The organism is Pseudomonas sp. GNP013, from assembly GCF_054343995.1.
This window is the reverse complement of record NZ_JBTGUT010000001.1, coordinates 3155705-3212767: the sequence shown is the minus strand read 5'-3', so window position 1 is coordinate 3212767 and position 57063 is coordinate 3155705. Positions and strand designations below refer to the sequence as shown.

Here is a 57063-nt window from a genome sequence, read left to right as displayed (position 1 = left end):
GTGCGGTTGTGCGTCAAAATGCAGGAATACCCGCTCGGCAAATGCCGATGCCTTGAGTCGCTGCACAAACGCCGCGCGCTCACTGGCGCGGGCGCAGTAATGCAGCTCGAAGTCGGCGCCGGCCTCGGCCAGCTGCTCGGCCATGCACAGGATCGGGGTGATGCCGATGCCGCCGGCAAACAGCAGGCTGTGTCGCGCCTGCGCGGCGAGGGGGAACAGGTTGCGCGGTTCGCTGATGCTCAGGTGCGTGCCGACCTGCACCTGCTCGTGCAGGCCGCGCGAGCCGCCGCGCGTGGCGGGGTCCTTGAGCACGCCGATCTGGTAACGGTGGCGCTCCCGAGGGGGATTGCACAGCGAATACTGACGCACCAGGCCGCCTGGCAAGTGCACGTCGATGTGGGACCCGGCGCTGAACGCCGGCAGCGGCGTGCCGTCGACGCGGGTCAGCTCATAGCTGCAAATGTCCAGCGCCTCGTCGTTGCGGGACGTCACCACCACCTCGATCATGTCGGTTCTCCGGCGCGTTCCCTGGCGATCAGGCGTTCGAGAATCTTGCGCGACTGCACGCCTCCGGCATCGATATTCAGCTTGAGCAGGTTACGCGTGGGGTGTGCCAGCAGGTTCTGTTGCTGGCGTTCGAGCATCTCCAGGTCTTCGCTGAAAATCTTGCCCTGGCCTTCGCGGATACTGGCGGTCAGCGCCTCGTCGTGGGGCTGGAAATTGCGCGCCATGCCCCAGAAATACCAGATCGAGGTGTCGGTCTGCGGGGTGATGAAATCCACCACGATGCTCGCCGCCTTGTGTTCCGGCGCGGCGTGGTAGCCACCCTTGCCGGCGTGGGCCACGCCGACTTCGATCATCACGTGGCTGGGCGGGGTGAAGCGGCAGATCTGCCAGCGGTCCACGGGCACATCGTCGGCCAACTGGTTGCCGCGCAGCGCCATGCGCCAGAAGGGCGGCGCCATGATGTTCTGCATGTGCCGGGCGGTCACCACCTCATCGCCCTCTACGGTGGTCACGGGTGGCGCTTCGTCGATTTCCTTCTGGCCGATGCTGGAGGCGTGCACGTAGGTTTCGTGGGTCAGGTCCATCAGGTTGTCGATCATCAAGCGGTAGTCGCACTGGATGTCGAACAGCCCGCCGCCGTAAGCCCATTGGTCGCTGTCGGCCCATTCCAGGTGCGGAATCAGCGCGGGGTCGGCCTGCTCCTGATCGCCGGGCCACACCCAGATAAAGCCGTGACGCTCAACGGCGGCGAACGCCTTGTTGCAGGGAAAACCGCGTACCCGCTGGCCGGGCATTTCCACGGTTTTGCCATCGCCGCCCATCACCAGGCCGTGATAGCCGCACACCAGGTTTCCGTTTTCGACATAGCCCAGAGAGAGCGGCGCACCACGGTGGGGACAGAAGTCTTCAAGGGCTCTGACCTGATTCGTCTGGTCTCGATAAAACACCAGCTTTTCCCCGCAGATTTGCCGGCCGAGGGGTTTGTGTACCAGTTCATCGGGGGTGCAGGCGACATACCACGTGTTTTTTGGGTACATGACGGTTCTCCAGGCTGGTCGTTGTTTTTATTTAATGGATCCATTAGAGGCGCGGGAGATTGTGCGGTCAATTCTGTATTTTCAGGTTTCATGGAAAATACGGGCGATTATCGGCCAATTTTTCATGTCTTATTGGATCCATAAAAGTCCATATTTTATGAGATATCTGTTAAATATTTTATTGACTAAAATAATTAATAAGCGTAATTATTTTCCTGCATCTGCTCTCACGCAGAGTCATTTCCAGGATCACAGAGATGAGCCAGAACGCCGTCCCTTTACTCGTCAGGCTGTATGTCGAGGCCAATGAATCTTCACCGACCGAGCCACCCGCACCGCGCCTGATGCAGGGGTTTCCCGCCGCGCCGGAGCAGCGCGTGACCTGGGATAACTGGATGCGCCCGCCGTTCAACCGCTGGGGGTTTCGTCACCTGGCGCGCTTGCGTCCCTCGATCGATGTGCAGGCCGGGCGTGGCCCGTGCGCGCCGTTGATCGAAGCGCCCCAGGCGCTGGACGCGCTGCACTTTGACAGCGTCTGCGGCCTGAGCATCAGCGTGCTCGACCACCTCAAGGCCAGTCACACCGACGGCCTGCTGGTGCTGCAGGGCGATCAGGTGCTGTTCGAGCGTTACTTCAACGGCCAGCGGCCGGACGATCGGCACATCATGTTTTCGGTGACCAAGTCGCTGATCGGCGTGCTCGGCGAACAGCTGGTCAGCGAGACCGTGCTCGACCCGACGCGGCTGGTCGGCAGCTACGTGCCGGAGCTTGCGTGCAGTGCCTTCGGGGATGCGACGGTGCGCCAGCTGTTCGACATGGCGGTGGGCATCGACTACCGCGAGGTGTACGACGACCCGACGTCCGAGAGTTCGCAATACGGCTACGCCTGCGGCTTCAACCCGGCGCCGAGCCAGTTTCGCGAGTTTGAATCCCTCTACCAATACCTGCCGTCGCTGCGCAAACGCGGCGAGCACGGCGGGTTCTTCCACTACGTGACCGCTGCCACCGAGGCGCTGGCCTGGGTCATGGAGCGTGCCTCGGGCGTGCCCTGCGCGCAGCTGTTGCAAAGGGTCTGGAGCCAACTGGGTTGCGAGCGCGACGGCTACTTCATGGCCGACCCCTGGGGCCGCAGCGTGGCCGGCGCCGGCTTCAGCGCGACCCTGCGCGACATGGCGCGTTTCGGCCGATTGCTGGCCAATGACGGCCGCCACAACGGCGACCAGTTGCTGCCAAGCGAGGCCATCGCGCGCATCGCCAGGGGCGCGGACCCGGCGATCTACGCGGCCAACCCGGAGTTCGCCGAGTGGGCCCCCGGCGCGTCCTACCGCAGCCAGTGGTACGTGTTCAATGACCACAGTCAGGCGCTGATGGCGGGCGGCATCCATGGCCAATACCTGTTCATCGACAAACCGTCCCGTGTGGTGATCGTCAAGCAGTCATCGCTGCCCGAGGCGGTCGGCCCGGTCGATGCCGACAGCGTGCGCATGCTGCGCGCCATCGCGGCGCACCTGACGCGCTGAGACCCTTTCAACAATAACGATCCAGCGTCTGGATTCCACCTGGCTTGCCCAGGTGTTGGCGGCGTACTGCGCCGCCTGCAACTGCCCTGTACAACAATAACGACACAGGAGCTTCACGATGTATTTCACGACGCGTTTTACCCGCGCGCTGGTGGCGGTGAGTCTGCCCCTGAGCGCCCAGGTCGCCCTTGCGGGCTACACCTTCGAGGACGGCGACCTCAAGGGCGAGGTCAACCTCACCGCCGGCGGCGCCAGCATCACCACGCGCAACGTCAACTTCGGCAGCGGCCGGGTCGACCAGCGCAACGGACGCAATGACGGCAGTTCGATTGGCTGGCAGGAGTTCTACGTCAAGCCCGGTATCACCTTCAACTTCGCGCTGAACCCCGACGTCAGCCTGCTCGGCGGCGCGTCGGTGGTGGCCGCCACCACCTTCGGCGATGGCGACGCCGGCGGCTTTAGCCGCAGCTCCGATGGCCGGGTGGCCACAGAAGAGCTGTTCGGCGGGGTGCGGGTCGGCGAGTGGACATTCACTGCCGGGCGCCAGAACTACAAGGTCGGCACCGGTTTCATCGTGATGGATGGCAACCTCGACCAGTTCAAGGACGGCGCCTATTGGCTCAGCCCGCGCACCGCGTTCAAGGACTCGGCGATCCTCGCCTGGGACCATGGCGCGCTGAAGAGCCAGGTGTTCAGCCTGCGCACCGACGATGACCTGGGCGACTTTCGCATGACCGGGGTCAACCTCGACTACAACCTCGATGACCAGGTGACCCTGGGTGCAATGGCGCTCAAGGTCAACGCCCTCGGCCCACGGGGCAGCACCTTGCCAAGGCGCCGCGACGGCATGCAGGTGTACAACCTGCGCGCGCTGAATGCCAGGGTGCCGGGCATCGCGCCGCTGACCCTGAACGCCGAATACGCGGTGGAACGCGGCAGCGGCGAGGGCGTCGACTACGCGGCCAACGCCTGGTACGCCCAGGCCGACTACGCCTTTGGCGACCTGCCGCTGACGCCGATCCTCGGCTATCGCTACGCAAGCTTTTCCGGGGACGACAACCTGGGCGACAACCGGCAGAAGGCCTGGGACCCGTTGAGCAAGGGCTTCATCGACTGGGGCACCTGGCTGGTGGGCGATGTGGTCGGCAACTACCTGTTGTTCAACAGCAATGAAAACGTCCAGCAGTTCTCGCTCAAGACGCACCTGAGCCAGACCCTTACCCTGGGCGCGATCCACTATCAGTTCTGGCTCGACGAGAAAAACTACATGGGCGCGGCGGTCAACGACCGGCGCTTTGCCGATGAAAGCGTGGTGTTTCTCGACTGGACCCCCACGCCGTCCTTCTACACCTCACTCTCCTACAACTGGGTCAAACCGCTGGCGGCGGCCAGGCAAGTGTTCGGCGATGACCAGAAATTCAGTGCCCTGGAACTCTACTTCACCTACCGTTATTGAGCGCCGCGAGCCATTGCGGCCGCGCAGGAGTGTGTGTGCATGAACAAGTCTTTGCGTAATACCGTGCTGGGCGTCGCCATCGCCTGGCTGTGCAGCGGCTGGTGCCTGGCCGGGGAGCGCACGGTGCGCATCTATAACTGGATCGAGTACCTGCCGCCTGAAATCCTCAAGAACTTCGAACAAGAGACCGGCATTCACCCGATCTACGATGTGTTCGACAGTGTCGAGACGCTGCAAGCCAAATTGCTGACCGGCAACTCCGGCTACGACGTGGTATTTCCCGGCAGCTCCTACATCAGCAATCTGATCACCGCTGGCGCCATCCAGCCGCTGGACCGCAGCCAGTTGCCCAACTGGAAACACCTCGACCCGCAATTCATGACCTCTCTGGAGGCGGTGGGTGACCCCGGCAATCGTTACGCCGTGCCTTACCTGTGGGGCACCACGCTGATTGGTTACAACGTCGACAAGATTCAGAAAATCTTCGGCGCGGATGTGCAGATGAACACCTGGGACATGATCTTCAAGGAAGAGAACCTGAAAAAAATGACCGGCTGCGGCGTCGGCTTCCTCGACGCCGGCAATGAGATTCTGCCCATCGCCTTGCACTATCTGGGTCTGGATCCCAACAGCCAGAAGCGTGAGGACTACACCCAGGCGCAGCAGTTGATGCTCAAGATCCGCCCCTATGTCACCTACTTCAACTCCTCGCGATACGGCATGGACCTGGCCAACGATGATGTCTGTGTGGCGGTGGGTTGGTCCGGCGGTGTGGCCCTGGCCAAGCGACTGGCGGACGCGGCAGGCAAGGGCGTCAAGGTGGCGATGGCGTTGCCCGTGGAGGGCGCGCCGATGTGGTCGGACGTGATGACGGTGCCGAAAAATGCGCCGCATGCGGCAGAGGCCTACGCGTTTATCAACTATATCCTGCGTCCGGAAGTGATCGCTCTGATCAGCAACCGAATCGGTTACCCGAACCCCAACAAGGACTCGACGGAAATGGTCAACGCCGAGATTCGCAACGACCCGAACATGTACATTCCCGACGCGGCGCGCAAAACTCTGTTCCCCCTGCAACCGATGCCGGCGGCGATCGAGCGTGTCCGCACCCGCGTATGGACCACCATCAAGACCAACCGCTGAACGGCGCAACGGTCGGCTGCCACTGGCTGGCACGAGTTCAGTTACGCATGCCCTGGAACAGCAGGGCAGTGATGCGGCGCACCTGGCTGGAGTGGGATTCGATGTCTGGCGGGGTCTGGCTGACCAGGCGCAACAGCTGCAGGTGCGCGTAGTCGTTGAGCAGGAACGCCGCGAGGTCGACGTCCAGGTCATCGCGCAGCTTGCCGGCCTGTTGCAGCTCGCGCAGCAGGCCACTGATTTGCCCACGCAACGCATCGTTCATGGTGCGGTAGCCGGCGGGCAATTCGCTTTCGCCGCCGAACAGGATCAACGGCAGCAGCTCGCGCCACAGGTTGGGGTGCATGACCTCGAGCGCATAGTTGGTGAGCAGTTTTTCCAGGTAGCAGAGCGCGTCCACCGGGTCGTCCATGGCCGGCATCAGGCGCCGCGTGTCGTGCAGGGCGCGGCGGTCGGCCTCGTGCAGGATTTCCAGGATGATTTCCTGCTTGTTGCCGAAGTATTTGAACACCGTGGGCGCCGAAACGCCCGCCTGGTTGGCGATCTGTTCGATGGTGGTGTTCTGGTAACCCTGGCGTTCGAACAGTTCGATCGCCGCTGTACTGATGGCTTGGCGGCGTTCGAGCCGTTGCCGTTCACGCAGTCCGCTCACGCAAGATCCTTGTCGGGTAAAGAGCAGGGCAGTCGGCCCCGGCAGTGCTGTGAAAATACTTTACGGGGTAAAAACTTTAAAGCGCTCATTTTTTTGCGGAGGCACTAGCCGATTTCGGCACAGCGTGCCTGCGGGCGCTCCAGGGGGAATGGAAATTGCCAATTGACCCCGGGGCGCTTTGACGGCGAACTGATCACGTTGCGCGCCGGCTGGATGCAACTGGTGCGCGACCGTGCCAACCAGTCGATGCTCAAAAGCGGCCGCGCGTGGAAAGGCGCGATCACCTGTGACTGGTGCCTTTGCGCCTGCAACTTGACCTTGCCATGCCTTAGGGTGAAGTGTTGCGGCTGTGGCGGTAATCGCTGATAGCTTCGTACACGGCTTTGCGCAGCCGGTTGATGCCGCCGATGGGGCGGTGTGCTTCCACGCCGAACCAGGGGTTGAATGACTGGTTGTCGCACGCCAGATTCAACGCCGGGGTGTCGAAATCCTGCGCGGGAATCCGCACGTTGGCCACGGTCTCGTAGGGCGCGTCGCTTTCCTTCCACTCGATGCTGGTGTCCTCGATCGGCATGAACTTCTGCGGGTTCTGCCGCTGGATCTGCAACACAAAGCAGGCCGCCACACGGTCGGTGGACAACTGCTGGTTGAGGGCGCTGCGCAGGAAGTTCGGCAGGTCCTCGTTCTGCTTGGGCAGCGCGTATTGCGGGCAACTGTGCGGGTCGGGCGCCACGCGGAATTTGGCGTTGGCCGCGCCGAATTTATACGGTGAAACAGAGAAATAGGTGGTCTGCGTGGGGCTGGCCGGCGCGGGGGCCAGGGTCGCCAGGGCGATGAACAGGTGGCGCACCTGCCAACTGCGCGGGTCGAGGCTGGGGAAGAATGCCTGGATTTTCTTGCCGTCCGCCTGGGCGCCGATATTCTGCGCGTATTCGGCCACGTTACTGACGAAGAAGTTCGGATGGCTGAACATCACGAAGTCCTGCTCCGTGCGCGCCTGCTGATCGGCCATCAACTGCTTGCCCGGAACGTCCAACAACTTGAGGGCCATGCCTCGCGCGTCGCGGATGCTGTCGAACTGCGGGTAGGCGTTGCCGTTGGACAGGCGGATCGTCGCTTGCCAGGTTTTGCCGGGGTCGGTAAATACGCCCTGGCGCAAGGCTGGGTCAAGGTCGGCCAGCACGCTGACTTCGGCCTTCACGCAGCCGTGGGCCTTGGCATGGGCGTCGCGCAGGTAGCGCGTGCCTTCGCGGTGCTGGTCGACGATGCGCACGGCGGTCTGGATGATGCCCTGGGTCATCGCCGCCTCGCCGGGCGGAATCTGCTCGTTCGGTGACACCGGGCCGCTGTGCTGCCAGGCGTACCAGGCGGTTGCCGCCAGCCAGCCCAGCAGTCCCAGCCCCACCAGCCACAGCAGGGTTTTGCCGAGCAAGGCGCCCAGGCGCAGCCAGAGGCGGGCGAGCAGTGAACGTTGGTTGTATTGCGATCGGATAATCATGGCAGTTGTTGCTCCAGCGGGCCGCCCAGCACTTTCAGGTATTCCAGCAGCGCCCAGCGTTCCTGCGGCAGCAGGCGACGGCCGATAACGCCGTCGCCACGCTTGCCGTCACGAAATTCGTGGCCGCTGTTGTGGTTGCCGGTGATGTTGGTATCGAACAGGAAGGCATTCTTGAATGCGCCGGTTTCAAACCCGAGATGGCGCGGGTCATAGGCGAAGGTGCCTTTATAGAAGGTGACGCTGCGCTCGTCCTGGGGCGAGAGCAGTTGGTAGAGCGTGGGCACCGAGCCGTTGTGCAGGAACGGCGGGGTGGCCCACACACCGGCCAGTGGCCGCGCCTTGTAGGCACGCAGTTCGCGCACGCCGATGGGTTGATCGAAACCGTCCAGGTTCGGGCGCTCGGCCGGGGTGACGCCGGCGGCACGGTAGGCGTGGTCTTCGACGTAGGCGGTGACGTAGGCCAGACCCTTGGCCACGGACATGCTTTTCAGGTCCAGCGGTTCGCTTTGCTTGGGGTGCAGTTGCACATTGAGTGCGGCCAGTTCTGCGCTGTCCCATTGCAGCGCGCTGAGGTCGTAGCGCTGGTCGGCGATGTTAGTGGCGGCGGTGGGATCGGTGCCGATGTAGTCGACGGTGAGCATTTGCAGGTGCTGCACCGCCCGGCCCGGTTCCTGGGTGACGGTGGGCACGTGGCAGGCGGCGCAGTTTTCGGCAAAGAGCGCGCGGCCCTGGGCGGCGAGCGGTTTGTCGATGGCGCCGAACAGGTCTTGCGGCCAGGTGGGCGGCTTGAGGCGTTGCAGGGTTTCTTCGATCAGGTGCAGGTCGCGCACGCGTACGCTGGACGGGTAACGGGCCTGGCCCTGCAGCGGCTGGCCGGCGCTGTCGAAAAAGTCCAGGGTCGCGCCCACGCCCAGGGCTTCGCCGATATTGCGCGCCATGGGTTGTTGGGCCGAGCCGTTCCATTGCACCCAGTCGAAGGTCCAGATGTCCCACAGCTGCGGGTAGTCCACGGGCGCATTGGCGATGCGGTAGTTGTCCGGGGAAATCGCATCGCCAAAGCTGGCATTGGCGATGCGGCCGAACGCATCGGTACGGCCGGGGCCTTCCTGGGTGGGGTAGAGGCCGCGATGGGTGTCGTTCCAGGCGACCGTGATAAACCGGTTGAGGGACTGTTTGAAGGCCTCGCGCAGTTGGCGGTGTTCGGCTTCATAACGATCCCCCAGCACCTGACGGGCGAAGCGTTCGAATTTCCATGGGTTGTAATAGGTGGCCGCAAGGCTTGCCACCAGGGCCTGGCCGAAACTGCCGCCGCGCAGGGTGGGTACGCTGGAGGGCAGCACGTGTTGCGCCGAGCCGCCGTCGATGCGCAGGGCCTGGCCTTTGAAATGCAGCTCGCCGGTGTGGCAGGCGGCGCAGGTGATGTCCAGGTATTCAACGTTGCTGTCAGCGTTTTTATGCCGGGCGAAACCGACTGGCAGGTTGCCGGGGTTCTGCGCGGTGGGCACTTGTTTGGGGTCCACGAGGAAGCCGAAGCGCGCCAGGTACTCGGGTGCGGCAAAGCGCTGTTCGGAGAACGGCAGTTCGAGGGCGGTGAACCAGTCGTAATGCAGGCCCTTGACCTGGGTGCCCTGGGGCGTGAAGTAGTAGGTCTGGCGGTCGGCGGCGCTCCATTGGTCCTGGTAGCGCACCTGCTCCACGGGCACGTAATCGGGCAGCCTGGGGGTGACGATGTAGTAGAGCACCACGCCCAGGAGCAGGCCCAGGGCGATAAGAAGCAGAAGTAAGGCACGGGAGAAAATGCGCAAGAGGGCTATCCTTGTCTCGGTCTTGTCGAACGGTAGCGCTGTTATGCCACTACGCCACAGGTGCGGCAAGTGGCCATGAATGTGCGTCAGGGCGCTCCGCGATCCGTCGCGGGCCTGCATCATGAATGAAAATGCTTTTAAACACGTGAACTTATCAGGCGATTCCCGCTCACATGCCGGTAGCCATTGGTCGTGGCCGGCTGATAAGCTCGCGACTTTATTCAAATGCCCTATTGGCGCATGAACAAGGAAATAGCATGAAACAGCATCGGTTGGCGGCGGCGGTGGCCCTGGTTGGCCTGGTACTTGCGGGTTGTGATTCGCAGACCAGCGTAGAGCTGAAAACCCCGGCGCAGAAAGCTTCCTACGGCATCGGCCTGAACATGGGCAAGAGTCTCGCCCAGGAAGGCATGGATGACCTGGATTCCAAAGCCGTAGCCCAGGGCATCGAAGATGCCGTCGGCAAGAAAGAACAGAAGCTGAAGGACGACGAACTGGTTGAAGCGTTTGCCGCTCTGCAAAAGCGCGCTGAAGAACGCATGACCAAGATGAGCGAAGAGTCGGCAACCGCCGGCAAGAAATTCCTCGAAGAAAACGCCAAGAAAGACGGCGTGGTGACCACCGCTTCCGGTCTGCAGTACAAGATCGTGAAAAAGGCCGACGGTCCTCAGCCCAAGCCGACCGACGTGGTGACTGTGCACTACACCGGCAAGCTCACCAACGGCACCACCTTTGACAGCTCCGTGGATCGCGGCAGCCCGATTGACCTGCCGGTCAGCGGCGTGATTCCGGGTTGGGTCGAAGGCCTGCAATTGATGCACGTTGGCGAGAAGGTCGAGTTGTACATTCCGTCCGACCTGGCCTACGGCGCCCAGAGCCCGAGCCCGGCTATCCCGGCCAACTCGGTGCTGGTATTCGACCTGGAGCTGCTGGGTATCAAAGACCCGGCCAAGGCTGAAGCGCCTGCCGCACCTGCTGCACCTGCCGCCAAGAAGTAATCGGCGTCTGAACAGACAACGCCCCGTTTCGACGGGGCGTTGTTGTTTCTGCCGATTGGAAAATGCTGCGGCTGTAAATCTGATCGAACCCGGGCTCTGGCGCACAGTCACACGTAAGACCCGAGCAGGGGTAACCGCACATCACCACCAAGTCAATGAAATCTTGGGGTTTTTTATGTGCGCAAAAAACGCCCGATCTGACTGCGAGCCTTGCGGGGCGTGGCTTTGAGCCGAAAAAAAAGGCTCTGTTCACAAGGTTATCCACAATTTGTGTGGATAACCTTTCATTCGCATGGAACTGGAGTGACACATGAGACCACCCTTCAACTTCACCCGTTTCCTGCCCATCGCCGCGCGGCTGCTGGGCCGTGGCCGTCTGCCCACGTTGTTGTTTGCCGTCGCCGCCAAAGGCTCAAGCCAGGGCAATCGCCTGGGCAAGCTCAAGGATGACCTGAAACTGCTGCAGGGTCTGTGCCTGGCATACTGGCGCGGCGAGTACCGCGCAATCAGCCCCAAGGCATTGATCTCGGTGGTGGCGGGGCTGATGTACTTCCTCAGCCCGATTGATGCGATCCCGGACTTTATCCCGATGTTCGGCATGTTCGATGACATTGCCGTGCTGGCGTGGGTCATGAAGACCCTGGACGGCGAACTGAGCGCCTTTCGCGCGTGGCGTGACGCCCAGCGTCCGGAAAAGCTCGCGGTGGTTGAGCGGCTTCCGGCGACCGCTGCGCTGCTGGCCAGCGAGCAGCGGCAAAAAAACGCCTGAGGCGGTGATCCCCCGGCGACCTTTACGGCAGTTAGGATTACACTCCCCGGGAAGGTACTTAAGGAAAGTGCTTACCTGGTAAGTGTTTTTATCCTACGGGGCAGTCATGGATATTCAGATAATTTCACGCAATGGCGAGCCCGAATACGCGGTCTTGCCTTGGGATCAGTACCAGGCGCTGTTAGCCGCCGCCGGTTCGCAGCGACCCACGCCAGCGCCGCTCTCGTCCAATCCCCAGGCCGCTCCCGCAGAGGACCAGCGCGCGCTTGCCGACCTGCGCGGTCTGCGCGAAACCAAGGGCCTGGCCATTGAAACCCTGGCGCGCACCGTGGGCATCAGCCCGTCATACCTTGGTTTGATCGAAAGTGGCGAGCGCCAGCCCGATGCCGCGATCCGCCGCAGTCTTGCCTGGGAATTGGGCGTTGCCGGCTGGAGAGATGAATCGTGAGCCTGCGTATCAGCCGTCAACACTGGGACGGGCTACTCAACGAACTCGACCAGGCGCGCCGCCAGCGTCACCTGCTGACCTACCGCGCGCTGCTCGAGCGTCTGCAATTTCCTTCGCCGGCCATGCAGACCCTGGCCGCCGCCCTGGAGCATCTGGCCGCTCTCGACGCCAAGGCCGATCAGCCATTGCGCAGTTCCCTGGTGATCAGCCAGGGCGCCAGCCGTCTGCCGCGCACCGGGTTCTTCGAGTGCGCCGAGCGTCTCGGGCGTTTCAGCGGGCCCTCCGATGGCGTGGCGGCTGCCTCCTGGCATGCGTCGGAAGTGGTGCGGGTGTTCGAGTATCAATACCCGGAATCCGCCGAGGCCTGAGGCGTCTGCGCCAGCGCGTCCATGCTGTTGATCACATGGATGCTGTAGCCCGCCACGTCCTTGGCGTGGTGCTTGGCCTGGGACGCCAGTTCCGCCAACCGGCTTGCATCCAGTTGCGCACAGGCCTGTGGGTATAAGTGCACCACGCCGATGGACAGCGACAACAGCGCAAATTCCTGCCGCACGCCCTGGCGGTTGAGGGCCACGAAGCAGCCCGCATCAAGGTGTTCGGCGCGGTAAAAGCGCCGGCATTGGGTGTGGAAGTCATCCAGCAGTTGATTGAGCCGCTTGCGCCAGTCCTGCGGGCCCAGCACCAGCAAAAAATCATCACCGCCGATATGCCCGACAAAATCACGGCTGGGGTCGACCCGATCGTTTAGGCATTGCGCCAGGCACAGCAACACTTCATCCCCGCGTCCATAACCGTAGATATCGTTGAATGGCTTGAAGCTGTCGATATCCACGTAGCAGATCACCGACTCACGCTGCTGATGCAGCAATCGCGTCAGGCATTGCTGGATCGGCACATTGCCGGGTAGCAGGGTCAGCGGGTTGGCATGGCGCGCCTGCTGGACTTTCAACTCGGTGATCAGCTTGAGCACATCGATCACTCGACCCAGGCCCAGGTAGTCGCCGTTCAGGGTGATGATGAAGTCTTCTTCGATGCGTTGCCGCGCGCGGCTGGTGAGCAAGCGACTGATCTGCTGCAAGGACTGGCTCAGTTCCACCGCCAGAAAGTCTGCGCTCATCAGCCGGCTGATCGGCTTGCGCGCGAACAGATCGGTGGCAAACGGCTTGAGCAGCGCGTCCGACAGCGAATGCCGGTGCACGATGCCAATCGGTTGACCCAGCCCATTGAGCACGGCCAGGGAATTGAGGTTGGCCTGGCGGCGAAAGGCCTCGAGCACCTTTGCGGTCGCGGTGTCCTGATGCACGGCCGGCTGCTCGTTGAGCAATGCGCTGAGGTCGCCGGCCTCTTCATTGAGGGCGACGTTGGCATTGTCCGGCTTGGGCAGCATCAGGCGCGCTTCCTGCGGCGGATGTTCCTGAGGCCTGCAGAGCAAGTAGCCCTGGACCAGGTCGACGCCCATTTCCGTCAGCACCGCCAATTCTTCCGGCAGTTCAATGCCCTCGGCAATCACCTGGGCACGGGACGCCCTGGCGATCTGCAATATCGAGCCGACGAACTCGCGCTTGAGCGCATCCTGGTGAATGCCGTCGATAAAGTGCCGGTCGATCTTCACGTAGTCCGGGCGCAGTTCCGACCACAGGCGCAGGCTGGAATAGCCGGCGCCGAGGTCGTCGAGCGCGATGGCAAAGCCCATGTCGCGATAATGATGCAGCGCCTTCTGCAGCAGGTCGAAATCGTCGGTGGGCGTCTGCTCGGTGAGTTCGATCACCACCTGGCTCGGCGGGATACCGAATTCGCGCAGCAGTTGCAGGGTGCGCCCAGGCTGGTGCGCCGTCTCCATCAGCGAGTGCGGTGAGATATTCAGGAACAGCTTGCCCGGCAACTTCTGCTCGCTGAAGCGCCGACAGGCACTCGTGCGGCAGGCCATTTCCAGTTCGCTGAGGCGCCCGGCCTGGCCGGCCACGGCGAACAGGGCGACGGGGGAGTGCAGCGTGCTGTTGGACGGGCCACGGCTCAAGGCTTCATAGCCGAGGATGCGTCGTTCGGAGAGGCAGACAATCGGTTGGAACAAGCTGTGCAAACTGCCTTGAGCCAGGATAGCGCCCAGTGCATTCAGCTGTTCGATCATGGTCATGGCGATCTCGGTCAAAAAAAGGACCGCATGCGGTGAGCATGCAGTCCTTCATTTCACGACAGAATGATGTCTATATGATGACACTCCGAGGAGCGATCACCTTAAATCTCCATCCTTTACTGCTTGGCCACCTGTTTGCTGATTTTCAGGTAGTCCAGCAGGATCCGGCCGGTCTCGGCCAGGTAAGCGTCGTCTTCCGGCTTGGTTTTTTCCGCCTCGGTCGGCAACGCGTCTTCGTCTTCTTTCTTCAGTTCCTTGAGTGGGTCTTCGCCCTTGGCCTTGCGGCGCACGTTTTCCAGGGCCAGTTGCTGGCTCTCGATGTCGGCGTGCTGCTTGCGACGGTCCACTTCGTTGAGGCTGACGGTTTTCTCTTCCATCAGCTTCTTGGCCAGGGCCAGCTTGTCGCGGATGAACACGAACTCGGCATCCTTGGCGGAGCGGGTGTCGTGGTCAGCCTTCAACTGCGCCAGGAACGGTTTGAACGGGTCCGACGCCGGCTTGATCGCAGGACGGATGGTGTCCCACGGCATGGCTTCGGGCAGGGCGCTTTCGCCGATTTCCTTGGTGTCGATGATCGACGGGAAATCGATGTCCGGCAGTACGCCCTGATGCTGGGTGCTCTGCCCGGAAACCCGGTAGAACTTGGCCAGGGTCAGCTTCAGCTCGCCATGGTTGAGCGGCTGGATGGTCTGCACGGTGCCCTTGCCGAAGGTCTGGCCGCCGACGATCAACGCACGGTGGTAGTCCTGCATGGCGCCAGCGAAAATCTCCGAGGCCGAGGCCGAAAGGCGGTTGACCAGCAACGCCATAGGGCCTTTGTAGAAGGCGCCCGGGTTCTCGTCTTCGAGTACGTCGACACGGCCGTCGGCATTGCGTACCAGCACGGTCGGGCCCTTGTCGATGAACAGGCTGGTCAGCTCGGTGGCTTCCTGCAGTGAACCGCCGCCGTTGTTGCGCAGGTCGATGACCACGCCGTCGACTTTTTCTTTCTGCAGTTCGGTGAGGATTTTCTTCACGTCACGGGTGGTGGACTTGTAGTCCGGGTCACCGGCACGGAACGCCTTGAAGTCGAGGTAGAAGGCCGGGATCTCAATCACGCCCAGTTTGTAGTCCTTGCCATCCTGCTTGAGGTTGAGGACTTTCTTCTGCACGGCCTGGTCTTCGAGCTTCACCGCTTCGCGGGTGATGGACACGATCTTGCTGGTCTGGTCGTTCGGTGCGTTGGTGTGCGGAATCACTTCCAGGCGCACTACGCTGCCTTTGGGACCGCGGATCAGCTTGACCACTTCGTCCAGGCGCCAGCCCACCACGTCGACCATCTCTTTGTCAGCCTGGGCTACGCCGATGATCTTGTCCGCCGGAGCGACCTGCTTGGTCTTGTCTGCCGGACCTGCCGGCACCAGGCGCACGATCTTGACCTGGTCGTTGTCGCTTTGCAGGACGGCACCGATGCCTTCCAGCGACAGACTCATGTTGATATCGAAATTTTCCGCGTTATCCGGCGACAGATAATTGGTGTGCGGGTCGTAGGACATTGCGAAGGTGTTGATGTAAGCCTGGAAGATATCTTCGGCACGGGTCTGGTCCAGACGTGCCAGCTGATTCTTGTAGCGCTTGGTCAGCAGCTCTTGAATGGCCTTGGGCTCTTTGCCGGCGATCTTCAGGCGCAGCACTTCGTCCTTGACGCGTTTGCGCCACAGGTCGTCGAGGGCGGCGGTGCTGGTCAGCCAGGGGGCGTCCTTGCGGTCCACCAGAAGGGTTTCCTTCTGGGTGAAGTCGAGCTTGTCGACGCCTTTGTTCAACTCACCGAGGGCGAAGTCCAGACGCGCTTTGACGCGGTCCAGATAGCGCTTGTAGATGGTGAAGCCGGGCTGCAGGTCGCCGCTCTTGAGGAAGTCGTCGAACTGCGTCTTCCATTTGTCGAACTCAGCGATATCGCTGGCCAGGAAGTAGCTGCGCGACGGGTCCAGCAGCTTGAGGTAGCTGTCGTAGATGATCACCGAGCGTGCGTCGTCCAGCGGCGGCTTGCTGTAGTGATGACGCTTGAGCAACTCGACGACGTTAAGGCTGGCAATTACCTCATCGCGATCAGGCTGAAGGTTGTCCCAGCTGTTGGCTGCGAACGTATTGGTCGACATCGACGCGAAGCCGAGACCAATGAAAAGAGCGAGGGCGGTGCTGGGGAACAGATGCTTCATGCTGATTCGACGCGGGGGCAATTGATAACGCATATTAGGCCGTCTTTGAGGGAGCCGGTTCCATATGGTCCGGTCGCATAATGCAAAAAGCCCGGCGCTACTGCTACGGGCTCAGTCCGGACTCACTATGGAGGCACTGTGAGAGCATTGCAAGGCGTTGACGGTGATGTGGTGGCCTGGAACAACCCGCTCCTACACCCTGTGTAGGCCCGATCGACTAACGCCCGCCCTGTTACCGGATTGAAATGCCGTCACTGTGGGAGGGGGCTTGCTCCCGATTGCGGTATGTCAGTGAAGACTTTTTCATCTGATACACCGCAATCGGGAGCAAGCCCCTCCCACCGTTGATCAATGTCAGACCCAGTGATGGATCGGCCAGCCGGCCTGTTCGGCGTGGGCACGCAATACCGGATCAGGGTTCACCACCTGCGGGTGATCGACCTTCAGCAGCAGCGGCAGGTCATTGCGCGAGTCCGAATAGAAGTACGCGCCCTCCAGCGTTTCACCTGTCTGTTCGAGCCACTCCAGCAAACGCGTGATCTTGCCTTCGCGATAGGTCAGCACCCCCACGGTCTGACCGCTGTACACGCCATGGCTCACGTCCAGGTCAATCCCCAGTACTTCATCAATGCCGATACGCGCCGCAATCGGCGTGACCAGGTGTGTGCCCGATGCGGATATCACCAGGATGCGATCGCCGTTCGCACGGTGGCGGGCGATGGTTTTGGTCGCGTCGCTGTAGATCAACGGCTCGATCACGTCCTCGACCCAGGGTTCGACCAGGTGTTCGATTTCTGCCGGCGTGCGCCCGATCATCGGCTCCAGGCTGAAGTCCATGAAGTCTTCCATGCGTAACTCGCCTCGGCTGTAGGCGTCCATCAGCTCGGTGTTGCGGCGCATGAACGACTCGGGGTCGACCCAGCCCAGGCGGCCCATCTGCTCGCTCCACAGGGTGGCGCAGTCACCGTGGATCAGGGTGTCGTCCAGATCAAAAATTACCAATGCCATCCGTGATGCTCTCTCTTTCGTCAGTCAGTGCCGGTCAGGCTACTTCACACAGTGCGGCTGGGTCGATGGAAAGTGCCAGGCGCTGGCCGTCCGGGTAGAGGTCTTGCGCCGAGCGGTTGAGCACGTCCACCACCAGTTCCACGCCTCGGGCTTCGATGCGGTAACGGATCACGTTGCCCAGCAGGCTGTGGCTGCGCACCAGCGCGTCGAGTTCGCCGCTGAGGCTCAGTTCGATGGCCTCGGGGCGGATCGCGATGCGCCCGTGGATCGGCCGCTGCAACAGCTGGCTGGCTTTGCCGGCGTCGAGCAGGTTGTAGTTGCCGATGAAGCCGGCGGCAAAGGCATCCACCGGCGCGGTGTAGAGGGTCTCGGCGTCGCCGCTCTGCACGATTTTGCCCTGGTTCATCAGGAAGATGCGGTCCGACATGGTCAGCGCTTCCTCCTGGTCGTGGGTCACAAAAATCGTGGTCAGCCCGAGCTCGCGCTGGATCTGGCGGATCTGTTCGCGCAGGTGCTTGCGAATCCGCGCATCCAGCGCCGACAGCGGCTCGTCCAGCAGCAACAGGCGCGGGCGGGTGACCAGGGAGCGGGCCAGCGCGACGCGCTGGCACTGCCCGCCGGACAGCTGGTGCGGGTAGCGCCCGGCGAACTCGCGCAGCTCCACCAGTTGCAGCACATCCTGCACGCGCCGGTGACTGTCGTCGGTGTTGACCTTCTGCATGCGCAGGCCGAAGGCGACGTTCTGTTCCACGGTCATGTTGGGGAACAGCGCGTAGCTCTGGAACACCATGCCGATGTGACGTTTCTGCGGGCTCAGCGGGACAATGTCCTGGCCATCCAGCAGGATTTTCCCACTGTCCACCGAGGTCAGGCCGGCGATGCAGCGCAACAGCGTGGACTTGCCGCAGCCGGAGGGGCCGAGCAGGGTGACGAATTCACCCTTGGCGATCTCGCAGCTGATGTCGCTGAACACTGGCGTACCGGAATAACCTTTTTGCAGATGTTGGACGCTGACGAAGCTCATTGGCTTTTGTCCTTGTTCAAGATATTGGCGGCCCAGGTCAGCACCAGCACAAAGAAAAAGTAGGAAATGACGATGGCGCTGGTGAAGTGGCCGCTGCTGTTGCGCATGTTGTTCAGGTACACCTGCAGGGTCTCGTATTGAGTGCCCACGAGGATATTGGCGAACACGAACTCGCCAAACAGGAACGAGAACGACAGCAGCAGCGCCACCATCAGGCCCTTGCGCAGGTTGGGCAGCACCACCAGGATCGCCGCCTGCCAGGTGCTGGCACCGAGCAGTTGCGAGGCGTCCATCAGGTCGCGCAGGTTGATGGCCTGCAGGTTGTTGGTGATCGCGCGGTACATGAATGGCAGCGCCACGGTGAAGTAGCAGCCGATCAGAATCCACGGAGTGCCCACCATCGCCAGCGGCCCGGAACCATACAGCTGCAACAGCCCCACCGACGACACCACCGGCGGCACCGCGAAGGGCAGCAGGATCAGAATGTTCATCAGCGCATCGAGCCTTGGGAAGTGGTAGTGCACCACAAACAGCAGCGGCAGAATCAGCACCACCGACAGCGCCAGCGCGCCGACGCACACCAGCAGCGATTGCCCGAAGGCCATCAGAAAGCGCGGGTCACTCCACAGTTGCACGTACCATTTCACGGTAAAGCCGGCGGGCAGGATGGTTGCCGACCAACTGCTGGCAATGGAGTAGACAAAGGTGCCGATCAGCGGCAGCACCAGGATCGCAAACAGCAGGTACACCACTGCGCGGTGGTAGAGGGAGGCCGGGCTGGCTTCAGCGCGAGACATGGTAGCTCCTCTTGAGCAGCAGTTGATGGACCGCCGTGACCACGGTCATCAGCGCCACCAGCACCACGGCCAGGGCACTGGCCATGTTCGGGTCGAGCGAAACATCACCAGAGACCAGGCCTGCGATGCGGATCGGCAGCACGTTGAAGTTGCCGGTGGTCAGCGCGTAGACCGTGGCGTACGCACCGAGGGCGTTGGCCAGCAGGATCACGAACGTGCCCAGCAGCGCAGGCGTGAGCACCGGCAGGCCGATATGCCGCCAGAACTGCCAGCCATTGGCCCCCAGCAGCGCGGCCGATTCACGCCAGTCTTCGCGCAATGCATCGAAGGCTGGGTACAGCAGCAGCACGCCCAACGGAATCTGGAAGTAGGTGTAGAGGATGATCAGGCCGGTTTTGGAATAGAGGTTGAAGTCCTGAATGATCCCGGCCTGCTTGAGCATGATGGTGATGCTGCCGTTGAAACCGAGCAGGATGATGAACGCGAAGGCCAGGGGCACGCCGGCGAAGTTGCTGGTCATGTTGGTGAAGGCGGTGACGAAGTTGCGCAGCGGCGAGTCCACCCGGCGCAACGAGTAGCTGCCCAGGGTGGCGATGAGGATGCCGAACACGCTGGAGTAGAAGCTGATTTCCAGGCTGAGCTGGATGGCCTGCAGATAGAACTTCGAGCTGAAGATACGGGTGAAATTTTCCAGGCTCCAGCCGGCTTCTTCGGTTTGCACGCTGTTGATCAGCACCCACACCAGCGGGGCGATTTCGAACACCATGAAGAACAGGGCGAAGGGCAACAGGCAGAGCAGGGCCAGCCATTTGCCGCGGGTCAGTGAGTTCACGCGAGCAGCTCCCGGCAGACAGGTTTGTCGTGGGGCACGCCGAGCAGTTCGCAGACCGTGCCGCACAGCTCGGTCTGTGTTGGCGCAGCGTCAGGGTTTAGGCTGAAGGCGTCGCCGAGGACAAACAGCGGCACTTCACGTTCTTCCGGCAGCAGGCCGTTGTGGGAGCGGTCGTTGTTCATGCCGTGATCGGCGGTGACCAGCACCTGATAGCCCGCGTCGAGCCAGCCTTGCAGGTAGTCGGCCAGGATGATGTCGGCCGAGCGCGCGCTGTTGCGGTATTGCGCGGTGTCGAGGCCGTGCTTGTGGCCGGCGTCGTCGATGTTCATCGGGTGTATCAGCAGAAAGTCCGGTGCGTGTTTGAGCCGCAGGCTCTCGGCGTCGGCAAACAGATGGGAGTCGGGGTAATGGTCATTCCAGTAGAAATGCCCGTGCTGGATCGCCAATGTCGCGTCGTCTGTGTGGCGGTCGCGGGCGGCGAGGAAGGGCGTGCGGTTATACAGCTCGCTGATCCAGTGATAGGCCGCCGCCGCCGTGGTCAGGCCGGCATCGGTGGCGTAGTGGAAAATGCTGCGCTGGTTGGACAGGCGCGCGACCTGGTTGTGCACGATGCCGCTCTGGATCGGCGGCACACCGGTGAGGATGCATTCATACAGCGGGCGGGACAGGGCGGGCAGTTCACATTCCACGGTGTAGAGGGCTGCGCGTCCTGCGCCGACATAGGCCTGCAAGTGTCCCATGGCGTGCCTCGCAACCTCGACGTTCAGGCCGTCGAGCACGACAAGGATGACAGTGTGCTTCATGGGGGCTGGCGCTCCGCAACAGAGGGGTTGACTCGATACTGGCTGTAGGACCGGACTCAGTGTGGGAGGGAGCTTGCTCCCGATAGCAGTGTGTCATTCAACAGATTCATTGACTGACCTGCTGCTATCGGGAGCAAGCCCCCTCCCACAGACACCGATTGCGGGATTACTTCATCTCTACGATGACCTGCTCGTTCCACAGCTGTGGCAGCTTCTTGGAGGTCGCTTCCCAGGCATCCGCGTCCTTGATCGGCTGCGGGTTGGCCTTGGTGTACTGCTCGGCGGGGATCAGGTTTTTGGCGATATCGGCCGGCAGTTTCAGGTCGGTTTCGGCACGGATCGGACGCGCATTGCCCTTGGCCAGGGCGAGCTGGCCGGCATCGCTGAACACGTATTCGCGGGTCAGCTTGGCGGCGTTGGGGTGCTTGGCGTATTTGTTGATGATGGTGGTGTAGCCAGATTTCACCGAACCGTCCGATGGGATCAGCACCACGTAGTCATCCGGGTTGGCCATCTTGGCTTTGTAGCTCAGGCCGTTGAAGTCCCAGACGATGCCCACCTCGACTTCGCCCTTTTCCATGGTGGCAATGGTCGGGTTGGACAGCGACAGGCGACCTTGCTGGGCAATCTTGGTGAAGAACAGCAGGCCGGGCGCGATGTTCTTTTCATCGCCCTTGTTGGCGATGGCAGCGGCGAGTACCGCGTTGGACGCCTGGGCCGCAGTGCTTACGTCACCCACCGACACCTTGTACTTGCCGGTTTGCAGGTCTGACCAACTGGTCGGCACTTCGGAGCCGTGCAGCAGTTTCTTGTTGACCACAAACGCGATGGTGCCGGTGTAGGCCAGGGCCCAGTGACCGTCCTTGTCTTTCGCCCAATCCGGCACCGAAGCCCAGTTGGACGGTTTGTACGGCTGCGTCACGCCTTGCTTGACCGCGAGTGGGCCGAAGGCTGCGCCCACGTCGCCGATATCCCCGCTGGCGTTGTCTTTTTCGGCTTTGAACTTGGCAATTTCCTGGGCCGAGCTCATGTCGGTGTCCATGTGCTTGAGGCCGTAGAGCCGGGTCATGTCCGCCCAGATGCCTCCCCAGTTGGCCCAATCGTCGGGCATGCCGAGGCTGTTGACGGCGCCTTCACTCCTGGCGGCCGCTTCAAGGGTTTTCAAATCGGTATCAGCGGCCATGGCGGTGGTGCACAGGGCAATGGTCGAGCCTAACAGTGATGCCAGGAAAAGCTGTTTCATCCGAAGCTCCTTTGGGCGTATTCAACGCGGCGTTGTAGCGGGCGGTGTTGTTGGTCTAGGTCAGAGCAATACCTGAGCCAATCTAGACGCGATGGATGACAGTTTCGTGTCGATGTCGTTTTTGAAACGCCAATGTCGTCTGGCGCTGACTGAGCGTAGACCATGCTCAAATGCCCGCAGGCCCGGGACTTGGCCGATGTATTGCAAGGTTTGCTGGCGGGCCGTGCAGCGGCTGTCATCTGTCGGTCATCTGCACTGCCTAGGCTGATACGGCAAGAAACAGGAGCGGTTATGCGGGGTTTTGTGCCCCCCAATGGTGCTGGTCTAGTCCAGATAGGTAACGTTGATGCGGGATGAGGCAATCAAGGCGGTAACTTCCATTGGCCTGGCGCTGCAGGAGCAGATCAACCACGGCCTGCTGGCGCCGGCGAGCAAGCTGCCGGCCGAGCGCAAGCTCAGCGAGCTGTTCGGCACCACACGTATTACGGTGCGCGAAGCCTTGTTGCAGTTGGAGGCTCAAGGGCAGATTTACCGCGAGGAGCGCCGTGGCTGGTTTGTCTCGCCGCCACGACTGGCCTACAACCTGATACAGCGCAGCCACTTTCACGCCATGGTGGCCGACCAGGGCCGGGTAGCCTCCACCGAAGTGATTTCTGCGCGCCTGCAACCGGCGTCGGCGGCGGTGTGTGCGTGGTTGCAACTGCCGGCGTTGTCCAGCGTGATCCAGATCTGCCGCAGCCGGCGGATCGATGGCCGGCTGGTGCTGTACGTGGAGCACTACCTGAACCCGCAGTACTTTCCGGGGATTCTTGAGTGCGACCTGAATCAGTCGATGACCGAGTTGTATGCGCGCATTTACGACCTGCATTACGGTCGCGTGCGCTTTGAGATTGTGCCGACGTCACTGCCGGTCGAGGCCGCCGCTGCGTTGCGCGTGTCGGCGGGCAGCCCGGGTTTGCGCATTGCCCGGGTCAATTATGACCAGCACCAACGGTTGATCGACTGCGACCTGGAGTTCTGGCGGCATGATGCGATTCATGTGGGGGTTGATGTGGTGTGAGAGACAACGTGTGGGAGGGAGCAAGCCCCTCCCCCAGGTTAGGTGTCAGTCGGTGGAGAGGGTCTTGATCACCTGAGCAACATTGGTTTCCAGCTCTGCCACCGGATCGGCACCGTCGACGTTCAGCACCAGCAACTTCGCGCCGCCTTCGGTGATGGCAGCCTTCACCGGCTCACTCGGCTGGCGATGATGCAGCACCACCGCCACATCGTTTTCCTTCAGCTCAGCGCTGAGTTTTTGCAAATCCTCGGGCGTCCACTGGGCGTCGGGGCGGGCGTCTGTGCGTAATGCTTCCAGGTTCAGGCTGCTGACCAGATAAGCGAAGTGATCGCTCAGGCTCACCACGCTCAAGTTGTCCGCCTTGGCCAGCCGTGCCTCGCTGTCGGCGCTGAGCTGGAGCAGGCGGTGTTTGAGTGCGGCCAGATTGGCGTCGATCTTCGCCTTGGCGCCGGGTGCCAGACGGCTGAGGTCGGCGGCCATCACATCGGCCATGCGTCCCATATTGTTGCTGGACTGCCAGGGCTGGCTGTTCAGCCCATCGGCGGCACCCGGCTGCAGGGCGATGCCCGGCAAGCCACCGTCCACCGGTCGCCCGGCATCGACCTCGACAATCCGGATGTTGCTGCGGCGCGCCACCGGGTAAAGCGGGTCGTCCGGCCACAGTGAGCGCAGCCCGATGGCCGCGTCGGCGTCCTGGGCAAGCGTGCCCAGCGCCTGGGCGCCGCGCCCGGTGAAGTAGGACACCTGCCGCGAGCCGGGCAGGTTGGCCGGCGCGGCGCGCTCCAGTTGCACATCGGTGCCGTTGAGCAGCACCTCGGCCAGGCCGTAGGTGATGGGCAGTGAAGCCAGCACCTTGACCGGCTTGACGGATTTGGCCTTGATCAGTGCGGCATGGCCGAGCCCGTGATTGGCGACGAAATCCTTGGTGTGGAAGCCATCCACCACAGCCAGAGCCGGTGTACTGAGCAAGCAAGCGATGGCCAGAGCCATTGGGCGACATACAGGGCGCATTTATCCAAGATTCCCTTTGAGGCTGGGCACGGTGCCGCGCGCGATGGCGGCCACGGCGAAAGCGATACCGGCCACCAGAATGATCGCGGCGCCGGACGGAACAGGCAGGTCGAAGATGATCGGCAGCAGGATGCCGCACAGGGTGCTGACGGTGGCGATCAGCACCGAGATCCAGAAGAACCCCTTGAGCGACTGGCTCAACAAACGCGCCGCCGCCGCCGGGATCACCAGCAGCGCACCCACCAGAATGGCGCCGATCACCTTGACCGCCGCCACGGTGATCAGCGTCACCAGGATCACGAACAGGTAGTCCAGGGTCTTCACCGCCACCCCGCGCACTGCCGCCAGCTGCGGGTTGAAGCTGGCGAGCATGATGCGGTTGTACAGCGGCAATGCCAGCGCCATCACCAGCGCACCGACAATCGCCAGCACCAGCAGGTCATTGCCGTTGACCGTCAGCACCGAGCCGAACAGCACGTTCTCGAGAATGTGCACGTTGATCTTGCCGGCCAGGATCAGCAGCAGGCTCGCACCCAGTGCCAGGGACACCGAGAGAAAGACGCCGATCAAGGTATCCGGCGCCAGGCCGGTGCGGTTGCGCAGGTAGTTGAGCAGGATGCCGAACAGCAGGCAGTAGCCGAACAGGCTGCCATAGGGCCCGGTGTAGGGCTCGCCGAGCAGGATGCCCACGGCCACGCCGGTCAGCGCGGCGTGACCGACTGCCTCGGAGAAAAACGCAAAGCGCTTGACCACCACCAGGGTGCCGAGGCCGCCCAGCACCGGGCCGATCAGCAGGCCGGCAAGCAGGGCGTTGACCACAAAACCGTAGGCCAGTGCTTCCGGCAGGTAGCCGGACGAGGCCCAGCCCTGAACCATCAGGCGAAACGCTTCATAACTCATTGCGCCGGGCTCCGAGGATGGGTGGAAAACAGCGTCAGCAGGCGATCCGGGGTGAGCGCCTCTTTCGGGGTGGCGTCGAACAGCACGCGGCGGTTCAGGCCGGTGACGCGATCCGCCAGACGGCCAACGGCCTCCAGGTCGTGCTCGATCCACAGCACGGTGATGCCGGCCAGGCGCCAGTCGTGCAGCAGGCGCTCGAACACCTGGATGCCCGCCTCATCGAGGGCCGCCATCGGTTCGTCCAGCACCAGCAAGTGCGGGCCCGGAATCAGGCCCTGGGCCAGCAGCACGCGTTGGCGTTCACCGCCAGACAGCGCGCCCATGCGCCGCTTGCGTTTATCCTGCATGCCGACGCGCTCCAGCGCCTCGCCAATCGCCGCCGCGTAATGGCGGGACAGGCCGAGAAACGCAGGGCGGCGCTGGCACATGGCGGCCATGAAATCGTCCACCGTCATCGGCAGGCCGCGGTCGAATTCCAGCGCCTGTGGCACGTAGCCGATGGTGCCTGGGCTGTGCGGCCACGCCAGGCTCAAACGGCCCTGGTGCGGCGTCTGCCCCAGCAGGGTCTTGATCAGCGAGCTTTTGCCGCCGCCGTTGGGGCCCACCAGTGCATGGATGCTGCCTGGCTGCACCTGGAAACTCACGCTGTCCAGAATCAGCGTGCGGCCCAGGGTAAGGCATACCTTGTCGAAATCGATGGTCGGGCCGACGCTGGCAACGTTGAGCTGTTCGGCCGCCGTCATGCCCCCGACTCCTGAATCGCGCGCACCACCGTGTTGAGGTTGCCGGTCATTTCCACTTCATACTTTTCGGCGCTGTAGTCGCCGTAGGAAATATGCGACAGCGGGTACAGTTTGACGCCCGACTCACGCTGGATGGTGTCGACATAGGTGGATGGGAAATCCATCTCGGAGAAGATCACCTTCACGTCCAGTGCACGCAGCTCATCGATGGTCTTCTTCAACTGGCTGGGGCTCGGCTCGATGCCATGGGCCGGTTCGACCACGGCGGTGACTTCCAGGCCGAACTCGCGCAGCAGGTAGTCGTAGGCTGCGTGCACAGTGGCCACGCGCAAATCCGGGTTGGGTGCGCGTGTGAGCTTGGCCAGGGCGTCGGCGCGCATCTGGCGCAGGCGTTTGCCGTAGGCGCGGGCGTTCTGTGTGTAGGTCCTGGCGTTGTCCGGGTCGAGCTTGCCCAGCTCGCGGGCGATGTTGTTGACCTGGGCAATCGACGCGCTGATCGACAGGAAGGTGTGCGGGTTGACCACCTTGCCCGCACCGCGCGCGGCGTTGCCGGTGGCAGCCAGCAGTGGCACGTTGGCGTTGGCCTCGATCACGGGAATATCCGGGCGCTCGCTGGTGGCGATCATGCGGTCGGCGAAGTCGTCATGGCCGACGCCGTTGAGCACGATCACGTCGAGGGTGCCGATGCGTTTGATGTCTTCGGCACGCGGTTCGTAGGCGTGGGGGTTGAAGCCGGCCGGGATCAACGGCACCACGTCGGCCTTGTCGCCGACAATGTTCGCCACGTAGCTGTAATAAGGGTGCAGGGTGATGCCGATGCGCAGGCGTTTGGCCGCCTCGGCGTTGGCGAGGGGCGCCAGCAGCAGACTGAGCAGGCCAACCAGTAACAGGCGCAACAGGGGAGATGAAATGGACATAAGCAATCGGTCTTCTCGTTCAGTGACGGTGCTGGCGGGTGACGCCGGCATCGAATTGCGCAACCACCTGCCGCCAGCCGGCGGCGATCAGCGCCTGGTCAGCAAGGTCGGAGGGTGCGGCGAGGTTGGCGTTGCGGTTGAGCCAGATATCCGGCTCGCTGCCCTGCACGCGCATCAGCAGTGAACCGCTGGTGGTCGGTGCCTGGCTCAGGCCCAGGTAGGCCGCCGGCGCCAGCAACTGCCAGCGATGGTCGCCACGGCTGACCGAGCTTGCGTCCTGGGCAAATGGCGCGAACCCTTCTTCGGCCAGTTGCTCAGGCGTCGGCAGCGCGCTTTGCTCCTGTTGCAGCAGATGGATTTCATCCAGGGTCACCCGCAGGTCGGCGTAGATGCCTTGCTCGGCGGCGCTAAGGTCGCGGCGGGCATCCCACTGATGGCTGGGCACGGCGGCCACTTCGCGGGATTCACCATGCACCGCCACCACGCTGCCCGCCACCGCCAGAATGATCAGGCACAGCAGCAGCACGTAGAGGGTTTCGTGGCCGGCCCCCGCGGGGCGTACAACCTGTGTGGTACTCATTGCGGCTGGATATCCGCTTGGTCGATTTCCACCACATGGCCGGGGCCCGCATCGAACAGCACATAGAACTCGGCCGAAGGCTTCTTGAAGGTCAGGGTCGAATCCTCGCCGAGCTTGCCCGGCACCAGGATGGTCTCGTCGTAGCCGATCACGTCCAGGGTCACGCCGGGTGCGCCGCTGCCGTCGGAAAATCCGCCTTTGCACTGGATCTGCTCGCCGGGGATTTCCTTGCATTCGCACATCGGGTTGTGAGCCAGCGCCGGGCTACTGAAGCCGGCGCACAGCAGCAGCACTACGGCGACGCGGGCCGGATGCATCATGTTCATGGTTTGACTCCTTGCTTGTTCAGCCAGGCGATGGTGGCAGGCGAGGCCTGGCTCAGCGGGATGGAACCCTGGTGCATCGTGCCGTCCCAGCCTTCCATGGTGACCCACAGTTCAGCGTCGGCCGGCGTGCGCTCCGGCACGGGCAGGGCGGCGCCCATGCGGTACGGCGTACCGAAGAAGATCACCCCGGCGGCGCGCAGGCTGCGGGGTTTGCCGATACGCAGGTAGGTGGCCTTGACCTGTTCGGCGCAGTTGTCGCACAGGGCGGCGTTGAAGAACTTCATCGGGCCGGCCGGGTCCGGGCTTGGGCCCTCGTTGCGAAATTCGGCGAGTGTCAGGCTCCAGGGCCCGACCTGCACCTGGCCGGCCACCCGTTCGCCCAGGCCGGTGTCGCCGCGAAACAGCGCGGCGTCGGCAAAGTACTTGGGCATGAAACCCAGGGGGATCAGCAGCAGCAGGACATTGATGTGGAAGCGCCATTTGAGCCAAAAGGCGCGCAGTGGCGAGGGCGGTACGGCAGCGACCTTGCTCATGAGTGGACCTGCGAGGACTCGATCGGTTTTGCAATCTGCGCCCGCTGCCCTTTGGCTTCGCGCTTGAGGGCGTTGAGCGTGGCCAGCGCCGTGCGCTTGGTCCAGATCAACAGGCCGCTCAACACCATCATGCTCAGTACGAGGCCGAAGAAGGCCCAGATCAATTTGATCCACAGCCCGCCAAAATCACCGGTGTGCAGCGGGCGCATGGATTCGGTGACGAACTCCAGCGTGCTGCGGTCGGACAATAGGTGCGACACGGCGATTTCGCCGTTATAGGGGTTCAGTTGCGCGGTCTGGAACATCAGCGGGTACCAGCCCCGGCCGCCGATCTGCAGGTGGCTATAGGCATTGAGCGGCAGGAAGGCGAAGGTGGCATCCAGCCCGGGAATGCGCTGGGTGGCGATTTTGATCGCCTCGTCCAGCGCAATCATGGGCACCGGCACGCCGGGGGCCGACAACGGCACCTTATCGCGGGCTATCACCGGCACGATGGGCTCGCTGGAGATGGATATCTGGTTGTCGCCCAGGATCGCCTGGATCAGGAACCAGGTGCCGGTGATGGAGATCACTGCGATGAACCAGATCGACCAGATCCCGCTGAGGCGGTGAAAGTCGCCCCAGAAAATGCGCGCGCCATGGCGGATGCGCAGGGTCGGGCGCAGGAAGCCTTTCCAGAAGCGCTTGTACACCACCAGCCCGGTGATCAGGGACGCCAGCAGCGGCAGACCGAGCAGCGACACCAGGTACCAGCCCCAGCTGTAGCCATGGGTGAACGGCACCAGCCACCAGCCGTGCAGGGCGCGGGTGAATTGCTGGAAGTTGAACGACGGGCTGATGCCCTGGATCGTTCCGGTGTACGGGTTGGCGTAGGCCTCCACTGTGCGGCCGTCGGGGTAGCTGAGGCCGACGGTCAGGGCAAAGTGCGATTCATCGGGGCGGATGATCGATCGCACGATCGCCTTGGGCTCGTCGCGCCCGATGGCAGCGATCACCTGGTCGAAGCTCAGCGGTTGGGCATCATCCGACGGTTTGCTCGCACGGATGTCCGGGTTGGCCAGCCACACGATTTCCTGGCTGACCACTGCCAGGGTGCCGGTGACGCAAACGATCAGCACAAAGAACCAGATGGGCAATGCCAGCCAGCTGTGTACGAGAAACCAGAGTTTTGAACGTGACTTCTTCGACATGTCAATGCGGGTCTTGATGGGGGAGGGCGATGCAGGCCCGGGAAAGGCCGGTCGTAGCTTTTGCTGACGCGACAGGCTGTATCTAAGTTAAGACGGATGAGGATAAGAAATCCCCAAGGCGCAAATGAAAGAAAATGTTTCAGGCGGTCACGCGGATGCCCTTGTGGGAACGGGCAAGCCCGCGCCCACATGAGTTCGTCCTATATTTATCGGGGGGGGAGAGGGGCGACGCGTTGCACCGCCGCCTAAACGGACAGGTGCAGTACTCGTTCGCCCTGCATGTTTTCGCCGGGCCGCCGTTTGTTCACCGCCAATTCGCCGATCTTGATCAAGCGCGTGCGCGTCACATTACGGCTCAGGCCCAGCAGACTGGCGGTGTGCACCTGGTTGTAATGGCTGAAGCGGTAGGCGGCGCGCAGCAGCGCGTCTTCGACTTTTTCATGCAGGGCGCCGGCCTGCTCTTCGAACAACTTTTGAAAGGCGCGGGCCAGCAGGGCTTCGGCACTGTTGTCGATGTGCTGGCTGTCGTCCTGGCGCTCGATGCGCAGGTTCGACAGGCGCAGGTCGTCGCGTTCGATCACGCGGTTACGGCAGATCAGCAGGGTGTGATGGATGACGTTTTCCAGCTCACGGATGTTGCCCGGCCAGCTGTAGCTCTTGAGTTTCTGCTCGGCCTCACGGCTGATGCTGATCGAACCGTAGCCCAGGCGCCGGCTGTAGGCTTCGATAAAGTGCCGCACCAGCGGCATGATATCGCCGGGGCGTTCGCGCAACGGGCTGAGCTCCAGGCTGACCACGTCGAGTCGATAATAAAGGTCCTCGCGAAAGTGCCCGGCGTTGATGGCTTTTTCCAGTTGCACGTTGGTGGCCGCGAGCACGCGCACATCGATCGGGATGCTCTTGCGCGATCCCAGGCGCACCACTTCGCGCTCCTGCAACACGCGTAATAACTTGACCTGGATCGCCATCGGCAAATCGCCGATCTCATCCAGGAACAGCGTGCCGCCATCCGCCTCTTCGAACCAGCCAGCCTTGGCGCCAAGGGCGCCGGTAAACGCGCCTTTTTCATGGCCGAACAGTTCGGCTTCCACCAGCGATTCGGAAAACGCGCCGCAGTTGACCGCCACAAATGGCCGGTTGCGTCGCGCGCTGAGGTTGTGGATATGGCGCGCCACCAGCTCTTTACCGGTGCCGGTCTCGCCGATGATCAGCACACTGGCTTCGCTGGGCGCCACTTGCTGAATATGGTCGAGCAGCGCTTGGGATTTGGGATCTTCGAACACCTGGGCCGTGGCGCGGATCGAGGTGGCGAGGGCGGGCGAGGGCGGTAGGGTCAAAAGCTGCATGGTTTGCTCACTCTTTTTGTTTGGCGAAGATCTCAGGTCTTGGCGGGCAGTACATCGTTGGCAATCATTTCGCCAAACGGTCCCGTCAGGTTGGTAACGCCGCGGCCGGCCAGGCTGGCGTACGGTTCCGGCAGCAGGGGAAAGACCAGCTCGGCGAACCGATAGGCCTCTTCCAGGTGCGGATAGCCGGAGAAAATAAAGCTCTCGATCCCGAGGTCGGCGTATGCCTTGATGCGTTCGGCCACCTGCTGGGGGTTGCCCACCAGTGCGGTGCCGGCGCCGCCACGTACCAGGCCGACGCCAGCCCACAGGTTGGGCGCGATTTCCAGGTTGTCGCGACGCCCATCGTGCAAGGCGGCCATGCGGCGTTGGCCTTCGGAGTCGAAGCGCGAGAAGGATTTTTGCGCGGCGGCAATGGTCTCGTCGCTGATGTGTTCGATCAGTTTGTCGGCGGCTTTCCAGGCCTCTTCTGCGGTTTCGCGCACGATCACATGCAGGCGGATGCCGAACTTCACCGTTCGGCCATGGCGCGCGGCGCGCTCGCGAACGTCAGCGAGTTTTTCTGCGACAGCGGCCGGCGGCTCGCCCCAGGTGAGGTACACGTCAACCTGTTCGGCGGCGAGGTCGTGGGCGGCGTCGGAGGAGCCACCGAAGTACAGCGGTGGATAGGGCTTTTGCACCGGTGGGTAGAGCGCCTTGGCGTTTTGCACGCGCAGGTGTTTGCCTTCGAAATTGACCGATTCGCCCTGCAAGACGCGGCGCCAGATTCTGAGAAACTCGTCAGAGACTTCGTAGCGTTCGGCGTGGTCGAGAAAGCTGCCGTCACCACGGTTTTCATCCGGATCGCCGCCGGTGACCACGTTGATCAGCAAGCGACCGTTGGACAGGCGATCCAGAGTGGCAGCCATGCGTGCCGAGACAGTGGGCGAGATGATGCCAGGGCGAATCGCTACCAGATAACGCAGGCGTTCCGTCAGCGGTACCAGCGCCGAGGCGATGACCCAGGAGTCTTCGCACGAGCGACCGGTAGGAATCAACACGCCGTAGTAACCCAGGCTGTCGGCCGCCTGGGCGACCTGCTTCAGGTAATTGAGCGTGACCGGGCGAGCACCCTGGGTAGTGCCCAGGTAATGACCGTCGCCATGTGTTGGCAGAAACCAGAAAACATCCATGACAGATCCTTGAGCGATATTCAGCAGGGAGATGGCGCATGCGCTTTTAAAGGCGGCATTAGTTATAGAAGGTTATGTTTATTCCGTAAATGAACGTATTTCTCTATTTATAGAACGTAATTGAATATGAGTGTTTTCCTGTCGAAGCGGCCGAAACGGTTGATAGCGACTATCACGGGCGGTGATTTTTCACCTGGAGGGGGCGGGAGTAGCCTGTGTTCATTGACTCGCAACCGACTTCCAGGGCCATTGCCATGAACCGTTCACTCGCCGTTTTGCTACTGCTCGTTACCTCTGTGCTGGCCGGATGTGCGACGCATCCGGCGCCGCAATTGCGTCCCTTTACTGCTGAAGAAACCCGCCAGTTGGCGCTGGAAGCGTTGAGCCGTCGCAGTTTGTCGTTTGATGATTATCAGCAGCAGCGCGCCGCACTGACCCGGCAGTCGCCCAAGCCGATCGGTTTTGATCGCCAGGGCGAAATGAATGCAGAGCGCAGCGTCAAGTTGTTGGGTCGTCCCAGTTGAGCGTGCAGCCGGCGGCAAAAAGCCCGAGGTTTCCAGGGAGGAATCTCGGGCTTTTTGTTTGCCATGGGATCACTTCAGCCTGTTAAGCTGATTTTCAGGACCGTTCCTACGCACATTTACATACAGTGGCCCTTCTTCAATGGCACTTGATCGGTTAAACCTGACGAACTCTGTTCTGGTCAATGCCCCGGGATGTTGCTCTCGGTAATACGCTCTGCGAGTTTTTAACGTCATGAATAAACGTCCGTTGTATTTCGACTACGCCGCCACCACACCGGTGGATGAGCGCGTGATCCAGGTGATGGTCGAGTGCCTGGGCTTCAATGCCAACTTCGGCAACCCCGCGTCCAGTTCCCATGCGTTTGGCCAGGCGGCCCGGCATACGGTTGAGCAGGCACGTGGCCAGGTGGCCGAGTTGGTGGGTGCCCGGCCCGAGCAGATCGTCTGGACCTCCGGCGCCACTGAGTCCAGCAACCTTGCGATCAAGGGTGTGGCCCAGGCGCGTGGAGTGCCGGGTGGGCATGTCATCACCAGCCAGATCGAGCACAAGGCCACGCTGGATACCGCTCGGCAACTGCAGGACACCGGCGTGGCGGTGACCTACCTGGTGCCGGACGCCGATGGTCTGATCAGTGCCGATGCGGTCAGCGAAGCGTTGCGCGAAGACACTTTTCTGGTCTCGCTGATGCTGGTGAACAACGAGCTGGGCACCCTCAACGACATCCCGGCCATCGGCGCGCGCGTGCGAGCGCATGGCGCGTTGTTCCATGTGGATGCGGCGCAGGGTGCGGGCAAGGTGGCTATCGACCTGGCCCAGTGGCCAGTGGATCTGATGTCATTTTCCGCTCACAAGCTTTACGGTCCCAAGGGGATCGGTGCGTTGTATGTCGGGCCCCGTGCGCAGCAGAAGGTGCTGGCGCAGATTCACGGTGGTGGTCACGAGGGTGGTCTGCGTTCCGGCACTTTGCCCACGCACCAGATTGCCGGCATGGGCACGGCATTCGCCCTGGCGGCGCGGTCTTTTGCTGAAGAGAAGGCACAGATCGCGGCCTTGCGTCAGCGCTTGCTGGATCAACTGCAGTCAATTGCGGGCTTGCGCCTCAATGGCAGCCCTACGCAACGTATTCCCCACACGTTGAGCCTCACGTTCAGTGAAGGCGAATTCAATTCCGCTGCACTGAGTGCGGGCATTGCGTTTTCAGCGACGTCGGCGTGCAACTCGGCAAGCAACGCGCCGTCCCATGTTCTTCTAGCGTTGGGGCATGATGCGCGTGCTGCCGGTCGTACCATTCGCTTGAGCCTCGGTCGGTTTACCACCGAGCAGGATATCGATGAAGCCGTGCAACTGATCAAGGCAGCAGTCGCCAGTGCACCGGCATTCTGGGCTGTCTGAGTTTTGATTCGCACACATAATAATGATGAGTGGTTAGCAGGAGACACAATGAGTACGCAGCCTTTGACCCATGGCACGGTGCCCCGGCGCCTGGCAGTTACCCGTGAACTGATGAGCCGCGAGGGCATTCATGCTCTGCTGGTGCCCTCGGCCGACCCGCACTTGTCCGAATACCTGCCGGGTTACTGGCAGGGCCGCCAATGGTTGTCGGGGTTTCATGGCTCGGTGGGAACGCTGATCGTCACTGCGGATTTTGCCGGCGTATGGGCAGACAGTCGCTACTGGGAACAGGCGACCAAGGAGCTCAAGGGCAGCGGCATCGAGCTGGTCAAGCTGCAACCGGGTCAACCCGGCCCACTGGAATGGCTGGCCGAACAGACTCCCGAAGGCGGTGTGGTGGCAGTGGATGGCGCAGTAATGGCCGTGGCCTCGGCGCGTACCCTGGGCGGCAGGCTGGCCGAGCGGGGCGCGCGCTTGCGCACCGATATCGATGTGCTCAGTGAAGCCTGGCAGGACCGACCGGCGCTGCCAAATCAGCCGATTTACCAGCATCTGCCGCCGCAGGCGACCGTCAGCCGTGGCGAGAAGCTTGCCGCTCTGCGCGCCAGCCTGGCAGAAAAGGGTGCCGATTGGCATTTCATCGCGACCCTGGATGACATTGCCTGGTTGTTCAACCTGCGCGGCGGCGACGTGTCGTTCAACCCGGTGTTTGTGTCCTTTGCCTTGATCAGCCAGCAACAGGCCACCTTGTTTGTGGCCCTGAGCAAGGTCGATGCCGAGCTGCGTGCCGTGCTCGAGCAGGATGGCGTGACCCTGCGTGATTACAGTGAGGTGGCCGATGCGCTGCGTGCAGTGCCGTCAGGTGCGAGCTTGCAGATTGATCCGGCACGGGTGACGGCGGGTTTGCTGGAAAACCTCGATGCTGACGTCAAGTTGGTGGAAGGCCTCAACCCGACCACGCTTGCCAAATCCCGCAAGAGTCTGGCCGACGCGGAACATATCCGTCAGGCGATGGAGCAGGATGGTGCGGCCTTGTGCGAATTTTTCGCCTGGCTGGACAGCGCTCTGGGGCGTGAGCGTATTACCGAGTTGACGATTGATGAGCACCTGACCGCTGCGCGTGCGCGTCGCCCGGGTTATGTGTCGCTGAGTTTCAACACCATTGCCGCGTTCAACGCCAATGGCGCGATGCCGCACTACCACGCGACTGAAGAAGAGCATGCGTTGATCGAGGGTGATGGCTTGCTGCTGATCGACTCGGGCGGCCAATACCTGGGGGGCACCACGGATATCACGCGGATGGTGCCTATCGGTACGCCGAGTGAAGAGCAGAAGCGCGACTGCACGCGGGTGCTCAAGGGCGTGGTTGCCTTGTCACAGGCGCATTTTCCCAAGGGCATTCTGTCGCCGTTGCTGGACGCCATCGCACGCGCGCCGATCTGGGCTGAAGGTGTTGATTACGGTCACGGCACTGGTCACGGTGTAGGTTATTTCCTCAATGTGCACGAAGGTCCTCAGGTGATTGCCTATCAGGCCGCCGCCGCGCCACAGACGGCGATGCAACCGGGGATGATTACGTCCATTGAACCTGGCACGTATCGTCCGGGCCGCTGGGGGGTGCGCATCGAGAACCTGGTGTTGAACCGTGAGGCGGGTAAAACCGAGTTCGGTGAGTTCCTCAGGTTTGAAACCCTGACCCTGTGTCCGATTGATACGCGTTGTCTGGAGGCGTCGTTGCTGACGGTTGACGAGCGCGCATGGCTCAATGCTTACCATGCCGAGGTGCGTGAACGTTTGAGCCCATTGCTCAATGGCGCCGCGCTGGAGTGGTTGCTGGTGCGTACCTTGGCTATTTGAGAGGTTGCGGTTGGGGCGCCCGGGTAAGGGCGCCGTTGCGGCGATGGTCGAGTGGGCTAGGCTATACAGAAGCAGTCATGGGCGGACTGCTCAGGCGATTACTTGCAGATGACGATCATGCTGCGACTGGTGTAACCGGCAGGGTTGAGGCCGAACGGATAGTCCCCGGGTTCTTCGGAGTTTTCGCCGGACTTGGCGATCACCCGGTAGCCCTTGGCGCCGCATGCGTTGGCCGCACTGGTGTAGCACTGGTCCCAGGAGGAGGACAGGCCGGAACAGTTGATATGCAGCCCTTTTTTGCCCCGCTTAACTTCTGTCTTGGTAGTCGCGGCACAGCCTGAAACGGCCACGATCACTAACAGTATCAAAATTCGCTTCATTCGCATCCTTAATAGCCGCTTGGCAAAACTGCTTGAAGCAGGCTGTGTTCGCTCTCGATTGTGCGTCCGCGCTGTCCTTGTCGAAACTCTCCATGAATGCTATTCGTTTACGCCCTAAACATGGCCTAAAAGAGCAGTAAATACCATCCCCGGTGTTGAAAGATGATCAGTCGACAGGCACCAGCGGTTTGGCTTGGTTACGCATCGTCAGGGTTGCGCCTGTGGACGCCAGGATGATGCAGGTGATGGCCATCCATTGCGCGAAGGAGAGGTGTTCATGCAGAAAGAGCAAACCCGACAGCGCGCCGAATGCGGGTTCGATGCTCATCAGTGTGCCGAATGTGCGGGCAGGAAGACGGGTGAGCGCGACCATCTCGAGGGTGTAGGGCAGGGCGGTTGAGAGAATAGCTACGGCGATGGCGACGGGTATCAAGGCTGGCGTCAACAGTGCGCTGCCGGCGTGCACGATACCGATCGGTGCGACGAACAGGGCAGCGATCATTACACCCAGCGCTGCGGTCTGGACGCCATTGTCATTACCGGCCTTTTGCCCGAACAGTATGTAGAGCGCCCAGCACGCGCCTGCGCTCAGCGCGTAGGCAGCACCTGTCAGGTCAATGCTATTGCTGGCTTCGCCGGTTGGTATGAGCAGGAGCAGGCCGATAATCGCTAGCGCGATCCATAGAAAATCTATTGCCCTGCGCGAGGCGTAGATCGCCACAGCGAGAGGGCCGGTGAACTCGAGGGCTACTGCAATACCCAGGGGGACGGTGCGCAGCGACATATAGAAGAGGAAGTTCATGCCGCCCAGCGCTATCCCGTAGATGAACACGGTGCGCAGCGATCTCGCCGTAAACGTGGCGCGCCACGGACGTAATATGAGCAGCATGATAATGCTGGCGAAAATCAGGCGCAAAGTGGTGGTGCCTTGTGCGCCAACGACCGGGAACATGCTTTTGGCCAGCGAGGCACCGGTTTGGATCGAGGCCATGGCTATTAACAGGAGGCCTACCGGGAACAGCGTCGATGCCAGGCTGCGGGTTGCGGTGATCATTAAGAAAGTTTGTCCAGGGTTATAAAGGCAGAGGACGCTATGATGCTCAAGTGTGGCTTGATGAGCAATATATTGCTCAACGCAACGTGCCTATAAAGAGTGGCCTGCTCAAATTGGTATGGATTGATAGAAGATCCAAATTAAGGGTTGACGGCAGATTCTGGAAGTCTATAATTCGCCCCACTTCCGGCGCAGTCGAAACGGAAAACTCCTTGGTAAACAAGTAGTTACGCAAGATTCGACAGTGAGTTGCTTCAGTTCATCGAAGTCCAGAAGAAGTTGATAGTGCGGTGTTGTCTGGCGCTATTAACGTTTCGATCTTCTCGGTCGAAAGCGGAGAAAAAGAGGTGTTGACAGCAGCGTGTAACGCTGTAGAATTCGCCTCCCGCTAACGAGAGATCGGAAGCGCAAGTGGTTGAAGTTGTTGAAGAATTCTTCGAAAGCTTCTGAAAATAATCACTTGACAGCAAATGAGGCTGCTGTAGAATGCGCGCCTCGGTTGAGACGAAAGATCTTAACCAACCGCTCTTTAACAACTGAATCAAGCAATTCGTGTGGGTGCTTGTGGAGTCAGACTGATAGTCAACAAGATTATCAGCATCACAAGTTACTCCGCGAGAAATCAAAGAATAACCAACGATTGCTGAGCCAAGTTTAGGGTTTCTTAAAAACCCAAAGATGTTTGAACTGAAGAGTTTGATCATGGCTCAGATTGAACGCTGGCGGCAGGCCTAACACATGCAAGTCGAGCGGTAGAGAGAAGCTTGCTTCTCTTGAGAGCGGCGGACGGGTGAGTAATGCCTAGGAATCTGCCTGGTAGTGGGGGATAACGTTCGGAAACGGACGCTAATACCGCATACGTCCTACGGGAGAAAGCAGGGGACCTTCGGGCCTTGCGCTATCAGATGAGCCTAGGTCGGATTAGCTAGTTGGTGGGGTAATGGCTCACCAAGGCGACGATCCGTAACTGGTCTGAGAGGATGATCAGTCACACTGGAACTGAGACACGGTCCAGACTCCTACGGGAGGCAGCAGTGGGGAATATTGGACAATGGGCGAAAGCCTGATCCAGCCATGCCGCGTGTGTGAAGAAGGTCTTCGGATTGTAAAGCACTTTAAGTTGGGAGGAAGGGCAGTTACCTAATACGTGATTGTTTTGACGTTACCGACAGAATAAGCACCGGCTAACTCTGTGCCAGCAGCCGCGGTAATACAGAGGGTGCAAGCGTTAATCGGAATTACTGGGCGTAAAGCGCGCGTAGGTGGTTTGTTAAGTTGGATGTGAAATCCCCGGGCTCAACCTGGGAACTGCATTCAAAACTGACTGACTAGAGTATGGTAGAGGGTGGTGGAATTTCCTGTGTAGCGGTGAAATGCGTAGATATAGGAAGGAACACCAGTGGCGAAGGCGACCACCTGGACTAATACTGACACTGAGGTGCGAAAGCGTGGGGAGCAAACAGGATTAGATACCCTGGTAGTCCACGCCGTAAACGATGTCAACTAGCCGTTGGAAGCCTTGAGCTTTTAGTGGCGCAGCTAACGCATTAAGTTGACCGCCTGGGGAGTACGGCCGCAAGGTTAAAACTCAAATGAATTGACGGGGGCCCGCACAAGCGGTGGAGCATGTGGTTTAATTCGAAGCAACGCGAAGAACCTTACCAGGCCTTGACATCCAATGAACTTTCTAGAGATAGATTGGTGCCTTCGGGAACATTGAGACAGGTGCTGCATGGCTGTCGTCAGCTCGTGTCGTGAGATGTTGGGTTAAGTCCCGTAACGAGCGCAACCCTTGTCCTTAGTTACCAGCACGTAATGGTGGGCACTCTAAGGAGACTGCCGGTGACAAACCGGAGGAAGGTGGGGATGACGTCAAGTCATCATGGCCCTTACGGCCTGGGCTACACACGTGCTACAATGGTCGGTACAGAGGGTTGCCAAGCCGCGAGGTGGAGCTAATCCCACAAAACCGATCGTAGTCCGGATCGCAGTCTGCAACTCGACTGCGTGAAGTCGGAATCGCTAGTAATCGCGAATCAGAATGTCGCGGTGAATACGTTCCCGGGCCTTGTACACACCGCCCGTCACACCATGGGAGTGGGTTGCACCAGAAGTAGCTAGTCTAACCTTCGGGAGGACGGTTACCACGGTGTGATTCATGACTGGGGTGAAGTCGTAACAAGGTAGCCGTAGGGGAACCTGCGGCTGGATCACCTCCTTAATCGACGACATCAGCTGCTCCATAAGTTCCCACACGAATTGCTTGATTCATTGAAGAAGACGATAGAAGCAGCTTTAAGCTCCAAGCTGATAGCTCTTAGCTAATCAGTTACGCGCTCGAAATTGGGTCTGTAGCTCAGTTGGTTAGAGCGCACCCCTGATAAGGGTGAGGTCGGCAGTTCGAATCTGCCCAGACCCACCAATTTTGTTATGGGGCCATAGCTCAGCTGGGAGAGCGCCTGCCTTGCACGCAGGAGGTCAACGGTTCGATCCCGTTTGGCTCCACCATTAACTGCTTCTGCTGTTAGAGTTTAGAAATGAATATTCTGACGTGAATATTGATTTCTAGTCTTTGATTAGATCGTTCTTTAAAAATTTGGGTATGTGATAGAAAGATAGACTGAACGTTACTTTCACTGGTAACGGATCAGGCTAAGGTAAAATTTGTGAGTTCTCTTAACTGAGAAATTCGAATTTTCGGCGAATGTTGTCTTCACAGTATAACCAGATTGCTTGGGGTTATATGGTCAAGTGAAGAAGCGCATACGGTGGATGCCTTGGCAGTCAGAGGCGATGAAAGACGTGGTAGCCTGCGAAAAGCTTCGGGGAGTCGGCAAACAGACTTTGATCCGGAGATGTCTGAATGGGGGAACCCAGCCATCATAAGATGGTTATCTTACGCTGAATACATAGGCGTAAGAGGCGAACCAGGGGAACTGAAACATCTAAGTACCCTGAGGAAAAGAAATCAACCGAGATTCCCTTAGTAGTGGCGAGCGAACGGGGACTAGCCCTTAAGTGGCTTTGAGATTAGCGGAACGCTCTGGAAAGTGCGGCCATAGTGGGTGATAGCCCTGTACGCGAAAATCTCTTAGTCATGAAATCGAGTAGGACGGAGCACGAGAAACTTTGTCTGAATATGGGGGGACCATCCTCCAAGGCTAAATACTACTGACTGACCGATAGTGAACTAGTACCGTGAGGGAAAGGCGAAAAGAACCCCGGAGAGGGGAGTGAAATAGATCCTGAAACCGTATGCGTACAAGCAGTGGGAGCCCACTTTGTTGGGTGACTGCGTACCTTTTGTATAATGGGTCAGCGACTTATTTTCAGTGGCGAGCTTAACCGAATAGGGGAGGCGTAGCGAAAGCGAGTCTTAATAGGGCGTCTAGTCGCTGGGAATAGACCCGAAACCGGGCGATCTATCCATGGGCAGGTTGAAGGTTGGGTAACACTAACTGGAGGACCGAACCGACTACCGTTGAAAAGTTAGCGGATGACCTGTGGATCGGAGTGAAAGGCTAATCAAGCTCGGAGATAGCTGGTTCTCCTCGAAAGCTATTTAGGTAGCGCCTCATGTATCACTGTAGGGGGTAGAGCACTGTTTCGGCTAGGGGGTCATCCCGACTTACCAAACCGATGCAAACTCCGAATACCTACAAGTGCCGAGCATGGGAGACACACGGCGGGTGCTAACGTCCGTCGTGAAAAGGGAAACAACCCAGACCGTCAGCTAAGGTCCCAAAGTTATGGTTAAGTGGGAAACGATGTGGGAAGGCTTAGACAGCTAGGAGGTTGGCTTAGAAGCAGCCACCCTTTAAAGAAAGCGTAATAGCTCACTAGTCGAGTCGGCCTGCGCGGAAGATGTAACGGGGCTCAAACCATACACCGAAGCTACGGGTATCACGTAAGTGATGCGGTAGAGGAGCGTTCTGTAAGCCTGTGAAGGTGAGTTGAGAAGCTTGCTGGAGGTATCAGAAGTGCGAATGCTGACATGAGTAACGACAATGGGTGTGAAAAACACCCACGCCGAAAGACCAAGGTTTCCTGCGCAACGTTAATCGACGCAGGGTTAGTCGGTCCCTAAGGCGAGGCTGAAAAGCGTAGTCGATGGAAAACAGGTTAATATTCCTGTACTTCTGGTTATTGCGATGGAGGGACGGAGAAGGCTAGGCCAGCTTGGCGTTGGTTGTCCAAGTTTAAGGTGGTAGGCTGAGATCTTAGGTAAATCCGGGATCTTAAGGCCGAGAGCTGATGACGAGTGTTCTTTTAGAACACGAAGTGGTTGATGCCATGCTTCCAAGAAAAGCTTCTAAGCTTCAGGTAACCAGGAACCGTACCCCAAACCGACACAGGTGGTTGGGTAGAGAATACCAAGGCGCTTGAGAGAACTCGGGTGAAGGAACTAGGCAAAATGGCACCGTAACTTCGGGAGAAGGTGCGCCGGTGAGGGTGAAGGACTTGCTCCGTAAGCTCATGCCGGTCGAAGATACCAGGCCGCTGCGACTGTTTATTAAAAACACAGCACTCTGCAAACACGAAAGTGGACGTATAGGGTGTGACGCCTGCCCGGTGCCGGAAGGTTAATTGATGGGGTTAGCTAACGCGAAGCTCTTGATCGAAGCCCCGGTAAACGGCGGCCGTAACTATAACGGTCCTAAGGTAGCGAAATTCCTTGTCGGGTAAGTTCCGACCTGCACGAATGGCGTAACGATGGCGGCGCTGTCTCCACCCGAGACTCAGTGAAATTGAAATCGCTGTGAAGATGCAGTGTATCCGCGGCTAGACGGAAAGACCCCGTGAACCTTTACTATAGCTTTGCACTGGACTTTGAATTTGCTTGTGTAGGATAGGTGGGAGGCTTTGAAGCGTGGACGCCAGTCTGCGTGGAGCCAACCTTGAAATACCACCCTGGCAACTTTGAGGTTCTAACTCAGGTCCGTTATCCGGATCGAGGACAGTGTATGGTGGGTAGTTTGACTGGGGCGGTCTCCTCCTAAAGAGTAACGGAGGAGTACGAAGGTGCGCTCAGACCGGTCGGAAATCGGTCGTAGAGTATAAAGGCAAAAGCGCGCTTGACTGCGAGACAGACACGTCGAGCAGGTACGAAAGTAGGTCTTAGTGATCCGGTGGTTCTGTATGGAAGGGCCATCGCTCAACGGATAAAAGGTACTCCGGGGATAACAGGCTGATACCGCCCAAGAGTTCATATCGACGGCGGTGTTTGGCACCTCGATGTCGGCTCATCACATCCTGGGGCTGAAGCCGGTCCCAAGGGTATGGCTGTTCGCCATTTAAAGTGGTACGCGAGCTGGGTTTAGAACGTCGTGAGACAGTTCGGTCCCTATCTGCCGTGGACGTTTGAGATTTGAGAGGGGCTGCTCCTAGTACGAGAGGACCGGAGTGGACGAACCTCTGGTGTTCCGGTTGTCACGCCAGTGGCATTGCCGGGTAGCTATGTTCGGAATAGATAACCGCTGAAAGCATCTAAGCGGGAAACTAGCCTCAAGATGAGATCTCACTGGAACCTTGAGTTCCCTGAAGGGCCGTCGAAGACTACGACGTTGATAGGTTGGGTGTGTAAGCGCTGTGAGGCGTTGAGCTAACCAATACTAATTGCCCGTGAGGCTTGACCATATAACACCCAAGCAATTTGACTACTCCTGACTTGGAAACAAGTAGAAGCATCAGATTGCGGTGTGTGAAGACGAGATGAACCGAAAGTTCGACGCTCACAAAACACCGACAGCTGTCACATACCCAATTTGCTGAAGCGAGGCCCTCTGGCCGCGACTCAGTACCCGAATTTCTTGACGACCATAGAGCATTGGAACCACCTGATCCCATCCCGAACTCAGTAGTGAAACGATGCATCGCCGATGGTAGTGTGGGGTTTCCCCATGTGAGAGTAGGTCATCGTCAAGATTAAATTCCGAAACCCCATTTGCGAAAGCAGATGGGGTTTTGTTTTGGGCGTTGGAAAAGTATTCACTAAACGTGCACCGTTTTGATCGACGTCCGACGTCATCACCGACCTGCCGTTCGGGAAATCGATGCAAAGTGTTTCTGCATTTTTGGTATGGTGCACCACCTTTTCACAAGGATTGATCTCTTTCCGCAGGATGCGGCGTCGACCTTCTTCAACGAGATGCTGTAGAAATGCCAGGACCCATACCGATCAAAGATCACGAAAAAGAAAATAGCTTGGTCAACAAGCGCCTGCTGGCCTGCGCCCTGCTGGTGATTGGCATCACCTGTGCCCTGGTGGGCCGCTTGTATTTCCTGCAGGTGGTGCAGTTCGATTACCACTCCACGATCTCTGAAAACAACCGTGTCCATGTTCTGCCCATCACCCCAACCCGCGGCCTTATTTATGACCGTAACGGCGTGGTGCTGGCTGACAACCGTCCCAGTTACAACCTCACCATCACCCGGGAGCGCGCCACTGATCTCAAGGGGGAGCTGGACGCCATCGTCAGCCTGCTGCACTTGCCTGCCGAAGACCGTGCGGTATTCGACAAGGCATTGAAGCAGGCACGTCATCCTTTCGTTCCTGTCACATTGTTTTACGAACTGACGGAAGAACAGATCGCTCTGTTTGCGGTTAACGAATTCCGTCTGCCCGGAGTGGATGTCGAACCTCAGTTCGTTCGGCATTACCCGCTCGGCGCGCATTTCGCACACTCCATCGGCTACGTTGGTCGTATCAACGAGAAAGAATCCAAAGCCCTGGATTCGGTGGAGTACCGTGGCACCCAGTCCATCGGTAAAACCGGTATTGAACGCTTCTACGAATCCGAGTTGCACGGTCATGTCGGCTATGAAGAAGTCGAGACCAATGCCCAGGGCCGTGTATTACGAGTGCTGAAGCACACTGATCCGATCCCCGGTAAAAATATTGTCCTGAGCCTCGACGTTCACCTTCAGGAAGCCGCCGAAGAGGCCCTGGGCGACCGTCGTGGCTCGGTGGTCGCTCTCGATCCGCAAACCGGCGAAGTACTGGCCATGGTCAGCAAACCCAGTTTCGATCCGAACCTGTTCGTCACCGGTATCAGTTTCAAGGAGTACGCCGCACTGCACGACTCCATTGACCGACCGCTGTTCAACCGCGTCCTCAGAGGCTTGTACGCCCCAGGCTCAACCATCAAGCCGGAAGTGGCCATCGCGGGCCTGGACAGTGGCGTCGTCACCCCGCAAACCCGTGTGTTCGACCCGGGCTACTATCAACTGCCGGATTTCGATCACAAATACCGCAACTGGAACCACAGTGGCGACGGCTGGGTGGACATGGATGCGGCGATCATGCGCTCCAACGACACCTACTTCTACGACCTCGCCCACAAGCTGGGCATCGACCGCCTGCACGACTACCTGTCCGAATTCGGCCTCGGCCAGAAAGTCTCGCTGGACATGTTCGAAGAGTCCGCAGGACTCATGCCATCTCAGGCCTGGAAGCGCGCGACCAGACGTCAACCCTGGTTCCCCGGCGAAACCGTGATCCTCGGTATCGGCCAGGGCTATATGCAGGTCACGCCGTTGCAGTTGGCCCAGGCCACGGCCTTGATCGCCAACAAGGGCGTGTGGAATCGGCCGCATCTGGCCAAGACCATCAACGGTGTGCCGCCGGTGGACGAAAACCCGATGCCCAATGTCGTTCTCAAGGATCCGCGTGACTGGGAGCAGGTCAATCACGGCATGCAACTGGTGATGCACGACCCGCGCGGCATCGCTCGGGCTGCGGCACAGGGTGCGCAATACCGCATCGCCGGCAAGAGTGGTACGGCGCAGGTGGTGGCGATCAAGCAGGGCGAGCGTTACAACCGCGACAAGACCCTGGAGCGCCATCGTGACAACGCCTTGTTCGTCGGCTTCGCGCCGGCCGAGCACCCTAAAATCGTGATCTCGGTGATGATTGAAAACGGCGAAGCCGGCGGACGCGTGGCCGGCCCTGTGGTCAGGCAGATCATGGACGCCTGGCTGCTCGACCAGGAGGGCCACCTGAAGCCGCAGTACGCGACGCCGAGCAAGGCGCCAGGTGACCCGCGCGTCTAGATCAAGCCGTTAGCGCGCAGATTACAAAAGCAACTTCCCTGCAACGGGTCAGTCATAACCATTGGCTTGGTCAAGGACGGGGGCATCATCGCGCGCAACCCGGGTTGCGCATCTGTCGATGTCACCTAAGGTCAATGGAGGAGGTGACTTATGCACGTATTGGATCGCATCGAGCGGAAAATTCTGCTCAACGCTTCACGTAAAAAGGTGTGGGAAGCACTCACCGATGCCGAGCAATTTGGCGCCTGGTTCGGCGTTGCCCTCAAGGGCAAGCGCTTTGTCGAAGGGGAGACCGTCGAAGCGCCGATCACTTATCCGGGCTACGAACATGTGGTCTGGAAAGCCAGAATCGAACGCATCCTGCCGCAAACCGTGTTCTCTTTCCATTGGCATCCCTTCGCGGTGCTGGAGGGCGTCGACTACGACAACGAAACCCCGACGCTGGTGGAATTTACCATCGAGGACCGTGCACCAGGCATTTTGTTGCGGGTGGTCGAATCCGGTTTCGACAAGGTGCCTGAAGCCCGTCGTCAGAAGGCGTTCAAGATGAACTCCCGTGGCTGGGACGACCAGATGGGCAATATCGAAAGCTACCTGGGCGCCGCTCGCCAGGCGTGACCCAAGCGGGCATCGATAGCGATGCCCGGTTTCGATGGCGATTAAAAATCGATCGTCGCCGACAACTTGGCAACACGCGGTTCACCCTGACTCAGGTAACCCCCCAACGCCGACTCCCAGTATTTCTCATTGGCGACATTCTCCACATTGGCGCCAAGCGTCACATCGCGCTGATCCACCTTGAAGGTATAGCGCGCACCCAGGTCGAAGCGATTCCAGGCCAGCAGACTCAGGTTGTTGGCCGCATCGGCATACTGGCCGCCAGTGCGCAGCATGCGACCGCTGAGGGTTGCGCCCTGCAGGCCCGGCACATCCCAATCCACCCCCGCATTGAGCTGGAACGAAGGCACACCGATTGCGCGATTGCCGTCGTTGGCGCCATTGAGCGTGTCCTTGAGCTCGGTCTTCATTACCGTTACGCCACCGAGCAAACGCAAACCACTCACAGGCTCACCGAAGACATTCAGCTCCACCCCCTGGTTGATTTGCTGGCCTTCGCGCACATAGGCGGCGGTGGTCGCGCCAGTCTGGATCGAGTAACCATCACTCGGCTGCTCGATACGGTACACACCCAGCGTTGCGCCGTAGGTGCCCATGTCCAGTTTTACCCCCGCTTCAGTCTGTTTCGAGCGGGCGGGCGCGTAGGCTTGTGCACCATTGGTCACCGTCAGGCCACCGGACGACACCGGCGCCGTCGGCCCCTGGGTCAAGCCTTCGATATGGTTGGCATAAAACGACACATGCTCCCAGGGTTTGAACACGATCCCGTAAACCGGCGTGTTGATTGACGCCGTGTAGTTGGAGCTGCGCGGGCCGGAACCATACGCATAGTTCTGCATGACCATTTCCTGATGGCGCAGCCCTGCGGTGAACAGCAGACGGTCATCCAGGAAACCAAAGGTGTCAGAGATGGCCGCACTGCGCACGAACGTCTTGGCGGTGATGCCGGGGTCACCCAGGTCACCGCCGTTCACCGTGCCGCGCAGCGGTTGTGCAATGTCGCTGGAAGGGTGGTAGAGGTTGCTGGCATTGGGCGTAAAGTCGAACTCGTAGGCATTGCGCGCCTGCGTCCAGGTGCCTGTCAGGCCGAGGTTCAGTTGGTGGCTGACCGCACCGGTCTGGAACTTGCCATTGAGACCGGTCATCAGGCTGGTGTTGTCTTCCTGATGGGCGATGCGCGAACCGGTCACCTTGGCCGTGCCCAAGTTATCGGTCAGGGTCACCGACGAATAGCGCCCGCTTTCATTGGTGTGTTTGGCGCCGGCGGCAAGGTAGGCGGTCCAGGTGTCGTTGAGGTCGTATTCGCCGCGCAGCATGCCCAGCGTGTCCTCGATGTTGGTCGCGTTCCAGCGTGGCGCGTAGTTGGTATCGGCCGAGGGTGCACTCGGGATGTGGGTGACGCCGGTGCCCAGGAACACCGAGTTACGGCCGCCGTTGACGCGCTGTTTCTGGTAAACGAAATCACCCGATAAACGCAGGGCATCGCCACGATAATCCAGGCCGACGGCGAACAGCTTGGCCCGCTGGTTCTCGTCATCAATGCCGGTATCCCCTTCGCGCTGGGAAATATTCACCCGCGCGCCAAACCGATTGCCCTCGCCAAACCGCTGGCCCACATCCAGATGCTCGCCCACCCGGCCATCACTGCTGATATCGGTGCTGAAGCGGCGCAGCGGCACATCATCGGCGCGTTTGGGTTGCAGGTTCACGCCGCCGCCAATGCCCGAGCCGCCCGGCGTGACGCCGTTGATAAAGGCATTGGGGCCCTTGAACACTTCCACGCGCTCCAGCGCGTCGGTGGACATGATCTGACGTGGCAGAATGCCGTACAGGCCGTTGAAGGAAATGTCGTCACCATTAAGTGGCAGGCCGCGAATCACAAAGACCTGCGCCTGGTTTGCATACCCCGAGGCCTGACGCACGGACGAGTCGTTGAGCAGCACATCGGCCACCGTTTCGGCCTGCTGGTCGCGGATCAACTTCTCGGTATAGGCCGCCATGCTGAACGGCACATCCATGATGTCCTGATTGCCCAGCACACCCAATTGGCCACCGCGTGCCACCTGTCCGCCGCTGTACGCCGGTGGCAGCGCGTTCGGCGCGGGTGCGTCGGCGCTGATGTTGGTGGCGCCCAATTCCAGTGTGTTGCCGTCCTGGCGCGTAGTCGGATCGGCCGGGGTAGCAGCCTGTGCGGTAAGGCTCAGGGAGCAGCAAAGGGCGAGCAGGGTAGGGCGAAACGGCACGGCGAGTCGGTTACAGGTGGGCATGGTCGATCCTGACGGAGAACCGTCAATGTGAGGGAAAAGGGCAACAGCGTTGCGCGTCCTCACTGCGCGGATACGACTCCGGCGCAAATGATAGTAATTGTTATTAGCGTTTTGCAACAAATTTGTCAGATTAGGCTCCGCGCGAACGTTAACCTGCCGCGTCCGGCCGGATGCCGGGTAGAATCACGCCCTGAACGCAATGTTTGAGGTGCGGCACGGTGGATTTACAGCAGGGTTTCGTCCTGACCCGGCATTGGCGCGACACCCCGGAGGGCACGCAGGTCAGCTTCTGGCTGGCCACCGACCAGGGGCCCAGGTTTGTCCGCCTGCCCGTACAGACCTCGGTGATGTTCATCCCCGAAGCCCATCGCAAACCGCTCGACTGGCTGCTCAAGGACGAGCGCGACATCGAGCTGCGGCCGTTGCAGTTGTGCGATTTCCATCACCGCCCGGTCCTTGGCCTGTATACGCGCCAGCACCGCCAGGCAATGGACCTGGAAAAGCGCCTGCGCACCGCCGGCGTTGACGTCTACGAGGGCGACGTGCGCCCGCCCGAGCGCTACATGATGGAGCGCTTCATCACCGCCCCGGTGTGGTTCGGTGGCACCCCCGATGCCGACGGCACCTTGCTCGACGCGCAGATGAAACCCGCCGCCGACTACCGCCCGCCGCTCAAGCTGGTGTCCCTGGACATTGAAACCACCGCCCAGGGCGATCTCTATTGCATTGGCCTGCAAGGTTGCGGCGAGCGTCAGGTGTACATGCTCGGCCCGCCGAACAACGCCTGCGAGGTGGACTTCAAGCTCGACTACTGCGACACCCGTGCTCAACTGATCGAGGCCCTCAACCTCTGGCTCGCCACCCATGATCCCGATGCGATCATCGGCTGGAATGTGGTGCAGTTCGACCTGCGCGTGCTCCACGAACATGCCCAGCGCCTCAATGTGCCGCTGATGCTTGGTCGTGGCGACGAGCCGATGGCGTGGCGCGAACATGGCAGCCGCAATCATTACTTCGCCGCCGCCGCCGGGCGCCTGATCATCGACGGCATCGAAGCCCTGCGCTCGGCCACCTGGAGTTTTGAGTCCTTCAGCCTGGAAAACGTCGCGCAAACCCTGCTCGGCGAAGGCAAGGATATTTCCACGCCGTATCAGCGCATGGACGAAATCAACCGCATGTTCGCCGAGGACAAGCCCGCCCTGGCGCGCTACAACCTCAAGGACTGCGAGCTGGTCACGCGGATCTTCGCCAGGACCGAGCTGCTCAAGTTCCTGCTGGAGCGGGCCAGCGTCACCGGGTTGCCGGCCGACCGCAACGGTGGTTCCGTCGCCGCCTTTACCCACCTGTACCTGCCGCTGATGCACCGTCAGGGCTTCGTTGCGCCGAACCTGGGCGACAAACCACCCCAGGCCAGCCCCGGCGGCTTTGTCATGGATTCGCGTCCGGGCCTGTATGAATCGGTGCTGGTGCTGGACTACAAAAGCCTCTACCCGTCGATCATCCGCAGCTTCCTGATCGACCCGGTGGGCCTGATCGAAGGTCTTAAGCACCCCGACGACAGCGACTCGGTGGAAGGTTTTCGCGGCGCGCGTTTTTCCCGCACCCGGCACTGCCTGCCCGCTATCGTCGCGCGGGTTTCCGAAGGCCGCGAGGTGGCCAAGCGTGAGCGCAACGCGCCGCTGTCCCAGGCCCTGAAAATTATCATGAACGCCTTCTACGGCGTCCTCGGTTCCAGCGGTTGCCGGTTCTTCGACACGCGCCTGGCCTCGTCGATTACCCTGCGGGGCCATGAAATCATGCGCCAGACCCGCAAGCTGGTTGAAGCCCAGGGCTATGAAGTGATCTACGGCGACACCGACTCTACCTTCGTCTGGCTCGGCAGCGCCCACGCCCAGGAGGACGCCAGCCGCATCGGCCAGGCGCTGGTCGCCCACGTCAACGAGTGGTGGCGCGCGCACCTGCAGACGGCGTTCGGCCTGCACAGTGCACTGGAGCTGCAGTTCGAGACCCACTTCACGCGCTTTCTGATGCCGACCATCCGTGGCGCGGAGGAGGGCAGCAAGAAACGCTACGCCGGACTGGTGGTGCGCGCCGACGGCAGCGAAGAGATGGTCTACAAGGGCCTCGAGACCGTGCGCAGCGACTGGTCGCCCCTGGCCCGGCGGTTCCAGCAGGAGCTTTACCAGCGCATCTTCCACCGCCAGCCCCATCAGGATTACATTCGCGACTACGTGCGCCGCACCGTGAGCGGCGAGTTCGATGAACTGCTGATCTATCGCAAACGTCTGCGCCGGCGCCTGGACGACTACGAGCGCAACGTGCCGCCCCATGTACGCGCCGCGCGCCTGGCTGATGACTACAACGACCGCCTGGGCCGCCCGCGCCAGTACCAGCGTGGCGGCTGGATCAGCTACGTGATCAGCGTCAACGGCCCGGAGCCGCTGGAAGTGCGGCAGGCGCCGATCGACTACGATCACTACGTGACGCGACAATTGCAGCCGGTGGCGGAGGCGATCCTGCCGTTCGTGGATGACGATTTCAGCACCCTGGTCGGCGGACAGATGGGGCTGTTTTGAAGGAGGCAGCACCATGTATACGCTCTACGGCACCGACGAATCCGGCTCGTGCATGATCGAGATTGCCCTGCAACGTTGCGCCGTGCCGTGGCACCGCGTGGACGCCAGTTCCTGGCATGAGGGCGAGGGCAGTGAAGCGCTTGCGCGAATCAATCCGCTCAAACAGATCCCTACCCTGGTCACACCCGATGGGCAGGTCCTCACCGAAAGCGCGGCCATCCTGATCCACCTCGGCCTGGAGTTTCCCGACGCCGGCCTGCTGGCCGGCAATCGCGGGCAAATTCTGCGTGGCCTGCTGTACATCGCTGCCAATTGCTATTCGGCCATTGGCATCATCGACTACCCGCAACGCTGGCTGGGCGACGTCGATCAGGCGCTGCAGGCGCAACTGGTCACCGGCACACGACGCTACCTGCACCAGGCCTGGGTGGTGTTTGCCGATCAGTTTGCCGAACAGTTGTTCGCGCCCAACCATGCGCCGAACGCTTTGGGCATCATGGCGGCGGCGGTGTCACGCTGGGACGGCGCGCGGGGAGCGTTGAGCGCATTGGCCCCGGGCTTTGCCCACACCCTGGCGCAGGTGGATGCCGACCCGATAGTGGCCCCGGTATTCGCCCGGCATTGGCCACACTGGAATGGCCTCTGAGGTTCGTGCAATCAGAAGAAACAATCACTGCCCAACCGGCCTGATCCCTTGCGCGGCGCGCGTCCTGACCTACGCTTTCAGAACCCGGCGTAGGAATCATCCTTGAAATTGACGGTCGCACACATGAAACTCAAGAACCTGCACGCAATTCAAAGGAGGTGCGCATGCTCATCCGGTCGCTGACCCTGGCTACCTTGATGGCTTTTACGGGGCCGCTGTTGGCCGCGGATGATATCAACCCGCTCAAGCAGGACATGGGCAAGGCCCGTCCGCTGGTGGTGGTGGAGCTCGATTCCGGTAACGCCACATTGTCCACGCTGCAGAAGCAGCTGGACGAGCCTGCCAACAAGCAGTCGTTCGAAGAGCGCAACATGGTGTTCTACACCGTCAAGTTCGGCAGTATCGGCGCCGAAGGGGAAAAGTTCGCCAAGGAGGCCAAGGACAACAAAAAGCTCACGCCGCCTGAAACCAATGCGCTGATCCGTGCCCTCAAGCTGGGCGCCGGCAGCGGCACCAAGGTGATCCTGATCGGCAAGGACGGCGAGAAGAAGCTCGAGAAGACCGTGCCTCCGGATACCCTCGACCTCAAGGAGTTCTTCAGCACCATCGACCAGATGCCCATGGCCGAGAAAGAGGCCGCCGCCGCCGCAGAAGCTGCGCCAGCCGAACCTGCCCCCGCCAAGGGCAAACCCGGCAAGCCCGGCGCCAAAGCCCCCCAACAACTCGACGACTAACCCACCACCCCCGTGGGAGCGGGCTTGCCCGCTGCCACAGCCGCCTCAGCGTTGCTTCGCCACCGGAAACGGGAAATAGAAAAAACGCAGAACCGCCACCCGCTTGATCACCTCCCCGATCAGCAATGGCCCCACCACCGCCACCACCAAACCCACACCCGCCGCCAGGAACGGATGCAGCCCCAGGCGTTGCATCAGGTCGAAGGTCTTGTGCTGAATCTCCCCGTGAAAAATCAGCAGGATCAGCGTTGACTGACCGATGTAGGTCATCGCCCGCGTCACCAGCGCCGAGACCGTCAACACCTTCGCCAACGCCCAGCACGCATACATGCCAATCACCGCCAGCAGGCTGGTCCACAACCAGTGGTCATAACGCCGTTGCGCCAGGTCCATGGTGTCCCAGGTCAAGTCGAACAACACGGCGAACACCACCACCGCGATCAACAGCGTCAGCCAACTGCCAGGGTGCGTGCGCAGCCAGTCGCGCAGCAGGTAGCCGGCGATGAAGCAGGCGCTGCTGATCAGCGTGATATCCAGGCTGAACGGCAGCCCCGGCAGTACCCAGGTGTGCTCGCCGAGCGTCACCGGCCATTGCCAGAACAGCGGCAACATCCAGATCCCGAGCAGCAATTGCACGGCAAGCAGCAGGGCACTGGCCCACGGCGCAAGCTTCAGCCGCAGGATCAGGCGCAGCATCACCCAACTGAACAGGATCGCCACCCACATGTGCGGCAGAAACCACATGGCCTGCCACGGAATGGTGTCCACCGAGGCATAGAACACGCCGCCAATGTCCGGCAGCAAGGGTTGGTCGCGCAGCAGCGCACGCAGGCTGACATACAGCAGCAGGGTGAAAAAAAACGGCTTGAGCAGGCCGTCGGCCTTGCGCACGGCCATCTCCACAAACGGCTGTTCCGGCTTGAAAAATACCCCGGATAAAAAGAAGAACAGCGGTATGACGAACGACGCCAGTATCGGGTACATCAGGTCCCGTGAGTTCGCCACGAACCAGCTGTGAGCGAACACGATCACCAGGATGCCGATGCCTTTGGCGATATCCATTTGAATCCAACGATGTTTCATGGGCGTCTTCCCGATCGATCATTCATGCCTTGCGCCACGGCTTGAGCCACAGCCCCATGCCCAGCAACACCAAGGCCCCGGCCAGGGTGCTGAGCCCCAGTTGCAGCCACACGCCGTCAATTCGAAACAGCAGCAACCCCGCCAGCAGCATCAGTGCTGCGCTCAGCAGCCAGTGCCTGGCCCAGGGCAGGGCGCCAAGCAGCGCCTGACGCTGCATCAACAACAACGCCGTGCAGATCACCCCGGCCAGCGCGGCCAAGGGAATACCGGCCAGGCCGAACATGAAAGGCAGGGCGCCCAGCAGCAGCACATTGACCAGGCTGCCGAGCAGTTCGCAGCGCAGGGGCTGGCGTGTGTCACCGGCCGCATAGGCATAACGCGCCAGCAGTGCGTTCCACGCGCCGAACACCAGTGGCACTGCGAACCATGCCAGCAGCAGCGGTAACGGCGAGTCCGCCGACTGCCTGGGCAACAGCAGCGCCACCAGGCTCGGTGCCGCCGCCACCAGGCCGACCCCGGCGGGCAGGGTCAGCATGCTCGCGGTGTCCAGACCGCGTTTGAGCAGGGCCAGCCGCGCATCGCCCTGGCGGCGGCTCATCATGCCCAGCAGCACCTGATTGAGGCTCATCAGCGCAATCAGCGGCAGGTTCATCAGCTTGCGCGCCAGGTTCACCCAGGTCACCGCGCCTTCGCCCAGCAGCGACGCCACCAGCCGTTCGATCAACGCCAGGCCCTGGCTCGCACCGTTGCTCAGCAACAAGGGGCCGATGCGTTGGCCCAGCTCCCGCAACGGCGCCGCCGACCACTGCCAGCGCCACGGTCGCCAACCCTGGCGCCAGATCGACGGCAACAGCGCCAGCGGCATCAGCAGGCTGCCGGCCAGGCACGCCAGGGCCAGCGTGTGCGGCGCGGTCGCGGTTCCGGCCAGGGCAAGGTAGGTCACCGGCGGCAGGTTGAACAGTAACGAGCCCAGCCCCGCCAACACAAACCGCTCACCGGCCTGCAAAGGAATGCTGAACAGTGCGTGCAGCATCAGGCCCGGCACGCACCAGGCGACCACCTGCAGATTGCCGGCGGCGAGTGCCGTGGCGCTGTCCGCCAACCCCGGCCCCAGCAGTTGCACCAGCCACGGCGCCAACAGCGTCAGCAGCAGGCTGGTGACCAATGCAATCGCCATCAGGGCCGGGAACAGCACGGTCAGCCAGCCCAGGCGCTCGGCATCCTTGCGCTGCAGATACAGTGGCAACGCCGCGGCACTCAGCACACCGCCGGCCAACGACATGCGCAGCGCCTCGGGCAAAAACAGCGCGATCAGGAAGGCGTCACTGCGCTCGCCCGCGCCCCAGGCCGCCACCAGCAGCCATTCACGCGCAAACCCCAGGCACAGGCCCAACAGGGTCGCCAGCGTCAGCCAGGCGGCGGAGCCAAGCATCAGGGACGTGCGCCATCAGTTAGCGGTTTGCGATGGGCCACGCGCTTGACCTGCGGCACGCGCGCCGCAAACAGGCGGCGTGCTTCCAGCACATTGAGCCCCACCATCAGCCAGAACAGCGCCACCATCACCACCGCAAAACTGAAGTAGTGGTCGAACAACCCGCTGACCAGCGCCGCGAGGATCCCGGCAGTGCTGCCGAGCCACAGCGCATTGTCCTTGGTCAGGCGGATCGGGCCGCGTTCCGGGCGCGCCTCGCGCCACCAGCGCACGGTCACGGCGACGAACAGCAGCATGCCGACAATGCCGGTCTTGTAGATGAAATTCAGCCACAGGTTGGAGATCCCCAGAAACGGCGTGCCCGGTACCGGCGGGTCGACCTTGAAGCCGATGCCGAACGGATAGGCCGCCACCGCCTGGGGAAACATGCGGTACTCGTCGAAACGGATTTCGGTACTGGCGTTGTCCGACGAAAATATCGTCGCCAGCCGCTCCTGCAATGGTGGATACGCCAGCACCAGCGCCACGGTCAGCGCCGCGCCGATCATCAGCAGGCGCCCGGTGTACGGCACGCGGCGCGTGGCCATCCACATCAGCACCAGCGCCAGGCTGACCATCGCACCACGGCTGCTGGCCAGCAGCAGCGCCGCCGCGCCGAGGCACGCCACGCCCAGACCCAGTGCGCGTTTCCAGCCGCGCTCGGTCATGCCGAAGCAGAACGCCAGGGGCAGCAGCAGCGCCATGATCCCGCCGATGGCGTTCGGGTGCATCCACGGCGAGCCCATGCGCGAAGACATCGCTTCCAGGCCGAATTTGAGCATGTCGAAGTTGCCGTAATTGAGCAGCGCCAGGATCGGCGCAATGCCCGCCCCGGAACGCGTGCGCACGAACACCGCAATCGACATCACCAGCATTGCCAGCGTGCCCAGCAGCAGGGCGACCACCAGCGACTCGCGCTGTTTGGGTTCCACCAGCAGTTTGGCGCACAGAAACACCGCCGACAGGCTCAGCAACCAGCGCAGCCAGTTGGCCACGCCGCTGGTTTCGACATTGACGACGATCACCTGGCCGACAATGAACGGGAACACGCTGAACAGCATCAGCCACAGCAGCATCTGGTCGGTGGGCCGGCGCCACAGGCTGGGCGCCGCCGGCAGGCGCGAGAGAAACGTCTGCCACAGCACCGCGCCCCAGGTCAGCGCGAGGATCGCCTCGCTGACCGTGCTGCGAATCCCCAGGTTGATGGTGGAATACGGCATAAACGTCGCGAGCATGGCGAACAGCAACAAGCCCCACAGCGGAAAGCGCAGGATAGTCACCGCCGCCGCCAGCCCAACCACGCCAAGCAACGCCTTGGCCGGTGACAGCGCCAGTGCCATCACGCCGAACAGCAGGCCGAAGAGGATCGCGACAGGGGCGCCCAGGGAGTCTCTCATTGCAATTCCTCGATCAGTTGCGCCAGGCGCAGGCGATAGGCCTGATGGTTGAAGCGCTGCGCCCACTGCCGGCGTTGCTCGGGCGACTCTTCGTCAGGCTGCTCGCCCAGGTTCACCATCAGTTGCACCAGCGCCGGCCCGTCGGTGGGCGAAAAACGCGGCGCCGAGGGGGGGGTGATTTCATCCAGCGACGTACCGCTGGCCACGGCCACCGGCGTGCCGACGCTCAGCGCCTCGATCACCGGCAAACCGAAGCCTTCGGCATACGACGGCTGCCACAGGCGCGCGGCGCGGCGGTACAGCGCGTGCAGCTCGGCATCCGACACGCCGCTCAAGGCGCGAATCCCCGCCACGCTGCGCTGGGCTTGCGGCAGATGATCGAGGCTGCCCACCAGCACCAGTTCCGGCACGGCAGGGGACAGCCGACGGGCCTCCTGCCAGGCCTGCACCAGAAACGGCACGTTCTTTCGCAATTCGCGAGTGCCCACCAGCAGCCAGTAGCGCTCGGGTATTTGCCGCGCAGTGAGGTCCGCCGCCAGTTCGACAAAGCTGTCCACCTGGTTGGGCAGTACGCGAACCTTGCCCGCCGCTCTGGGAAACAGGCGCACGGTTTCATCGGCGCTGTACTGCGACGGCGTCCACACGCGGTCGGCGCTGTGCACCGCGTAGGCAATCGACAGGCGATCGCTGGTCTTGTAGATCAACGCCTTCAGGCGGTTGGCGTGGTAATTGTCCAGAGTGATCTGGAACAGGTCATGCAGCAGCACCACAGTGCGCAATCCCTTGGGTTTGGGTGGCAACGGCAGGCCCATGTTGAAGGTGCTGATGTACAAATCGATATGCTGCTCGCGCAACGCCCGTGGCAAAAAACCGGCTTCGAAGCGCAGGCGATTGTGCGGCTGGTGCATCGCGGTTTTCGCGCAGCCCCAGGCCGGGCAGTGCGCCTGCAGCCGCGTTTCGTCCCCCAGCGGCGCCACGGTAAAGCGCTCGAGCGCAACGCCCGGCAAGGTGTGCAAGGCGCTTTCCAGCGCATACACCTGGCGGCTGATGCCCGATTGCGGCGAGGTGCCGACGGTGCGGTAATCAAGGCCTACACGCATGCGGGTTCCTTTTCGGTGAGCGGTGAAAGGCTGGCGTACACGCGCTCCAGCTGGCTGGCGGCGACACTCCAGTCATGGGCGCGGCGCACGTAGGCGCGGCCGGCTTCGCCCATGGGCGTGGCGGCGTCGGGAAACTGCAGCAGGCGCACCACGGCGTCGGCCAGTCCGGTGGCGCTCTGGGCGCCGAGGTAGTCCAGGCCTTCCACCAGGTCCAGGCCGGACACGCCCTGTTCGGTGCTCGCCAGCGGCAGGCCGGCCGCCAGC

Annotated in this window: 47 protein-coding genes, 2 tRNA genes and 3 rRNA genes (2 of these 52 only partly in view); 21 read left to right on the top strand and 31 right to left on the bottom strand. The window is 61.1% G+C overall.

The annotated features are described in order from the left end of the window. Together ACXX81_RS13825 and ACXX81_RS13820 are read right to left on the bottom strand one after the other, a co-directional pair. Positions 1-507, bottom strand: the 5' portion of a protein-coding gene (locus ACXX81_RS13825; protein WP_458571891.1) for a PDR/VanB family oxidoreductase. The gene continues 444 nt to the left of window position 1, outside the view; only the first 507 of its 951 coding nucleotides appear in the window; the start codon lies at positions 505-507; the stop codon falls past the left edge of the window. Next, on the bottom strand, positions 504-1544 hold the full coding sequence (locus ACXX81_RS13820; RefSeq protein ID WP_458571890.1) for an aromatic ring-hydroxylating dioxygenase subunit alpha: 1041 nt from the start codon (positions 1542-1544) through the stop codon (positions 504-506). Before ACXX81_RS13820 ends, ACXX81_RS13825 begins: the two co-directional genes overlap by 4 nt. Positions 1545-1801: 257 nt before the next feature. On the opposite strand from ACXX81_RS13820, the gene ACXX81_RS13815 reads away from it, so the two are divergent. The 3 genes from ACXX81_RS13815 to ACXX81_RS13805 all read left to right on the top strand — a co-directional run bounded on the left by ACXX81_RS13815 (position 1802) and on the right by ACXX81_RS13805 (position 5663). After that, complete coding sequence (locus ACXX81_RS13815; RefSeq protein WP_209980767.1) at positions 1802-3064, top strand: serine hydrolase domain-containing protein; 1263 nt, start codon at positions 1802-1804, stop codon at positions 3062-3064. A 118-nt stretch (positions 3065-3182) separates the two neighbouring features. Next, the gene (locus tag ACXX81_RS13810) at positions 3183-4520 is read left to right on the top strand and encodes an alginate export family protein (protein ID WP_458571889.1); all 1338 of its coding nucleotides are present in this window, start codon (positions 3183-3185) and stop codon (positions 4518-4520) included. 39 nt (positions 4521-4559) lie between these two features. Further along, on the top strand, positions 4560-5663 hold the full coding sequence (locus tag ACXX81_RS13805) for a polyamine ABC transporter substrate-binding protein (RefSeq protein ID WP_209980772.1): 1104 nt from the start codon (positions 4560-4562) through the stop codon (positions 5661-5663). A 37-nt stretch (positions 5664-5700) separates the two neighbouring features. Here the strand turns inward: ACXX81_RS13805 and ACXX81_RS13800 are convergent, their stop codons facing one another. From ACXX81_RS13800 to ACXX81_RS13790, 3 genes are all read right to left on the bottom strand, one after another. Next, the gene (locus ACXX81_RS13800) at positions 5701-6312 is read right to left on the bottom strand and encodes a TetR/AcrR family transcriptional regulator (RefSeq protein WP_322213217.1); all 612 of its coding nucleotides are present in this window, start codon (positions 6310-6312) and stop codon (positions 5701-5703) included. Between the two features lie 328 nt (positions 6313-6640). Beyond that, positions 6641-7810, bottom strand: a complete 1170-nt coding sequence (locus tag ACXX81_RS13795) for a catalase family protein (protein WP_458571888.1) — start codon at positions 7808-7810, stop codon at positions 6641-6643. Further along, the gene (locus ACXX81_RS13790) at positions 7807-9615 is read right to left on the bottom strand and encodes a di-heme-cytochrome C peroxidase (RefSeq protein WP_458571887.1); all 1809 of its coding nucleotides are present in this window, start codon (positions 9613-9615) and stop codon (positions 7807-7809) included. The genes ACXX81_RS13795 and ACXX81_RS13790 overlap by 4 nt, the downstream gene beginning before the upstream one ends. A 257-nt stretch (positions 9616-9872) precedes the next feature. On the opposite strand from ACXX81_RS13790, the gene bamJ reads away from it, so the two are divergent. The 4 genes from bamJ to ACXX81_RS13770 all read left to right on the top strand — a co-directional run bounded on the left by bamJ (position 9873) and on the right by ACXX81_RS13770 (position 12198). Further along, positions 9873-10613, top strand: coding sequence for a BamJ family beta-barrel-assembly machinery protein (bamJ, locus tag ACXX81_RS13785; RefSeq protein WP_057008231.1), 741 nt, complete (start codon positions 9873-9875; stop codon positions 10611-10613). 310 nt (positions 10614-10923) lie between these two features. Beyond that, on the top strand, positions 10924-11382 hold the full coding sequence (locus tag ACXX81_RS13780) for a YkvA family protein (RefSeq protein WP_209980778.1): 459 nt from the start codon (positions 10924-10926) through the stop codon (positions 11380-11382). Positions 11383-11488: 106 nt separating this feature from the next. Next, the gene (locus ACXX81_RS13775; RefSeq protein ID WP_231423262.1) at positions 11489-11830 is read left to right on the top strand and encodes a helix-turn-helix domain-containing protein; all 342 of its coding nucleotides are present in this window, start codon (positions 11489-11491) and stop codon (positions 11828-11830) included. Further along, positions 11827-12198 (top strand): hypothetical protein, encoded by a 372-nt coding sequence (locus tag ACXX81_RS13770; RefSeq protein WP_209980783.1) that lies wholly within the window; start codon positions 11827-11829, stop codon positions 12196-12198. Before ACXX81_RS13775 ends, ACXX81_RS13770 begins: the two co-directional genes overlap by 4 nt. Here the strand turns inward: ACXX81_RS13770 and ACXX81_RS13765 are convergent. The 8 genes from ACXX81_RS13765 to ACXX81_RS13730 all read right to left on the bottom strand — a co-directional run bounded on the left by ACXX81_RS13765 (position 12171) and on the right by ACXX81_RS13730 (position 21869). Further along, positions 12171-13964 carry a bifunctional diguanylate cyclase/phosphodiesterase gene (locus ACXX81_RS13765; protein WP_458571886.1) on the bottom strand — a complete coding sequence of 598 codons (1794 nt, stop codon included), beginning with the start codon at positions 13962-13964 and terminating at the stop codon, positions 12171-12173. The two genes, ACXX81_RS13770 and ACXX81_RS13765, sit on opposite strands and share 28 nt — an antisense overlap. A 116-nt stretch (positions 13965-14080) precedes the next feature. Continuing rightward, a complete protein-coding gene (locus ACXX81_RS13760) occupies positions 14081-16162 on the bottom strand; it encodes a carboxy terminal-processing peptidase (RefSeq protein ID WP_209980785.1) in 2082 nt (693 codons plus the stop codon). Positions 16163-16516: 354 nt separating this feature from the next. Further along, positions 16517-17170, bottom strand: coding sequence for an HAD family hydrolase (locus tag ACXX81_RS13755; protein WP_338480362.1), 654 nt, complete (start codon positions 17168-17170; stop codon positions 16517-16519). A 34-nt stretch (positions 17171-17204) separates the two neighbouring features. Continuing rightward, the gene (locus ACXX81_RS13750) at positions 17205-18194 is read right to left on the bottom strand and encodes an ABC transporter ATP-binding protein (protein WP_231423260.1); all 990 of its coding nucleotides are present in this window, start codon (positions 18192-18194) and stop codon (positions 17205-17207) included. Further along, complete coding sequence (locus ACXX81_RS13745) at positions 18191-18991, bottom strand: ABC transporter permease (RefSeq protein ID WP_458571885.1); 801 nt, start codon at positions 18989-18991, stop codon at positions 18191-18193. Before ACXX81_RS13745 ends, ACXX81_RS13750 begins: the two co-directional genes overlap by 4 nt. Then, the gene (locus ACXX81_RS13740; RefSeq protein WP_231423328.1) at positions 18978-19757 is read right to left on the bottom strand and encodes an ABC transporter permease; all 780 of its coding nucleotides are present in this window, start codon (positions 19755-19757) and stop codon (positions 18978-18980) included. The genes ACXX81_RS13745 and ACXX81_RS13740 overlap by 14 nt, the downstream gene beginning before the upstream one ends. 62 nt (positions 19758-19819) lie before the next feature. Continuing rightward, on the bottom strand, positions 19820-20626 hold the full coding sequence (locus tag ACXX81_RS13735; protein WP_209980794.1) for an alkaline phosphatase family protein: 807 nt from the start codon (positions 20624-20626) through the stop codon (positions 19820-19822). A 166-nt stretch (positions 20627-20792) separates the two neighbouring features. Continuing rightward, positions 20793-21869 carry an ABC transporter substrate-binding protein gene (locus tag ACXX81_RS13730; RefSeq protein ID WP_231423255.1) on the bottom strand — a complete coding sequence of 359 codons (1077 nt, stop codon included), beginning with the start codon at positions 21867-21869 and terminating at the stop codon, positions 20793-20795. A 346-nt stretch (positions 21870-22215) separates the two neighbouring features. On the opposite strand from ACXX81_RS13730, the gene ACXX81_RS13725 reads away from it, so the two are divergent. Further along, positions 22216-22929, top strand: a complete 714-nt coding sequence (locus tag ACXX81_RS13725; protein WP_057008221.1) for a UTRA domain-containing protein — start codon at positions 22216-22218, stop codon at positions 22927-22929. Positions 22930-22974: 45 nt separating this feature from the next. On the opposite strand, the gene ACXX81_RS13720 is transcribed toward ACXX81_RS13725, so the two are convergent. From ACXX81_RS13720 to ssuD, 10 genes are all read right to left on the bottom strand, one after another. Continuing rightward, positions 22975-23940: a metal ABC transporter solute-binding protein, Zn/Mn family gene (locus ACXX81_RS13720; RefSeq protein WP_458571884.1), complete on the bottom strand. Its 966-nt coding sequence runs from the start codon at positions 23938-23940 to the stop codon at positions 22975-22977. Beyond that, positions 23941-24840 carry a metal ABC transporter permease gene (locus ACXX81_RS13715; RefSeq protein ID WP_003231872.1) on the bottom strand — a complete coding sequence of 300 codons (900 nt, stop codon included), beginning with the start codon at positions 24838-24840 and terminating at the stop codon, positions 23941-23943. Beyond that, complete coding sequence (locus ACXX81_RS13710; protein WP_458571883.1) at positions 24837-25583, bottom strand: metal ABC transporter ATP-binding protein; 747 nt, start codon at positions 25581-25583, stop codon at positions 24837-24839. Before ACXX81_RS13710 ends, ACXX81_RS13715 begins: the two co-directional genes overlap by 4 nt. Beyond that, positions 25580-26500 carry a metal ABC transporter substrate-binding protein gene (locus ACXX81_RS13705; protein WP_209980802.1) on the bottom strand — a complete coding sequence of 307 codons (921 nt, stop codon included), beginning with the start codon at positions 26498-26500 and terminating at the stop codon, positions 25580-25582. Before ACXX81_RS13705 ends, ACXX81_RS13710 begins: the two co-directional genes overlap by 4 nt. Before the next feature lie 19 nt (positions 26501-26519). Beyond that, on the bottom strand, positions 26520-27080 hold the full coding sequence (locus tag ACXX81_RS13700; RefSeq protein WP_458571882.1) for a DUF6162 family protein: 561 nt from the start codon (positions 27078-27080) through the stop codon (positions 26520-26522). Further along, the gene (locus ACXX81_RS13695; RefSeq protein WP_458571881.1) at positions 27077-27406 is read right to left on the bottom strand and encodes a hypothetical protein; all 330 of its coding nucleotides are present in this window, start codon (positions 27404-27406) and stop codon (positions 27077-27079) included. The genes ACXX81_RS13700 and ACXX81_RS13695 overlap by 4 nt, the downstream gene beginning before the upstream one ends. After that, a complete protein-coding gene (locus tag ACXX81_RS13690; RefSeq protein WP_322213228.1) occupies positions 27403-27939 on the bottom strand; it encodes a PA2404 family protein in 537 nt (178 codons plus the stop codon). Before ACXX81_RS13690 ends, ACXX81_RS13695 begins: the two co-directional genes overlap by 4 nt. Then, entirely contained in the window at positions 27936-29129 is a 1194-nt protein-coding gene (locus ACXX81_RS13685; RefSeq protein WP_458571880.1) for a PepSY-associated TM helix domain-containing protein, read from the bottom strand. Before ACXX81_RS13685 ends, ACXX81_RS13690 begins: the two co-directional genes overlap by 4 nt. Positions 29130-29374: 245 nt before the next feature. Next, positions 29375-30475, bottom strand: a complete 1101-nt coding sequence (locus tag ACXX81_RS13680) for a sigma-54 interaction domain-containing protein (protein WP_231423248.1) — start codon at positions 30473-30475, stop codon at positions 29375-29377. A gap of 32 nt (positions 30476-30507) precedes the next feature. Next, complete coding sequence (gene ssuD / locus ACXX81_RS13675) at positions 30508-31647, bottom strand: FMNH2-dependent alkanesulfonate monooxygenase (RefSeq protein WP_209980813.1); 1140 nt, start codon at positions 31645-31647, stop codon at positions 30508-30510. Between the two features lie 254 nt (positions 31648-31901). On the opposite strand from ssuD, the gene ACXX81_RS13670 reads away from it, so the two are divergent. The 3 genes from ACXX81_RS13670 to ACXX81_RS13660 all read left to right on the top strand — a co-directional run bounded on the left by ACXX81_RS13670 (position 31902) and on the right by ACXX81_RS13660 (position 35421). Then, positions 31902-32171 (top strand): hypothetical protein, encoded by a 270-nt coding sequence (locus ACXX81_RS13670; RefSeq protein WP_458571879.1) that lies wholly within the window; start codon positions 31902-31904, stop codon positions 32169-32171. A gap of 232 nt (positions 32172-32403) precedes the next feature. Further along, on the top strand, positions 32404-33564 hold the full coding sequence (locus ACXX81_RS13665) for a cysteine desulfurase family protein (protein WP_458571878.1): 1161 nt from the start codon (positions 32404-32406) through the stop codon (positions 33562-33564). A 48-nt stretch (positions 33565-33612) separates the two neighbouring features. After that, positions 33613-35421, top strand: a complete 1809-nt coding sequence (locus ACXX81_RS13660; protein ID WP_458571877.1) for a M24 family metallopeptidase — start codon at positions 33613-33615, stop codon at positions 35419-35421. A 98-nt stretch (positions 35422-35519) separates the two neighbouring features. Here the strand turns inward: ACXX81_RS13660 and ACXX81_RS13655 are convergent, their stop codons facing one another. Beyond that, complete coding sequence (locus tag ACXX81_RS13655) at positions 35520-35801, bottom strand: hypothetical protein (RefSeq protein ID WP_209980821.1); 282 nt, start codon at positions 35799-35801, stop codon at positions 35520-35522. Positions 35802-35967: 166 nt separating this feature from the next. Then, the gene (rhtA, locus tag ACXX81_RS13650; RefSeq protein WP_458571876.1) at positions 35968-36855 is read right to left on the bottom strand and encodes a threonine/homoserine exporter RhtA; all 888 of its coding nucleotides are present in this window, start codon (positions 36853-36855) and stop codon (positions 35968-35970) included. Between the two features lie 684 nt (positions 36856-37539). On the opposite strand from rhtA, the gene ACXX81_RS13645 reads away from it, so the two are divergent. From ACXX81_RS13645 to ACXX81_RS13615, 7 genes are all read left to right on the top strand, one after another. After that, a 16S ribosomal RNA gene (locus ACXX81_RS13645) occupies positions 37540-39076 on the top strand. A 124-nt stretch (positions 39077-39200) separates the two neighbouring features. After that, a tRNA-Ile gene (locus ACXX81_RS13640) sits at positions 39201-39277 on the top strand. Positions 39278-39287: 10 nt separating this feature from the next. Then, positions 39288-39363: transfer RNA gene (locus ACXX81_RS13635), tRNA-Ala, on the top strand. A gap of 237 nt (positions 39364-39600) precedes the next feature. Further along, positions 39601-42492: ribosomal RNA gene (locus ACXX81_RS13630) — 23S ribosomal RNA — on the top strand. Between the two features lie 172 nt (positions 42493-42664). Beyond that, positions 42665-42780 (top strand): 5S ribosomal RNA (rrf, locus tag ACXX81_RS13625). The 16S, 23S and 5S rRNA genes sit together here with 2 tRNA genes alongside, the layout of an rRNA operon. A 234-nt stretch (positions 42781-43014) precedes the next feature. Next, on the top strand, positions 43015-44907 hold the full coding sequence (mrdA, locus tag ACXX81_RS13620) for a penicillin-binding protein 2 (RefSeq protein WP_458571875.1): 1893 nt from the start codon (positions 43015-43017) through the stop codon (positions 44905-44907). Between the two features lie 150 nt (positions 44908-45057). Next, complete coding sequence (locus tag ACXX81_RS13615; protein WP_458571874.1) at positions 45058-45525, top strand: SRPBCC family protein; 468 nt, start codon at positions 45058-45060, stop codon at positions 45523-45525. A gap of 41 nt (positions 45526-45566) precedes the next feature. Here ACXX81_RS13615 and ACXX81_RS13610 read toward each other — a convergent pair whose 3' ends face one another. Further along, positions 45567-47792, bottom strand: coding sequence for a TonB-dependent receptor (locus tag ACXX81_RS13610; protein WP_458571873.1), 2226 nt, complete (start codon positions 47790-47792; stop codon positions 45567-45569). A 218-nt stretch (positions 47793-48010) separates the two neighbouring features. Between ACXX81_RS13610 and ACXX81_RS13605 the strand changes: the two genes are divergently transcribed. From ACXX81_RS13605 to ACXX81_RS13595, 3 genes are all read left to right on the top strand, one after another. Then, positions 48011-50368 (top strand): DNA polymerase II, encoded by a 2358-nt coding sequence (locus ACXX81_RS13605; RefSeq protein WP_458571872.1) that lies wholly within the window; start codon positions 48011-48013, stop codon positions 50366-50368. A 13-nt stretch (positions 50369-50381) separates the two neighbouring features. Continuing rightward, positions 50382-51014, top strand: coding sequence for a glutathione S-transferase N-terminal domain-containing protein (locus ACXX81_RS13600; RefSeq protein WP_231421637.1), 633 nt, complete (start codon positions 50382-50384; stop codon positions 51012-51014). A gap of 164 nt (positions 51015-51178) precedes the next feature. After that, positions 51179-51748: a DUF4174 domain-containing protein gene (locus ACXX81_RS13595; RefSeq protein WP_209980837.1), complete on the top strand. Its 570-nt coding sequence runs from the start codon at positions 51179-51181 to the stop codon at positions 51746-51748. 45 nt (positions 51749-51793) lie between these two features. Here the strand turns inward: ACXX81_RS13595 and ACXX81_RS13590 are convergent, their stop codons facing one another. The 5 genes in view from ACXX81_RS13590 to ACXX81_RS13570 are tightly spaced (at most 22 nt apart) and all read right to left on the bottom strand, a layout consistent with a single transcriptional unit that may run on beyond the window. Further along, a complete protein-coding gene (locus ACXX81_RS13590; RefSeq protein WP_209980839.1) occupies positions 51794-52831 on the bottom strand; it encodes an acyltransferase family protein in 1038 nt (345 codons plus the stop codon). Positions 52832-52853: 22 nt separating this feature from the next. Further along, complete coding sequence (locus ACXX81_RS13585) at positions 52854-54263, bottom strand: lipid II flippase MurJ (RefSeq protein WP_458571871.1); 1410 nt, start codon at positions 54261-54263, stop codon at positions 52854-52856. Beyond that, complete coding sequence (locus ACXX81_RS13580; protein WP_209980844.1) at positions 54263-55699, bottom strand: O-antigen ligase family protein; 1437 nt, start codon at positions 55697-55699, stop codon at positions 54263-54265. Before ACXX81_RS13580 ends, ACXX81_RS13585 begins: the two co-directional genes overlap by 1 nt. Further along, on the bottom strand, positions 55696-56799 hold the full coding sequence (locus ACXX81_RS13575; protein WP_458571870.1) for a glycosyltransferase family 4 protein: 1104 nt from the start codon (positions 56797-56799) through the stop codon (positions 55696-55698). Before ACXX81_RS13575 ends, ACXX81_RS13580 begins: the two co-directional genes overlap by 4 nt. Beyond that, positions 56790-57063, bottom strand: the final stretch of a protein-coding gene (locus ACXX81_RS13570) for a glycosyltransferase family 4 protein (protein WP_209980848.1). 944 nt of this gene lie beyond the right edge of the window; the window shows 274 of its 1218 coding nt (coding positions 945-1218); the start codon falls outside the window, past its right edge — the gene reads right to left on this strand; it ends in the stop codon at positions 56790-56792. Before ACXX81_RS13570 ends, ACXX81_RS13575 begins: the two co-directional genes overlap by 10 nt.

What these genes read in the sequence shown, in the direction of transcription:
- ACXX81_RS13580 (WP_209980844.1), bottom strand. Translation starts at nt 55,699, where the DNA reads ATGAGAGACTCCCTGGGCGCCCCTGTCGCGATCCTCTTCGGCCTGCTG.
- ACXX81_RS13820 (WP_458571890.1), bottom strand. Translation starts at nt 1,544, where the DNA reads ATGTACCCAAAAAACACGTGGTATGTCGCCTGCACCCCCGATGAACTG.
- ACXX81_RS13590 (WP_209980839.1), bottom strand. Translation starts at nt 52,831, where the DNA reads ATGAAACATCGTTGGATTCAAATGGATATCGCCAAAGGCATCGGCATC.
- ACXX81_RS13730 (WP_231423255.1), bottom strand. Translation starts at nt 21,869, where the DNA reads ATGAAACAGCTTTTCCTGGCATCACTGTTAGGCTCGACCATTGCCCTG.
- ACXX81_RS13780 (WP_209980778.1), top strand. Translation starts at nt 10,924, where the DNA reads ATGAGACCACCCTTCAACTTCACCCGTTTCCTGCCCATCGCCGCGCGG.
- ACXX81_RS13665 (WP_458571878.1), top strand. Translation starts at nt 32,404, where the DNA reads ATGAATAAACGTCCGTTGTATTTCGACTACGCCGCCACCACACCGGTG.
- ACXX81_RS13575 (WP_458571870.1), bottom strand. Translation starts at nt 56,799, where the DNA reads ATGCGTGTAGGCCTTGATTACCGCACCGTCGGCACCTCGCCGCAATCG.
- ACXX81_RS13670 (WP_458571879.1), top strand. Translation starts at nt 31,902, where the DNA reads ATGAACCGTTCACTCGCCGTTTTGCTACTGCTCGTTACCTCTGTGCTG.
- ACXX81_RS13610 (WP_458571873.1), bottom strand. Translation starts at nt 47,792, where the DNA reads ATGCCCACCTGTAACCGACTCGCCGTGCCGTTTCGCCCTACCCTGCTC.
- ACXX81_RS13750 (WP_231423260.1), bottom strand. Translation starts at nt 18,194, where the DNA reads ATGAGCTTCGTCAGCGTCCAACATCTGCAAAAAGGTTATTCCGGTACG.
- ACXX81_RS13705 (WP_209980802.1), bottom strand. Translation starts at nt 26,500, where the DNA reads ATGTCCATTTCATCTCCCCTGTTGCGCCTGTTACTGGTTGGCCTGCTC.
- ACXX81_RS13655 (WP_209980821.1), bottom strand. Translation starts at nt 35,801, where the DNA reads ATGAAGCGAATTTTGATACTGTTAGTGATCGTGGCCGTTTCAGGCTGT.
- ACXX81_RS13710 (WP_458571883.1), bottom strand. Translation starts at nt 25,583, where the DNA reads ATGACGGCGGCCGAACAGCTCAACGTTGCCAGCGTCGGCCCGACCATC.
- ACXX81_RS13725 (WP_057008221.1), top strand. Translation starts at nt 22,216, where the DNA reads ATGCGGGATGAGGCAATCAAGGCGGTAACTTCCATTGGCCTGGCGCTG.
- ACXX81_RS13755 (WP_338480362.1), bottom strand. Translation starts at nt 17,170, where the DNA reads ATGGCATTGGTAATTTTTGATCTGGACGACACCCTGATCCACGGTGAC.
- ACXX81_RS13595 (WP_209980837.1), top strand. Translation starts at nt 51,179, where the DNA reads ATGCTCATCCGGTCGCTGACCCTGGCTACCTTGATGGCTTTTACGGGG.
- ACXX81_RS13805 (WP_209980772.1), top strand. Translation starts at nt 4,560, where the DNA reads ATGAACAAGTCTTTGCGTAATACCGTGCTGGGCGTCGCCATCGCCTGG.
- ACXX81_RS13740 (WP_231423328.1), bottom strand. Translation starts at nt 19,757, where the DNA reads ATGGTGTTCGAAATCGCCCCGCTGGTGTGGGTGCTGATCAACAGCGTG.
- ACXX81_RS13700 (WP_458571882.1), bottom strand. Translation starts at nt 27,080, where the DNA reads ATGAGTACCACACAGGTTGTACGCCCCGCGGGGGCCGGCCACGAAACC.
- ACXX81_RS13735 (WP_209980794.1), bottom strand. Translation starts at nt 20,626, where the DNA reads ATGAAGCACACTGTCATCCTTGTCGTGCTCGACGGCCTGAACGTCGAG.
- ACXX81_RS13765 (WP_458571886.1), bottom strand. Translation starts at nt 13,964, where the DNA reads ATGACCATGATCGAACAGCTGAATGCACTGGGCGCTATCCTGGCTCAA.
- ACXX81_RS13615 (WP_458571874.1), top strand. Translation starts at nt 45,058, where the DNA reads ATGCACGTATTGGATCGCATCGAGCGGAAAATTCTGCTCAACGCTTCA.
- mrdA (WP_458571875.1), top strand. Translation starts at nt 43,015, where the DNA reads ATGCCAGGACCCATACCGATCAAAGATCACGAAAAAGAAAATAGCTTG.
- ACXX81_RS13600 (WP_231421637.1), top strand. Translation starts at nt 50,382, where the DNA reads ATGTATACGCTCTACGGCACCGACGAATCCGGCTCGTGCATGATCGAG.
- ACXX81_RS13760 (WP_209980785.1), bottom strand. Translation starts at nt 16,162, where the DNA reads ATGAAGCATCTGTTCCCCAGCACCGCCCTCGCTCTTTTCATTGGTCTC.
- bamJ (WP_057008231.1), top strand. Translation starts at nt 9,873, where the DNA reads ATGAAACAGCATCGGTTGGCGGCGGCGGTGGCCCTGGTTGGCCTGGTA.
- ACXX81_RS13695 (WP_458571881.1), bottom strand. Translation starts at nt 27,406, where the DNA reads ATGAACATGATGCATCCGGCCCGCGTCGCCGTAGTGCTGCTGCTGTGC.
- ACXX81_RS13715 (WP_003231872.1), bottom strand. Translation starts at nt 24,840, where the DNA reads ATGAGTTATGAAGCGTTTCGCCTGATGGTTCAGGGCTGGGCCTCGTCC.
- ACXX81_RS13815 (WP_209980767.1), top strand. Translation starts at nt 1,802, where the DNA reads ATGAGCCAGAACGCCGTCCCTTTACTCGTCAGGCTGTATGTCGAGGCC.
- rhtA (WP_458571876.1), bottom strand. Translation starts at nt 36,855, where the DNA reads ATGATCACCGCAACCCGCAGCCTGGCATCGACGCTGTTCCCGGTAGGC.
- ACXX81_RS13680 (WP_231423248.1), bottom strand. Translation starts at nt 30,475, where the DNA reads ATGCAGCTTTTGACCCTACCGCCCTCGCCCGCCCTCGCCACCTCGATC.
- ACXX81_RS13660 (WP_458571877.1), top strand. Translation starts at nt 33,613, where the DNA reads ATGAGTACGCAGCCTTTGACCCATGGCACGGTGCCCCGGCGCCTGGCA.
- ACXX81_RS13685 (WP_458571880.1), bottom strand. Translation starts at nt 29,129, where the DNA reads ATGTCGAAGAAGTCACGTTCAAAACTCTGGTTTCTCGTACACAGCTGG.
- ACXX81_RS13745 (WP_458571885.1), bottom strand. Translation starts at nt 18,991, where the DNA reads ATGTCTCGCGCTGAAGCCAGCCCGGCCTCCCTCTACCACCGCGCAGTG.
- ACXX81_RS13810 (WP_458571889.1), top strand. Translation starts at nt 3,183, where the DNA reads ATGTATTTCACGACGCGTTTTACCCGCGCGCTGGTGGCGGTGAGTCTG.
- ACXX81_RS13690 (WP_322213228.1), bottom strand. Translation starts at nt 27,939, where the DNA reads ATGAGCAAGGTCGCTGCCGTACCGCCCTCGCCACTGCGCGCCTTTTGG.
- ACXX81_RS13720 (WP_458571884.1), bottom strand. Translation starts at nt 23,940, where the DNA reads ATGCGCCCTGTATGTCGCCCAATGGCTCTGGCCATCGCTTGCTTGCTC.
- ACXX81_RS13775 (WP_231423262.1), top strand. Translation starts at nt 11,489, where the DNA reads ATGGATATTCAGATAATTTCACGCAATGGCGAGCCCGAATACGCGGTC.
- ssuD (WP_209980813.1), bottom strand. Translation starts at nt 31,647, where the DNA reads ATGGATGTTTTCTGGTTTCTGCCAACACATGGCGACGGTCATTACCTG.
- ACXX81_RS13795 (WP_458571888.1), bottom strand. Translation starts at nt 7,810, where the DNA reads ATGATTATCCGATCGCAATACAACCAACGTTCACTGCTCGCCCGCCTC.
- ACXX81_RS13585 (WP_458571871.1), bottom strand. Translation starts at nt 54,263, where the DNA reads ATGCTTGGCTCCGCCGCCTGGCTGACGCTGGCGACCCTGTTGGGCCTG.